Source organism: Halopseudomonas salina, assembly GCF_014637955.1.
GTDB classification, from domain to species: Bacteria; Pseudomonadota; Gammaproteobacteria; order Pseudomonadales; family Pseudomonadaceae; genus Halopseudomonas; species Halopseudomonas salina.
Window position 1 is genome coordinate 288,358 of record NZ_BMFF01000004.1, and the last position, 57,671, is coordinate 346,028.

Annotated in this window: 49 protein-coding genes and 1 pseudogene (2 of these 50 only partly in view); 19 read left to right on the top strand and 31 right to left on the bottom strand. The window is 57.3% G+C overall.

The genetic code is table 11. The features are described 5' to 3' along the window. From IEV54_RS11350 to IEV54_RS11365, 4 genes are all read left to right on the top strand, one after another. Positions 1–793: the end of a PhoX family protein gene (locus IEV54_RS11350; RefSeq protein ID WP_150276890.1), read on the top strand. The gene continues 1,187 nt to the left of window position 1, outside the view; 793 of the gene's 1,980 nt are visible here — the last part of the coding sequence; its start codon lies off the left edge, out of view; it ends in the stop codon at positions 791–793. 41 nt (positions 794–834) lie between these two features. Then, the gene (locus tag IEV54_RS11355; RefSeq protein ID WP_150276889.1) at positions 835–1,716 is read left to right on the top strand and encodes a metallophosphoesterase family protein; all 882 of its coding nucleotides are present in this window, start codon (positions 835–837) and stop codon (positions 1,714–1,716) included. A 126-nt stretch (positions 1,717–1,842) separates the two neighbouring features. After that, positions 1,843–3,060 (top strand): benzoate/H(+) symporter BenE family transporter, encoded by a 1,218-nt coding sequence (locus IEV54_RS11360; RefSeq protein ID WP_150276888.1) that lies wholly within the window; start codon positions 1,843–1,845, stop codon positions 3,058–3,060. A 104-nt stretch (positions 3,061–3,164) separates the two neighbouring features. Continuing rightward, a complete protein-coding gene (locus IEV54_RS11365) occupies positions 3,165–3,608 on the top strand; it encodes a DUF411 domain-containing protein (protein WP_150276887.1) in 444 nt (147 codons plus the stop codon). A gap of 5 nt (positions 3,609–3,613) precedes the next feature. Here the strand turns inward: IEV54_RS11365 and IEV54_RS11370 are convergent, their stop codons facing one another. The 9 genes from IEV54_RS11370 to iscR all read right to left on the bottom strand — a co-directional run bounded on the left by IEV54_RS11370 (position 3,614) and on the right by iscR (position 11,626). Further along, the gene (locus IEV54_RS11370) at positions 3,614–4,672 is read right to left on the bottom strand and encodes a GGDEF domain-containing protein (protein ID WP_150276886.1); all 1,059 of its coding nucleotides are present in this window, start codon (positions 4,670–4,672) and stop codon (positions 3,614–3,616) included. A gap of 200 nt (positions 4,673–4,872) precedes the next feature. Then, positions 4,873–5,295, bottom strand: coding sequence for a SufE family protein (locus IEV54_RS11375; protein WP_150276885.1), 423 nt, complete (start codon positions 5,293–5,295; stop codon positions 4,873–4,875). 13 nt (positions 5,296–5,308) lie between these two features. Further along, positions 5,309–5,842 carry a putative Fe-S cluster assembly protein SufT gene (gene sufT, locus IEV54_RS11380; protein WP_223825384.1) on the bottom strand — a complete coding sequence of 178 codons (534 nt, stop codon included), beginning with the start codon at positions 5,840–5,842 and terminating at the stop codon, positions 5,309–5,311. Positions 5,843–5,855: 13 nt separating this feature from the next. Further along, the gene (locus IEV54_RS11385; protein WP_150276884.1) at positions 5,856–6,212 is read right to left on the bottom strand and encodes a HesB/IscA family protein; all 357 of its coding nucleotides are present in this window, start codon (positions 6,210–6,212) and stop codon (positions 5,856–5,858) included. Between the two features lie 9 nt (positions 6,213–6,221). Next, on the bottom strand, positions 6,222–7,466 hold the full coding sequence (locus IEV54_RS11390; RefSeq protein WP_150276883.1) for an aminotransferase class V-fold PLP-dependent enzyme: 1,245 nt from the start codon (positions 7,464–7,466) through the stop codon (positions 6,222–6,224). Next, the gene (gene sufD, locus IEV54_RS11395) at positions 7,459–8,769 is read right to left on the bottom strand and encodes a Fe-S cluster assembly protein SufD (protein WP_188434437.1); all 1,311 of its coding nucleotides are present in this window, start codon (positions 8,767–8,769) and stop codon (positions 7,459–7,461) included. Before sufD ends, IEV54_RS11390 begins: the two co-directional genes overlap by 8 nt. A 5-nt stretch (positions 8,770–8,774) precedes the next feature. Next, positions 8,775–9,524, bottom strand: a complete 750-nt coding sequence (sufC, locus tag IEV54_RS11400; RefSeq protein WP_150276882.1) for a Fe-S cluster assembly ATPase SufC — start codon at positions 9,522–9,524, stop codon at positions 8,775–8,777. Between the two features lie 58 nt (positions 9,525–9,582). Beyond that, the gene (gene sufB / locus IEV54_RS11405; RefSeq protein ID WP_150276881.1) at positions 9,583–11,019 is read right to left on the bottom strand and encodes a Fe-S cluster assembly protein SufB; all 1,437 of its coding nucleotides are present in this window, start codon (positions 11,017–11,019) and stop codon (positions 9,583–9,585) included. Positions 11,020–11,137: 118 nt separating this feature from the next. Continuing rightward, positions 11,138–11,626 carry a Fe-S cluster assembly transcriptional regulator IscR gene (gene iscR / locus IEV54_RS11410; RefSeq protein WP_150276880.1) on the bottom strand — a complete coding sequence of 163 codons (489 nt, stop codon included), beginning with the start codon at positions 11,624–11,626 and terminating at the stop codon, positions 11,138–11,140. A gap of 300 nt (positions 11,627–11,926) precedes the next feature. Between iscR and IEV54_RS11415 the strand changes: the two genes are divergently transcribed. Then, positions 11,927–13,357 carry an aldehyde dehydrogenase family protein gene (locus IEV54_RS11415; protein WP_150276879.1) on the top strand — a complete coding sequence of 477 codons (1,431 nt, stop codon included), beginning with the start codon at positions 11,927–11,929 and terminating at the stop codon, positions 13,355–13,357. Between the two features lie 141 nt (positions 13,358–13,498). On the opposite strand, the gene IEV54_RS11420 is transcribed toward IEV54_RS11415, so the two are convergent. The 5 genes and pseudogenes from IEV54_RS11420 to IEV54_RS11435 form a co-directional block, all read right to left on the bottom strand. After that, a complete protein-coding gene (locus tag IEV54_RS11420; protein ID WP_150276878.1) occupies positions 13,499–14,920 on the bottom strand; it encodes an NAD(P)(+) transhydrogenase (Re/Si-specific) subunit beta in 1,422 nt (473 codons plus the stop codon). A gap of 3 nt (positions 14,921–14,923) precedes the next feature. Then, a complete protein-coding gene (locus tag IEV54_RS11425) occupies positions 14,924–15,256 on the bottom strand; it encodes an NAD(P) transhydrogenase subunit alpha part 2 (protein WP_150276877.1) in 333 nt (110 codons plus the stop codon). Between the two features lie 2 nt (positions 15,257–15,258). Continuing rightward, positions 15,259–16,011 carry a Rossmann-fold NAD(P)-binding domain-containing protein gene (locus tag IEV54_RS11430; protein WP_373286448.1) on the bottom strand — a complete coding sequence of 251 codons (753 nt, stop codon included), beginning with the start codon at positions 16,009–16,011 and terminating at the stop codon, positions 15,259–15,261. A 27-nt stretch (positions 16,012–16,038) separates the two neighbouring features. Then, positions 16,039–16,389, bottom strand: a pseudogene (locus IEV54_RS17520) (NAD(P)(+) transhydrogenase (Re/Si-specific) subunit alpha); the annotation flags it as partial. A gap of 91 nt (positions 16,390–16,480) precedes the next feature. Next, positions 16,481–17,302 (bottom strand): metal-dependent hydrolase, encoded by an 822-nt coding sequence (locus IEV54_RS11435; protein ID WP_150276875.1) that lies wholly within the window; start codon positions 17,300–17,302, stop codon positions 16,481–16,483. A gap of 212 nt (positions 17,303–17,514) precedes the next feature. Here IEV54_RS11435 and IEV54_RS11440 point away from each other — a divergent pair, with 212 nt between their 5' ends. Next, the gene (locus IEV54_RS11440) at positions 17,515–18,927 is read left to right on the top strand and encodes an alanine/glycine:cation symporter family protein (protein ID WP_150276874.1); all 1,413 of its coding nucleotides are present in this window, start codon (positions 17,515–17,517) and stop codon (positions 18,925–18,927) included. Between the two features lie 78 nt (positions 18,928–19,005). Here the strand turns inward: IEV54_RS11440 and cysS are convergent, their stop codons facing one another. Together cysS and IEV54_RS11450 are read right to left on the bottom strand one after the other, a co-directional pair. Then, complete coding sequence (gene cysS, locus IEV54_RS11445; RefSeq protein ID WP_150276873.1) at positions 19,006–20,391, bottom strand: cysteine--tRNA ligase; 1,386 nt, start codon at positions 20,389–20,391, stop codon at positions 19,006–19,008. Next, complete coding sequence (locus IEV54_RS11450; RefSeq protein WP_188434439.1) at positions 20,391–22,058, bottom strand: glutamine--tRNA ligase/YqeY domain fusion protein; 1,668 nt, start codon at positions 22,056–22,058, stop codon at positions 20,391–20,393. The genes cysS and IEV54_RS11450 overlap by 1 nt, the downstream gene beginning before the upstream one ends. 163 nt (positions 22,059–22,221) lie before the next feature. Between IEV54_RS11450 and IEV54_RS11455 the strand changes: the two genes are divergently transcribed. The 3 genes from IEV54_RS11455 (at position 22,222) to IEV54_RS11465 (ending at position 25,261) form a co-directional block, all read left to right on the top strand. Then, entirely contained in the window at positions 22,222–22,716 is a 495-nt protein-coding gene (locus tag IEV54_RS11455; protein ID WP_150276872.1) for a peptidylprolyl isomerase, read from the top strand. A 9-nt stretch (positions 22,717–22,725) separates the two neighbouring features. Next, positions 22,726–23,451 carry a UDP-2,3-diacylglucosamine diphosphatase gene (locus IEV54_RS11460; protein ID WP_150276871.1) on the top strand — a complete coding sequence of 242 codons (726 nt, stop codon included), beginning with the start codon at positions 22,726–22,728 and terminating at the stop codon, positions 23,449–23,451. 145 nt (positions 23,452–23,596) lie between these two features. Continuing rightward, entirely contained in the window at positions 23,597–25,261 is a 1,665-nt protein-coding gene (locus tag IEV54_RS11465) for an electron transfer flavoprotein-ubiquinone oxidoreductase (protein WP_150276870.1), read from the top strand. A gap of 215 nt (positions 25,262–25,476) precedes the next feature. Here IEV54_RS11465 and IEV54_RS11470 read toward each other — a convergent pair whose 3' ends face one another. From IEV54_RS11470 to IEV54_RS11480, 3 genes are all read right to left on the bottom strand, one after another. Continuing rightward, positions 25,477–26,391 carry a transglutaminase family protein gene (locus IEV54_RS11470; RefSeq protein WP_150276869.1) on the bottom strand — a complete coding sequence of 305 codons (915 nt, stop codon included), beginning with the start codon at positions 26,389–26,391 and terminating at the stop codon, positions 25,477–25,479. A gap of 6 nt (positions 26,392–26,397) precedes the next feature. After that, entirely contained in the window at positions 26,398–29,001 is a 2,604-nt protein-coding gene (locus tag IEV54_RS11475) for a circularly permuted type 2 ATP-grasp protein (RefSeq protein ID WP_188434441.1), read from the bottom strand. 126 nt (positions 29,002–29,127) lie between these two features. Next, entirely contained in the window at positions 29,128–32,457 is a 3,330-nt protein-coding gene (locus tag IEV54_RS11480; RefSeq protein ID WP_150276868.1) for a transglutaminase family protein, read from the bottom strand. A 243-nt stretch (positions 32,458–32,700) separates the two neighbouring features. Between IEV54_RS11480 and IEV54_RS11485 the strand changes: the two genes are divergently transcribed. Genes IEV54_RS11485 through IEV54_RS11495 form a run of 3 tightly spaced genes read left to right on the top strand, consistent with a single transcriptional unit; the run spans position 32,701 to position 36,358 of the window. Beyond that, positions 32,701–34,155: a circularly permuted type 2 ATP-grasp protein gene (locus IEV54_RS11485; RefSeq protein ID WP_150276867.1), complete on the top strand. Its 1,455-nt coding sequence runs from the start codon at positions 32,701–32,703 to the stop codon at positions 34,153–34,155. Between the two features lie 2 nt (positions 34,156–34,157). After that, the gene (locus IEV54_RS11490; protein WP_150276866.1) at positions 34,158–35,174 is read left to right on the top strand and encodes an alpha-E domain-containing protein; all 1,017 of its coding nucleotides are present in this window, start codon (positions 34,158–34,160) and stop codon (positions 35,172–35,174) included. A gap of 29 nt (positions 35,175–35,203) precedes the next feature. After that, complete coding sequence (locus tag IEV54_RS11495; protein ID WP_150276863.1) at positions 35,204–36,358, top strand: zinc-binding metallopeptidase family protein; 1,155 nt, start codon at positions 35,204–35,206, stop codon at positions 36,356–36,358. On the opposite strand, the gene IEV54_RS11500 is transcribed toward IEV54_RS11495, so the two are convergent. Next, entirely contained in the window at positions 36,359–36,748 is a 390-nt protein-coding gene (locus tag IEV54_RS11500) for a YkgJ family cysteine cluster protein (RefSeq protein ID WP_150276861.1), read from the bottom strand. It lies immediately after the preceding gene. Between the two features lie 221 nt (positions 36,749–36,969). Between IEV54_RS11500 and IEV54_RS11505 the strand changes: the two genes are divergently transcribed. The 4 genes from IEV54_RS11505 to IEV54_RS11520 all read left to right on the top strand — a co-directional run bounded on the left by IEV54_RS11505 (position 36,970) and on the right by IEV54_RS11520 (position 42,174). Further along, positions 36,970–38,187, top strand: a complete 1,218-nt coding sequence (locus IEV54_RS11505; protein WP_150276858.1) for a serine hydrolase domain-containing protein — start codon at positions 36,970–36,972, stop codon at positions 38,185–38,187. 149 nt (positions 38,188–38,336) lie between these two features. Further along, on the top strand, positions 38,337–39,389 hold the full coding sequence (locus IEV54_RS11510; protein ID WP_150276856.1) for a M14 family zinc carboxypeptidase: 1,053 nt from the start codon (positions 38,337–38,339) through the stop codon (positions 39,387–39,389). A 93-nt stretch (positions 39,390–39,482) separates the two neighbouring features. Beyond that, positions 39,483–41,228, top strand: coding sequence for an alkaline phosphatase D family protein (locus tag IEV54_RS11515; protein WP_223825378.1), 1,746 nt, complete (start codon positions 39,483–39,485; stop codon positions 41,226–41,228). 88 nt (positions 41,229–41,316) lie between these two features. Then, complete coding sequence (locus IEV54_RS11520; RefSeq protein WP_150276853.1) at positions 41,317–42,174, top strand: PA4780 family RIO1-like protein kinase; 858 nt, start codon at positions 41,317–41,319, stop codon at positions 42,172–42,174. 21 nt (positions 42,175–42,195) lie between these two features. Here IEV54_RS11520 and arfB read toward each other — a convergent pair whose 3' ends face one another. From arfB to IEV54_RS11565, 9 genes are all read right to left on the bottom strand, one after another. After that, positions 42,196–42,609 carry an alternative ribosome rescue aminoacyl-tRNA hydrolase ArfB gene (arfB, locus tag IEV54_RS11525; protein ID WP_150276851.1) on the bottom strand — a complete coding sequence of 138 codons (414 nt, stop codon included), beginning with the start codon at positions 42,607–42,609 and terminating at the stop codon, positions 42,196–42,198. A gap of 40 nt (positions 42,610–42,649) precedes the next feature. Then, positions 42,650–43,381, bottom strand: a complete 732-nt coding sequence (locus tag IEV54_RS11530; RefSeq protein WP_150276849.1) for a glutamine amidotransferase-related protein — start codon at positions 43,379–43,381, stop codon at positions 42,650–42,652. 4 nt (positions 43,382–43,385) lie between these two features. Next, the gene (locus tag IEV54_RS11535) at positions 43,386–44,555 is read right to left on the bottom strand and encodes an iron-containing alcohol dehydrogenase (RefSeq protein ID WP_150276847.1); all 1,170 of its coding nucleotides are present in this window, start codon (positions 44,553–44,555) and stop codon (positions 43,386–43,388) included. Between the two features lie 8 nt (positions 44,556–44,563). After that, a complete protein-coding gene (locus tag IEV54_RS11540) occupies positions 44,564–45,955 on the bottom strand; it encodes an aldehyde dehydrogenase family protein (RefSeq protein ID WP_150276845.1) in 1,392 nt (463 codons plus the stop codon). 9 nt (positions 45,956–45,964) lie between these two features. Beyond that, entirely contained in the window at positions 45,965–47,338 is a 1,374-nt protein-coding gene (locus IEV54_RS11545; protein ID WP_150276843.1) for a glutamine synthetase family protein, read from the bottom strand. A gap of 107 nt (positions 47,339–47,445) precedes the next feature. Continuing rightward, positions 47,446–48,498: a TRAP transporter substrate-binding protein gene (locus IEV54_RS11550; protein WP_150276841.1), complete on the bottom strand. Its 1,053-nt coding sequence runs from the start codon at positions 48,496–48,498 to the stop codon at positions 47,446–47,448. A gap of 167 nt (positions 48,499–48,665) precedes the next feature. Further along, positions 48,666–49,991: a TRAP transporter large permease gene (locus tag IEV54_RS11555; RefSeq protein ID WP_150276839.1), complete on the bottom strand. Its 1,326-nt coding sequence runs from the start codon at positions 49,989–49,991 to the stop codon at positions 48,666–48,668. Next, positions 49,988–50,428, bottom strand: a complete 441-nt coding sequence (locus tag IEV54_RS11560; RefSeq protein ID WP_150277107.1) for a TRAP transporter small permease subunit — start codon at positions 50,426–50,428, stop codon at positions 49,988–49,990. The genes IEV54_RS11555 and IEV54_RS11560 overlap by 4 nt, the downstream gene beginning before the upstream one ends. 141 nt (positions 50,429–50,569) lie before the next feature. Then, a complete protein-coding gene (locus IEV54_RS11565; RefSeq protein ID WP_150277106.1) occupies positions 50,570–51,016 on the bottom strand; it encodes a nucleoside deaminase in 447 nt (148 codons plus the stop codon). 132 nt (positions 51,017–51,148) lie between these two features. Between IEV54_RS11565 and IEV54_RS11570 the strand changes: the two genes are divergently transcribed. Further along, positions 51,149–52,210 carry an AI-2E family transporter gene (locus IEV54_RS11570; RefSeq protein WP_150276837.1) on the top strand — a complete coding sequence of 354 codons (1,062 nt, stop codon included), beginning with the start codon at positions 51,149–51,151 and terminating at the stop codon, positions 52,208–52,210. A 9-nt stretch (positions 52,211–52,219) separates the two neighbouring features. On the opposite strand, the gene IEV54_RS11575 is transcribed toward IEV54_RS11570, so the two are convergent. Both IEV54_RS11575 and IEV54_RS11580 read right to left on the bottom strand, forming a co-directional pair. Continuing rightward, a complete protein-coding gene (locus IEV54_RS11575) occupies positions 52,220–52,603 on the bottom strand; it encodes a hypothetical protein (protein WP_150276835.1) in 384 nt (127 codons plus the stop codon). A gap of 65 nt (positions 52,604–52,668) precedes the next feature. Then, a complete protein-coding gene (locus IEV54_RS11580; protein ID WP_150276833.1) occupies positions 52,669–53,646 on the bottom strand; it encodes an Lnb N-terminal periplasmic domain-containing protein in 978 nt (325 codons plus the stop codon). A 196-nt stretch (positions 53,647–53,842) separates the two neighbouring features. Between IEV54_RS11580 and IEV54_RS11585 the strand changes: the two genes are divergently transcribed. After that, the gene (locus IEV54_RS11585) at positions 53,843–55,504 is read left to right on the top strand and encodes a VRR-NUC domain-containing protein (RefSeq protein WP_308420821.1); all 1,662 of its coding nucleotides are present in this window, start codon (positions 53,843–53,845) and stop codon (positions 55,502–55,504) included. Continuing rightward, on the top strand, positions 55,501–57,671 hold the 5' portion of the coding sequence (locus tag IEV54_RS11590; RefSeq protein ID WP_150276829.1) for an ATP-dependent DNA helicase. 145 nt of this gene lie beyond the right edge of the window; the window shows 2,171 of its 2,316 coding nt (coding positions 1–2,171); the start codon lies at positions 55,501–55,503; the stop codon falls past the right edge of the window. Before IEV54_RS11585 ends, IEV54_RS11590 begins: the two co-directional genes overlap by 4 nt.

A 57,671-nucleotide genomic window follows, 5' to 3' on the forward strand; every position in this document is an offset into this window, starting at 1 on the left:
CGCCAACAGGCGCTTGCTCGACGCCGGGATTCTCTATGTTGCGCGGTTCAATGCAGATGGGTCAGGCCAATGGTTACCCCTGGTCTGGGGTGAAAATGGATTGACTGCCGAGAATGGGTTTGTCGACCAGCAAGGGGTATTGCTCAACGCCCGCGGCGCCGCTGATTTTCTGCAGGCCACCCCGATGGATCGACCGGAATGGGTGGCCGTTCATCCACAAACCCGTGAAGTCTATGTGACGCTGACCAACAACAGTGAACGCGGATCCTGCTTCCGGGTGGATGCGGCTAACCCGCGTCCCGATAACCTGCACGGCCAAATCCTCCGCTGGAACGAAAGCGACGCAGACCCTACTGCCACGACTTTCACCTGGGAGCTCTTTCTGCTTGCCGGGGATCAACCCGGCACGCTGGATGACTCTGGCCAGCCCGTCGCTGAGCATCTGACCGGCAATATCAAAGGCGATATTTTTTCATCCCCTGACGGTCTGGCCTTCGACGCTGACGGTCGTCTCTGGATTCAGACCGACTCGGATGACCAGGCATCCCACACCGCAAGAACCGGGTGCAATCAGCTACTGTGCGCTGATCCTGTCAGCCGCGAGGTAAGGCGCTTTCTGGTTGGCCCATCGGGTGCAGAAATCACCGGTATTACCTGGACGCCGGATTACCGAAGCATGTGGATCAACGTACAGCATCCGGGCATCAGTTATCCCGCCAGCGATGGACAAACCCGCCCGCGCAGTACCACGGTTCTGATCAGCCGAGATGATGGTGGCGTGATCGGAGCCTGATCATCCACTTGATACTAATACTAATAGATTCATGGAGTTATATGAGTATTTTTACTAAATTTCTAGCTTTAATCCTGGCCTTGATTCTAGTTGGCCCAAGCACACTACAAGCCAGTCCGACAGATGACTCAAAACCCGTACTGCGCTTTGCTGTGTTGGGTGACGCCGAGCCCAAACCCCTGGCTGAATTCCCCGGGCTGGCCAGCGCCGTCGATCACGTCAATAGTCTGGCTGCAGAACAGCCCATGGATTTCGTCATTGGCGTTGGTGATATCGCTCACAAGGGCACCTTGATTCAGTACGACAACGCCAGCCTGGAGCTCGAGCGACTTAGCCTGCCCTTCTATCCCATCATGGGAAACGAGGAGCACCATTCCAGCGTTGCCCGCTTCCTTCAATATGCCAATCGCTGGAACGCCGGCAAAGCTCACATAGGTAACGACCGCTATGTCGTCGAGCGGGAACAGGTTGCCCTGGTATTTGCCTCACCGGATCACGGCCGTGACTTTGATAACAGCGGTGTGCAATGGATGGCTGAACAGATTGAACATCTGTATCCCAAGCCGGTTTTTCTGATCGTCCACGGCGCCCAGGCCGGCGCCTATCCGGAAAATGCGGACAAGGGCATCACCAACGGTAGTTTTGACAGTGTTCTTGGTATGGAAAATCTGGCGGTGCTGATTTCCGGTGATCTGCATATGGACATGGACCGCGTCGATCACTCGAAAAAGATCGGTCACGTGCAGTATTTGCACATACCTGGACTGGAAAGGACCAAAATTCCGGATGAAACGCGGCACATTCCGATGTTTCGCATTGTGTCGCTGTACGCTGACGGCCAGGTGGTAGTCGATACCTATGAAGCTGGTGCGGGTGACCCGCCCCTTGAGCGTCACGACTATCGCTTCTCTCTGCACGACTGACGCGCCCCTTGCACAGGAAACCCGGTAACTGTTGCGCTATCTGACGGCCTGGCTGTAGCTCAGCCAGGTCTGTGGATGCGGCTATGATTGCGGACCATATCCAAGCTGGTCCGGCACAGGCCCGTCATGCGTTCTATCAATTTCTTTCCTTCAATCCTCAATGGCGTAACGCGCGACTCGAGCCTGTCCACCCTGACGGCCGGGTTTATCGCTATGCTGACCGGCTACAGCTCCTCTGTCGTGTTGATGATCCAGGCGGGACAGGCAGCCGGTCTGACCCCGGAGCAGATCGCTTCATGGATCTGGGCTCTCTCCATCGGCATGGCGATATGCACCCTGGCGCTATCTCTGCGTTACCGGATGCCCCTGGTCGTTGTCTGGTCCACCCCCGGCGCGGCGCTCCTGATAACCAGCCTTCCGGGTGTGACTTACGGTGAGGCGATAGGTGCATTCATGGTATGTGGGTTAATGCTTCTTGTCAGCGGGATCAGCGGCACCGTAGCGCGCCTGATGCGCTGGCTTCCCACTTCACTGGCGGCCGCCTTGTTGGCCGGCATTCTGTTTCGTATCGCCAGCCAGATGTTTGATGGTACCAGCGAACACACCGCTCTGATCGTCTTGATGCTTGCCAGTTATTTGTTGGGTAAACGTTGGCTGGCACGTTATGCGGTACTGATTGCACTGATAACCGGGACCCTAGTGGCATGGCTTGCGGGCATGCTGGATATGCCCGAGGTCACCTGGGCATTGACCGCGCCAGTATGGACAACACCCAGCTGGTCACTGGGCACCGTCATCAGTATCAGCTTACCGTTATATATCGTGGCCATGACGTCGCAAAACCTGCCGGGACTGGCAATACTCAAAACTGACGGATACGAGCCCGATCCGGCACCTATATTGTCACTGACAGGAATCGCTACGATTTTGCTGGCGCCTTTCGGGTCACACGGACTGAACCTGGCGGCAATCAGCGCCGCTATATGCACCGGCAAGCAATCACACTCCAATCCTGCCCGGCGTTATACGGCGGCACTTTGGTGCGGGGTTTTCTTTGCTGTCGTAGCCCTGTTCGCGGGCAATTTGACAGCTTTGTTCATGGCGCTCCCGCCCGTACTGGTTATCAGTATTGCGGCCCTGGCATTGCTGGGATCAATAGCCAACGGGCTTGCAAAAGCAATGGAGCAGCCGGGGGAGCGAGAGGCCGCCCTAATCGTGTTTCTGATCAGCGCATCAGGTTTTACGCTTTTCTCGATCGGAGCTGCATTCTGGGCACTGGTCGCGGGCCTGATCGCCTGGCTGATATTGCCCGGCCATTCCGGCGGGCCCAAGGGGAACCAGTAACTGCGGGCAACACAGATCTTGCTCAACCCCGGCGAGCCCCTGCGCCCAAAGATTGCCAGAGTCATTTGGAAACCGTACTCTGGGAAAAATCACAGGAGAGCCCCATGAAACTCATAGCTCTGACATCAATACTCGCTGGCAGCATGTTGAGTGCAAGCTGGTTATACGCTGCCGACCCTGTCGCCATCGACGTCTACCGAGACCCTAACTGCGGATGCTGTTCAGCATGGATTGACCATTTGGAGGAAAACGGTTTCGCAGTGAACGATCACCTGGAAGGTGATATGGGCCGGATCAAGCAACAACAAGGTGTGCCTCGGGAGCTGGGCTCCTGCCACACCGCAGTTATTGACGGACGCTTTGTGGAAGGCCATGTCCCAGCCGCCGACATCCTACGCATGCAGCGTCAGCCCGGCTTGCTGGGGCTTGCCGTACCAGGTATGCCGGTGGGCTCACCCGGAATGGAAGTAGGCGATAGAGTAGACAATTACGACGTAATCGCAATTGAAGCGGACGGCACTCAGACAAGGTTCAGCAACTACCCCTGAGCGAATTACAGACTCAGTTCGTTTTCAGTCTGGGTCATCGGCTCTCCTTTCTTTTCAGAGCCATTCCCGGGGCTGATAACGAACCGGTCACGCCCTTCGTCCTTTGCCTCGTACAGACACAAGTCAGCTTCATGCATCCATGCATCAACGCTGGCATGTTGGTCCAGTACACAGCCGCCGATTGAGACTGTGACGGGCCCACCAGGCCCCTTGAGATGTTCGGCAACACTCATGCGGATGTGTCCGGCGGTTTTCTCCAGCCCCTCGCGGGAGAGCTTGGGAAGCAATAGAACGAACTCCTCACCGCCCATGCGGAACAACCTGTCAGATTGCCGACAGGATTGTTTGATGATGCGGGCAAAGTCGATCAGTACACGATCCCCGGCTTTGTGCCCATGACTGTCGTTGACCTCCTTGAACAGATCAAGATCCAACACCAGCATACCGTAGCGGGTTCCGTACCGTCGGTGCTCGGCAAGGGCGATTTCCAGTTCCGAATCCATCGCCCTGCGATTGCCCACACGAGTCAGCGGATCCAGTGTGGCCAGCTCGACCAGTTGCACACGCTGACGCCGGCCACGGTAGGCAAAAACCGAGGCGAAAAAACTGGCGATGAGACAGGTCACAAAGAACGAGGTCATCTGATAATGACTTTCAAACACCACGCCGGGATTCAGATAGCCATAAATGCAGATGGCCAGCAGCGAGCTGAAGGTCGCCAAGGCACTCTGCAGCGGCGGCACAACAAAAAAGTTGAACAGAATAAGAGTGTAAAACCAGAATAGCCCGTTAACGCCCAGCTTCATCGCAACCAGGAAGGTGCCAATCGAATAGACCACAGCCAAAAACTGACCTGGCCGCAGCGTGTTACCGGTTCGCCAGGCGTACAGCACCGCGAGCATGGTACTGCACACCAGAAACGCATCAACCAAGCCGACAACCAGATTACCTTCAAGCAAGCGGAAAACGGTATAGGGGGTTATGCCGATCAGGGAGCAAAACCCTACCAGGGTGATGATGGATAACTGAAAATCGTCCTTCAGACGCATCCAGATATTGTGCATTGAGGTACTGCCTGTTTTTATTGTTCAACCCGACCGTGATCAGGATTGTTTCGCAGTGCGAACATTACATCCAGATACAGTCTCAAACAAGAGGCAGATGTATCCCTTAGGAAAATGACTCGTTACGGTACATTATCTGCGTATAGACTCAGTCCGGTTTCGCTTTTAAGTGCATGCGCGACACCGACGCTGAACTCTCGTCAGAGGCTGGCTTCGGCACTCTGTTGAATGCGCTTGACCATGGCTTTCAGGCCATTGCCACGGGTCATGCTCAGGTGCTTGAGCAGATTCAATTCGGCAAAATACTGCTCGATATCGAAGGCCAGGATTTCCTGTGGGGTTTTGCCGTTATAGGCAGCCAATACCACAGCCAACAAACCCTTGACGATAAAAGCATCGCTATCGGCATCAAAATACAGGCGACCGTCCCGTTCATGACCGACCAGCCACACCTGACTCTGGCAACCACGCACAATATGGTCGTCAGAACGCTGAGCGTCTTCCAGCGCTGGAAGCTCGCGACCAAGGTCGATTATGTACTTGTAACGCTCTTCCCATGTGTCGAAGAATGACAGCGTATCGATAATATCGTCGCTGGTGACTTCGGTGCCAAACTGACTCATGTGCTGCAATTCCTCAAAAAAACATGCCGGTGGCAAGCTGGGCTTCTTCGCTCATCATTTCACGGGACCATGCCGGATCGAAAACCAGATCCACTTTAACGGCCTCCACATTCGGCACACGGCGCACCCGGTATTCCACATCACCGACCAGAACCGGTCCCATGCCACAGGCGGGCGCAGTCAAGGTCATGCGAATGTCCACACGCCGATGTTCCTGGTCGACTGAGACAGCATAGATGAGCCCCAGATTTACCAGATCCACAGGGATCTCCGGGTCATATACCGTGCGTAGCGCTTCCCATACCTGATCTTCATGAATCTGGTCGTCAGTTGGCTCGGGGAAACTGAGCAACTCGGGCTCAAGGCCAAGCCTGGCCGCATCGGTGCCGTCAACTCGGACCATCTGGCCGTTATAGGTCACCGTGTAATTGCCACCCAGTGCCTGGGTTATGGTAACAAAGGTGTCCTTGGGAATGGTCAGCGGTGTGCCATCCGGAACCCGGCGCGCGGGACAATCTGCCTGCGCAACCACCATACGTCTTTCCATCTGAACGTCTGCCTTAATTCACGCTGAAACTTTCACCGCAACCGCACTGGTCGACGACGTTGGGATTGACGAAACGAATCTGTTTGTTGATGCCTTCCTTGACCAGATCAATTTGCGTGCCGCTGAGAACCGGTAGGCTCTCACTGTCTACGAAGAGTTCGATCTGATCATCAAGACGGTAATGCAGGTCGCTCTCGGCGCCCTCCTCGACCATATCGATCACGTACATGAAACCGGTACAACCGCTCTTCTTCACACTCAGGCGGACTGATCGTCCGGGCTGAGTCGCCAGCTGGTGGCGGAAATGCTCCAGTGCAGCGGGCGTGACTGTTACCACCTGGCTGCCCGGATCAAAGGATTCAACGCTCATGCATGACTCCTATAGGAACTGTCTGACCTTGGCCAATGCCTCGAACAAACGATCAACATCGGCAAAGGTATTGTAAATACTGAAACTGGCGCGAATAGTGCCCGGGATACCGAACTGGTCCATGATAGGTTGCGCGCAGTGATTTCCTGTGCGCACCGCAACACCCTGCTGGTCGAGCAGCATGCCAACATCGTGCGGGTGGGCACCCTCCAGCAGAAAGCTCATCACCGCAACCTTGTTCCTGGCCGTGCCAACCAGTTTCATACCGGGCGTATCCAGTGCACGTTTTTGTGCGTAGGCAAGCAGCGCGTCTTCATGTGCAGCAGCGCCTTCACGATCCAGCGCTTCAACATAATCCACTGCCGCGCCCATGCCGATGACACTGGCGATATCCGGTGTGCCAGCCTCGAACTTGTATGGCAGCTGGTTGTAGGTCGTGCCATCAAAACTGACCGACTCGATCATTTCCCCGCCACCCTGGTAGGGGCTCATACTTTCAAGCAATTCCCTGCGTCCATAAAGCACACCAAGGCCAGTGGGGCCGAAGAGCTTATGGGCCGAAAAGACATAAAAGTCACAATCCAGCGCCTGCACATCAACCGCCCAGTGACTGATCGCCTGGGCGCCATCGACCAGACATAGCGCACCATGGTCGTGGGCCAGCTTTACGATGTCCGCAACCGGATTGATGCTGCCAAAGGCGTTGGATACGTGGCCGCAGGCAACCATGCGCACACGCTCATCGAGCATCTGCTCGAAAGCCTGCATGTCGATGGTACCAGTACCATCCACCGGGATAGCTTCAACTGTCGCGCCAACTTCGGCCGCGACCATCTGCCAGGGCACAATATTGGAATGGTGCTCCATCGCTGACACCAGAATCCGATCGCCCTTCTGCAGATTAGCCCTGCCCCAGCTGGCGGCTACCAGATTAATGCTCTCCGTGGTGCCCCGGGTCCAGATAACCTGACAGGCATCAGGGGAGTTGATGAAACGCGCCACCTTGTTGCGGGCCGCTTCGAACTTCTCCGTAGCGCGTTCGGCCAGGGCGTGGGCACCGCGATGAACGTTGCTGTTGTCCTGCTGGTAATAATCGACAATCGCCTGAATAACCGCCTTGGGCTTCTGCGTGGTAGCGGCGTTGTCCAGATAAACCAGCGGATGCCCGTTTACCTCCTGGTTCAGGATCGGAAAGTCCAGGCGCACCCGCTCGGCATCGAACGCAGTACCCGTCTTCAGCGCCAAATCAGTCATGGGCCAATTGTCCAATCTTGCCGCTCTTGCGACCAAACAGCTCGGCCAGACGCGGGCGGAGATATTGCTGGATCGCAGGCTCCGGCACCTCGTTGAGCAGCTCGTTGATAAAACCGAAGCTGAGCATGCTCATGGCCTCTGCATGTGATACGCCGCGGCTCTGTAGATAGAACAGGGACGTCTCGTTGAGCTGGCTTATGGTCGCGCCATGGGCGCAACGCACGTCGTCCGCGTAGATCTCAAGCTCAGGCTTGGTGTTGATCTCGGCTTTGTGCGAGGTGAGCAGATTCTTGTTGCTCAGCTCAGCCAGGGTCTTCTGCGCGTGCGGGTGGATATGAATACGCCCGTTGAAAACCGCCTTGGATGAGTCACCAACAATACCGCGGAAAACTTCGTTGGTAGTGCAATGGGGCACACAGTGCTCAACGTTGGTGTGATAGTCGATCAACTGATTGTTACGCGGCAGATACACACCGTGCAGTTCCAGATGTGCACCTTCGCCGCGGTGGTTGACCTGGTAATCGATACGCTTCAAGCGGCTGCCCTGAGCGATGGTAAAGCCATAGAACCGCGCAGAGCGATGCAGATCCACGTGCACTCCGCCCACGTGCAGCAGGTCTTCCTGCTCCAGATTGATGCGGTAATGTTGAATTTGCGCGTTATTGCCTACCACAACCTCTGTCAGGCAGTTGACGAAGCCATTCTGCTGCGTCTCGCTGGAGACATAATGCTCGATCAACTCGGCCTGGCTGTTCTCTTCCAGAACCAGCAGTACCCGCTGGTTGCTGATTACAGGCTCGGCGCCTGGAGTAGACACGTTGATTATATAAACCGGCTTGGCGAGCTTTTCGCCTTTGGCAACGTGAATAAGTAGACCGTCTGCGGTCCAGGCGTTACTCAATGCTGCAAACAGGTGCCGACTGGAGTCCACTACGGAGCCCAGGTGCTCTTGTACCAGCGCGCGCTGGTCCGCATCAGCATCGGCAAAACGCACGACAGAAGCAGGCAATGGGCTCGATTCGGCCGGGACAAACTGCCCATTGACGAAGACCAGCCGGGTCGCATCGAAATCCTCGATCGGTTCAATATCCTCCTTCCACTCCACACCCTCTGAAGAACCCCAGGTGCCTGCGGACGCGCTTTGCAGTGGCGCCAGAGGTGTGTACTTCCAACTCTCGGTCTTGCGCGTGGGCCAGGCTGCGGCGGTCCAGTTGTCCGCACCCTTGCGGCGCAGACTGGTCAGCCAATCGGGGCTTTGCTGTTGGGCTGCGAGCTCAATCGCCCTGTTCTGGAAATCCGTCATGGGAATCAGGCCACCTCTTCTTCAAGCCAGGCATAACCCTTGGCTTCCAGCTCAAGTGCCAAACTCTTGTCGCCGGATTTGACGATGCGACCACCGGCAAGCACGTGGACATGGTCAGGGACGATGTAATCCAGCAGACGCTGGTAGTGGGTCACCACAATAAAGCTGCGTTTACCGTCGCGCAGGCTGTTTACGCCGTCGGCAACCAGTTGCAGAGCATCAATATCCAGGCCTGAATCGGTCTCGTCGAGAATGCACAGGTCTGGCTCGAGCAGCATCATCTGCATCAGCTCGTTGCGCTTCTTTTCACCGCCGGAGAAGCCTTCATTAACGCCACGCTTGAGAAAGCTAGCAGGCAGGTCCACCCGCTTGCTGGTTTCACGGGCCAGCTTCATGAAATCCATCGCCGAGAGTTCTGGCAGCCCCGCGTGCTTGCGTCGTGCATCCAGGGAAACCTTGAGGAACTCCATGTTGCTGACGCCGGGAATTTCAACCGGATACTGGAATGCCAGAAAGAGGCCCTCGCGAGCACGCTCTTCGGTATCCATTTCGAGCAGATCATGCCCTTTATAGGTAATTGAACCGGCAGTCGCTTCATAGCCCGGGCGCCCGGCCAACACATTACCGAGGGTACTTTTACCCGATCCGTTGGGTCCCATGATCGCATGGACTTCGCCCGGCTTGATCTCGATATCCAGGCCCTTGAGGATATCTATTTGCTCAACTTTAGCGTGTAACCCTTTGACTGATAGCATTTTTGGTGCCCAATAACTGTGTGAATTTTATACAACCAAAGTAGACTGGAAGTCGGGTTTAACCCACCGACCCTTCCAGACTGACTTCGAGCAATTTACCTGCCTCGACCGCAAACTCCATCGGCAACTCCTTGAACACCTCACGACAGAAGCCATTGACGATCATCGAGATTGCTTTCTCGGCATCCAGACCGCGCTGCTGACAAAGGAACATCTGATCATCGCTGACCTTGGAGGTAGTAGCCTCATGCTCGACCACAGCGGTAGGGTTGCGGCTTTCTATGTACGGGAAGGTATGCGCGCCACAGCGGTCACCAATCAGCAAGGAGTCGCACTGGGTGAAGTTACGCGCGCCGTCGGCGCCCGGATTAAAGCGCACCAGGCCACGATAGGAGCTGTTGCTCTGGCCCGCGGAAATACCCTTGGCGATAATCGTGGACTTGGTGTTTTTGCCCAGGTGGATCATCTTGGTTCCGGTATCGGCCTGCTGAAAGTTGTTGGTCAACGCGACAGAGTAGAACTCACCAACACTGTTATCCCCCTTGAGAATGCAACTGGGGTACTTCCAGGTCACCGCCGAGCCGGTTTCAACCTGTGTCCAGGAGATCTTCGCATTGGTGTGGCAGATGCCTCGCTTGGTGACGAAGTTGTAGATCCCACCCTTACCCTCGGCATTACCCGGGTACCAGTTTTGCACCGTCGAATACTTGATGGTCGCGTTGTCCAGAGCAACCAGCTCAACTACCGCAGCGTGCAACTGATTTTCATCGCGCATAGGCGCCGTACAGCCTTCCAGGTAGCTCACATGGGAGCCTTCCTCGGCAATGATCAGCGTGCGCTCAAACTGCCCGGTGTTCATTTCGTTGATGCGGAAATAGGTCGACAGCTCCATGGGGCAACGCACGCCCTTGGGGATATAGACGAAGGAGCCATCGGAGAAGACCGCGGAGTTGAGCGCAGCGTAGTAGTTGTCCTTCTGGGGGACCACACTGCCCAGATATTTCTTCACCAGCTCAGGACACCGATGCACCGCCTCGCTGATGGGGCAGAAGATGACACCCGCCTCCTCCAGCTTCGCACGAAAGGTAGTGACCACGGATACCGAGTCGAAAACCGCATCGACCGCAACGCCAGCAAGCATTTCCTGCTCGTGGAGTGGGATACCCAGCTTTTCATAAGTACGGATCAGCTCGGGATCGACCTCGTCCAGACTCTTGGGTTTATCAGCCATACTCTTGGGCGAAGAAAAATAGGACACCGACTGGAAATCGATTTCCGGATAATGCACGTGGGCCCATGTAGGCTCATCCATCTCCTGCCAGGCGCGGAACGCCTTGAGGCGCCACTCCAGCAACCACTCGGGCTCACCTTTCTTCTCGGAGATGAAGCGTACGGTGCTCTCATCCAGGCCGGGAGGCAGAGTATCGGATTCGATGCTGGAGTGAAATCCAGCTGCATAATCACTCTTAATAAGGCTTTCGACTTGCTCAGTCACGGTATCACCTCAGTCAGGCAACGGATGATGAAGACCATCTGTTGCTGCTTATATCAGGCAGCAGTACGGACCGACGCTGGGCCTGCACTGCATGAATCGGACGGTTCTGGTGACCGTTTCAGATAATACGTTCCAACGTTGTTGCTTTTGCTGCGGAGGTACTGGCGCATCCATTTGTGTCCTGGCGTATGCGGACCCGTTGAATGTCTTCACGTGAGACCAGGTCTGCCAGACTGATGTCGCTTAGAAAATCGTGTAATCGATCACTCAGGTCCGACCATAAATGATGCGTCAAACAGACTTCGCCCTGCTGGCAATCGCCGCGCCCCAGGCAACGGGTGGCGTCCATCGAATCGTTAACAGCTTCCACAATCTGCGCCACGCTAATGGCGGCAGGGCCGCCAGCTAGCCGGTAGCCGCCGCCTGGGCCACGCACGCTTTCCACCAACTTGCACCGGCGCAGCTTGGCAAACAGCTGTTCGAGGTATGAAATGGAGACACCCTGACGCTGTGAAATGTCTGCCAGCGTGATCGGCCCCTGATCTTCGTGGAGGGCAAGATCCAGCATGGCAGTTACCGCATAGCGGCCTTTCGTTGTCAGACGCATTAGCGATCCCGAGCCGGTTGGACGTGCAGACACTATGCAATAGCCAAGCGTTTTAGTCAAGTATTACCCCTGACCTAAGGCCCGCATTATAAGGGTATTTACCCGCATTCAGAAGGCGCTGACATCTGCTCATACATCCCGACAGCAGCAATGGAATCGCTGACACTGCCATGACCACATCAGGCCAACCGATGTCCCGTCATCATTGGTAAGCAGATTGCACATAAAGAGGCTGATAGATCCAGCCTGACAATGCTATCGTCACAGGGATATTCGAATTACATGAAAAGGAGTCCATCAATGAGTCATTACCACGAATTCTTCATCAACGGCCAATGGGTACAACCCAAGGGCGAGAACACCATCGACGTGATCAACCCGGCTACCGAACAGGTCGCAGCCAACATTGCCCTGGGCAACAAGGAAGACGTTGACCTGGCTGTTGAAGCTGCCAGAAATGCATTTGCCACCTTTTCCCAGACCACCCGTGAGGAGCGTATTGCGCTGCTGGAACGCGTCATGGAAGTTTTCATGAAGCGTCTTCCCGATGTAGCCGAAGCCATTTCCATCGAGATGGGTGCGCCGGCCAAACTATCCAAGACTGCCCAGGCGCCCTCTGGTATCGGCCACTTCTCGGCAGCACTGGACGCGCTGAAGGAGTTCAAGTTCGAGGAAGAAATGGGCACCACGCTGGTCGTCAAGGAGCCGATTGGTGTCTGCGGTCTGATCACTCCCTGGAACTGGCCCATGAACCAGATGACCTGCAAGGTCGCACCTGCCCTGGCCACCGGTTGCACCATGGTGCTCAAGCCCTCGGAAGTGGCTCCTTTGTCCGCCCTGATTCTGGCTGAGATTCTTGAAGAAGCCGGTGTACCACCAGGCGTCTTCAACCTCGTCAATGGCGATGGCCCCACCGTGGGCGCCGCCATGTCTTCTCATCCTGGCATCGACATGATGTCCTTCACTGGCTCTACTGCAGCCGGCCGCATGGTCATGAAATCCGGCGCCGACACCATTAAGCGTGTGGCACTGGAACTGGGTGGAAAGTCTGCCAACATCCTGCTGGATGATGTTGACTTTGAAAAGATGGTTGGCCACGCGGTCATGTCCTGCATGAACAACACAGGGCAGTCCTGTAACGCCCCCACGCGCCTGCTGGTACCTAACAGCCGCATGGATGAAGTTGCCGCTATTGCAAAGGCGGTAGCTGCCAAGGTCAAGGCTGGCGACCCGAACGCAAGTGATACTGTTATTGGTCCTGTCGCTTCGGAAAATCAGTGGAAAAAGATCCAGGGACTGATCAAGGACGGTATGGAAGAAGGCGCCAGGCTGGTTACTGGCGGACCGGACCGTCCAGAGGGCCTGGAAACCGGCTTTTATGTCAAACCCACCGTATTCAGCCACGTAACCAATGATATGCATATAGCCCGTGAAGAAATCTTCGGGCCAGTGCTCTCCATCATTGGCTATGAAGATGAAGAAGACGCCGTTCGCATCGCCAACGACACCGTTTACGGACTGTCCGGCTACGTGTCCTCCGGCAACCTGGACCGTGCGCGCAATGTTGCCCGCCGCATCCGTACCGGCATGGTGCACCTCAACGGCGCGCCGCTGGATAACAAGGCACCCTTTGGTGGTTACAAGGAGTCGGGGATTGGCCGCGAATGGGGCCATTATGGTTTCGAGGACTTCCTCGAGGTCAAATCGATCTTCGGTTATAACGCCAAATAGTCGCTGCGCTCCCAGCTAGAAGCTGCAAGCTGCAAGTAAGGCGTCAGAAACCAGCACCAGCAACAAAAAAACCCGGCAAATGCCGGGTTTTTTATTTGCTTCTAGCTTGAAGCTTGAAGCTTGCGGCTAGCAGCTTGCCGGTCACCCCAGCGACTTCACCGCCTCGATCATCTGCGCCATCACCTTCTGAGCATCACCGTAGACCATCGAGGTGTTGTCGGCGTAGAAAAGCTCGTTCTCTACACCCGAGTACCCCTTGCCCTGGCCACGCTTGACCACATACGCCGTCTGCGCCATATCCACGTTGAGAATCGGCATGCCGTAGATAGGGCTGGATTTCTTGGTCCGGGCTGCAGGGTTCACCACATCGTTGGCGCCCAATACGATTGCCACATCAGCCTGGGCGAAATCTTCATTGATGTCTTCCAGATCGAAGATGATGTCGTAGGGCACACCCGCTTCAGCCAGCAGCACGTTCATATGACCAGGCATGCGTCCGGCAACCGGGTGAATGGCAAAACGCACGTCAACGCCCTGTTTCTGCAGCAACTTCACAAACTCATAGAGCTTGTGCTGCGCCTGGGCCACTGCCAGGCCATAACCCGGAACGATGATGACCTTGTTGGCGTAGTACATTGCGATGGCCGCATCGGATGCCTCTGCCGCCTTCATGCTACCTTCTATTTCGCTATCACCACCGTCGTCGGTTTCACCAAACTGGCTGAAGATCACATTGGATACCGGGCGGTTCATCGCCTTGGCCATCATCAGGGTGAGCAAGGTACCAGCCGACCCGACCACCGTACCGGCAATGATCATTGCCGGATTCTGCAACACGAAACCTTCGAACGCTACGGCCAGACCGGTAAAGGCGTTGTAAAGGGAAATCACCACAGGCATGTCCGCGCCGCCAATGGGATTGGTCAGCATCACGCCCAGCACCAGCGAGATAACGAAGAACACGGCTACCAGCGTTATCGAGACTTCACCAGCCAGCCCTGCGGTGGTAATTGCAGCGCCAGTTGCCAGTGCGAGGAAAAACAGAGCGGCATTGATAGCCTGCTGGCCTGGCAGGCGTACCGTCTTGTTGATTCGCCCGTCCAGTTTGGCCCAGGCAATCAATGAACCTGACAGCGCCACGGCACCAATCAGACCACCGAGTACGGCAAGAATGGTTACCACTATCCCGTGGGACTGGGCATTGCCTGAGAACAACTCAATTGCCGCGATCGCGGCCGCCGCGCCGCCGCCCATACCGTTGTAAAGGGCCACCATCTGCGGCATGTCGGTCATGGCTACTTTCTTGCCACTGTACCAGGCCCAGCCCACACCTATCCCCAGGGCGATAACCACTAACGTGAGGTTTACCCAGACATGGGGCTGGGCCTTCTCGTTAACGTCCAGGCCGTATAAAAACGCGACAGCTACAGCAAGCACCATGCCCCAGCCCGCGACCAGGATGCCGGAGCGTGCGGTCACCGGGCTGGCCATACGCTTGAGACCATAGATAAACAGCAGGGCCGCAACGAAATAGGCCGCTTCAATAATCAGCGTGGTATCCATGACCTATTCCTTGTCCGTCGATGTGGTTTTGTCAGCGCGCTTGTCGCTGCTCTTGAACATCTGCAGCATCCGCTCGGTCACCACGTAGCCACCAGCAGCGTTGCCGGCGCCCAACAGCACACCGAAAAACCCGATCACCTGCTCCAGCGGCGTTGATGCATTCAGCAGCGCCCACATTGCACCGACCACGACAATGCCGTGGATAAAGTTGGAGCCGGACATCAGCGGCGTATGCAGAATTGCCGGCACCCGGCCAATGATCTCGTAACCTGTGAAGGCCGCGAGCATGAAGATATACAGGGCAACAAACCCGGTAATGGTGGTTGTAGCATCCATGGTTATGCCCCCGTAGTGGTTTCGACTGCTTTTCTGGCAGCTTCATTCTTGATTTCGCCATCGTGAGTCAACACGGCACCGGTGAGAACTTCATCTTCCCAGTCAATGTTCAACTCTCCGTCCTTGACCATCAGACCGATCAGAGCAAGCAGATTGCGCGAGTAGAGTTCAGAGGCGTGTTCGGCAAGGTGACTGGGAATATTCAGGGGTGCAACGATGGTGACCGGTCCGATCTCCACCGTGTCGCCCGGTTCCGTGAGCGGCGTGTTACCGCCTCCTTCGGCTGCCAGATCAATAATGACCGAGCCGGGCTTCATACCGCGAATCTGGGATTCACTGATGATTTTCGGACTGGGTCTGCCGGGTATAGATGCCGTAGTGATCACAGCGTCCGCAGTCTGAATGTGGCGCGTAAGCACCTCATCCACCTTGGCCTGCTCTTCCGACGTAAGTTCGCGGGCATAACCGCCGGTACCGCTGGCTGACACCCCGGTATCCACAAACTTGCCACCCACCGATTCCACCTGCTCTTTCACTTCCGGGCGCACGTCGTAACCCTCAACGATCGCGCCTAACCGCTTGGCGGTGGCCAGAGCTTGCAGCCCGGCCACACCAGCGCCCATGACCAGAATCCGCGCCGGGCGCAGTGAGCCCACCGCCGTCGTCATCATTGGCAGAATACGATTGAGATTGGTCGCTGCTAGCAATGCGGCGTAGTAACCTGCCAGAGCAGCTTGAGAAGACAAGGCGTCCATGGCCTGCGCACGGGTAATGCGCGGCACGAGCTCCATGGCAAAACAGGTAATCCTGTGATCACGCAGGGCCTGGACGATGGGCGCCTCGCGGTGCGCATAAACGAAGCAGCACAGCACTGTGCCGGGCTTCATCTGCTCGATTTCTTCTATCGAGGGTGGCTGCACGCGAAACACCAGATCAACACCAGCGGGTGGCTCGGCGACCCTCACCCCCGCCTTCTCATAAGCCGCGTCCGGTATCCTGGCTGCTTCGCCGGCCCCTGGTTGCAAACTGATCTCGATGCCGAGCTTGGTGAGTTTTTCTGCGACCACTGGCACCAGTGCCACACGTTTCTCGTGCAGTCGGGTTTCCCCGGGAACAAACAGCTGAACAGTCATGACGCATCCTTCGCAACAGAAGATGGTCCATCATAGACCATCGTCTGGGTTGTTTGCGATAGGGTGCACTGTTAGGAGGCGAGTCTAGCGCTCAGGCCGGGAGGGGCTCGAACTCTCTTGCGACCCTGTCCATCAGCTGGGCGTTATCATGCTGCCAGGGATGGAAATCCTCACGAAAGAAATCGCGGTAGGCGGGAATCAGGCGAGTGAAAAACCCTTTGGGCCCCCACAACCAGACCAGCCCCTTCCACCATGTTGATGGAGTCAGTTTTCCGTCTTTCCTGAGCATATGCAGCGTACCTTTGGTCACATCCTTGAGAAAGAAAAAGGTCGCCTGACGCATTGCCTTGCGCAGAATTTTACGGTCACCGGATACCTGCATATAAACGTCAAAAGCGACTGCTTTATGCTCGGTTTCTTCCAACGCATGCCAGCGCCAGAGTCGCTGCATTTCGGGGCTGGCCTGGTCTATCCACTCCGGCTCACTGAGCAGCGCATTGGCCAGAATCGCCGTAAAATGCTCCATCGCGACAGTGCCGGCCAACTGACGATCAGGTGAAAACTGTTTCTGCACGAACCGTATGCGCCGTTTCACCGGCAACTCCAGGCGGTCGACATCATAGCCCAGTGCACGCAGACGGTTGTTGTAGTCGATATGTTCGCGACTGTGGTGGCCTTCCTGACCAATAAATCCACGAATCTGCTCGAGCAGCGCCGGATCGGTGATCTGGTTGCGGAACTGGCGTACCGAATCGATGAAGTAGCGCTCACCGTCTGGAAACAGGACCGACATCGCATTGAAAAAATGGGTCTTGAATGGATCATTTCCATGCCAATGGCGGGGTAATGGATCCGGCAGGCTGAAATCCATGCGGCGTGGACGAATCTGCAGGTTGGCGGGTGTAAGGCTCATATCGACTCCTGGTGCAGGCGGGGCTTTAGCCACGTTCTCATGTATGGGTACGATAGTAGGCTGACAGTTTGTCAAAAGACAGGTCGTATACAGCCATTTACCACGGCGTATATGGCGCATATCGAAGAAATGAGCCACAAGGCTGGCGGATTGTCTGTCGAAGACTAGGGTTAAAAAGTACTCCTTGCGAATCTATCCACTCAGGAAGAGCCATGACAACGATAATTGACTTTCTCAACAACCTTTTCTGGGGTTACATCCTCATCTACGGGCTATTGGCTGTGGGCGTGTTCTTCACTGTCCGGCTGGGCTTTCTGCAGTTCGTCAATTTTGGTGAGATGATCCGTGCAATCAAGGGATCCCGCCAGAGCGACGAGAACGGAATCTCACCCTTCCAGGCGTTGGCAACCAGCCTCGCTTCCCGGGTAGGCACGGGCAACCTGGCCGGCGTGGCAGTCGCCTTGTATCTGGGTGGGGCGGGAGCCATTTTTTGGATGTGGATGGTCGCACTCGTGGGTATGGCAACCGCTTATTCGGAAAGCACCCTGGCCCAGCTATACAAGATCCGTGATGGTGAGGGTCAATACCGAGGCGGACCTGCTTTCTATATTTCCAAGGGACTGAATGCCCCCTGGGCCGGCGGCGTATTTTCCGTATGTCTGATTATCTCCTTCGGCCTGGTATTCAACGCGGTTCAGGCAAATTCCATCGCTGATGCCATGGAAGGTGCCTTCGGTTTTTCCAAGATGTGGGTCGGTATCGCCCTGGCTGCCGGTGCGGCCCTGGTGATTTTCGGAGGATTGCGCTCGATTGCCCGGTTCGCTGAAATAATCGTGCCATTCATGGCCGGTGCCTACGTATTGATGGCTCTGGTAGTAATGGCCATAAACATTACTGACGTTCCTGGTGTTCTGGCCACTATCGTCAGAAGCGCATTTGGGCTGGAAGAAGCCGCAGGTGGTGTCGCAGGCTCGGTTACCGCCGCCATGCTGAACGGCATCAAACGCGGTCTGTTTTCCAACGAAGCCGGTATGGGTTCGGCACCAAACGTGGCAGCCACTGCTACGCCGGCGCCCCATCACCCCTCCTCCCAGGGCCTGGTTCAGGCGCTAGGTGTATTTATCGACACCATTGTGATCTGCACTGCCACAGCAGTAATGATTCTGCTATCGGGTGTGCTGGAACCAGGCTCCGGCGTCACAGGTACACAGTTGACCCAGCAGGCAATGGCCTCGCATATTGGCGTTGCCGGCACTTACTTTATCGCTATCGCCATCCTGTTCTTTGCCTTTACCTCGATCGTTGCCAACTATTCCTATGCGGAAAACGCGATGACGTTCCTGGGCATGGGCAATCGAACAGGTTTTACCATTTTGCGCGTGGCTGCGCTGGGCATGGTTGTCTGGGGCTCGATGCAGGCAGTATCCACCGTATTCAACGCTGCGGATGCGTCCATGGGCCTGATGGCTACGGTAAACCTGATCGCCATAGTGCTGCTATCGGGCACCGTAGCGAAACTGACCAAGGATTATCTGGCGCAGCGCAAGGAAGGCCTCGTACCTACCTTCAAGCTCAAGGACTTCCCCGAGCTGAAGGACAAGATAAAGAACGATATCTGGCACTAGGTCTGATGCTGGAAAACTACAAAGCAAAAAAAACGGCAACCACAAGGTTGCCGTTTTCTTCTGAACCAGACGGTCAGATCAGTCCTTGATACGCCAGGTCGTACCACCCTTGCCATCCTCGAGCACTACACCCTTGGCTGTCAGCTCATCCCTTATGCGGTCAGACTCGGCCCAGTTCTTGTCTGCCCGTGCCTGAAGCCGCGCCTTGATCAATGCTTCAATCTCGGCCGCGTCGACCTTGCCGCTCCCACCAGCCTGAAGAAACATATCAGGATCCAGTTGCAACAGCCCCAGATTCCCGGCCAACTCACGTAGCCTCGCTGCCAGGGCTGCGGCGGAGGCCGGATTACTGTCCTTGAGGCGATTTACCTCGCGCACCATGTCAAACAGCACAGCGCAGGCTTCGGGCGTATTGAAATCATCATCCATCGCCGCGCCGAAACGCTCGACAAACTCCTCGCCATCCGCGGCCTGAGCGTCAGGCAACCCCTTGAGCGCATGATAGAACCGCTCAAGCGCGCCCCGAGCTTCCTTCAGGTTATCTTCCGAATAATTGATCGAACTACGATACTGACTGGAGACCAGCAGATAGCGCACCACTTCAGGGTGATACTTTTCCAGCACCTCCCGAATGGTGAAGAAATTCCCCAGTGACTTTGACATTTTCTCGCCATCGACACGCACCGCACCCGCATGCATCCAGGCCATCGCATAGGGCTTTTCATTTGCAGCTTCGCTCTGCGCGATCTCATTTTCATGGTGCGGAAACACCAGATCGGGCCCGCCACCATGGATGTCGAAGGTATCCCCCAGGCAGCAGTTGGACATCACCGAGCACTCGATATGCCAGCCTGGGCGCCCCTCACCCCAGGGCGACGACCAACTGGGCTCGCCCGGCTTGGCGGCCTTCCAAAGCACGAAGTCCAGTGGATCTTCCTTGGCCTCACCTACCTCTACCCGGGCGCCCGAACGCAGATCCTCGATCTTCTTGCGGGACAACTTGCCATAGCCTTCAAACTTGCCGACCCGGTAATACACGTCACCATTCCCTGGTGCGTAGGCATAACCCTTGTCGATCAGAGTCTGAATCATGTTGTGCATACCTGGCACATGATCGCTGGCTCGGGGTTCCATGTCCGGTCTCAATACACTCAACCGGGCTTCATCTTCATGCATCGCCGCAATCATGCGATTGGTCAGCACCTGGAAGGTCTCACCATTTTCATTGGCACGACGGATGATCTTGTCGTCAATGTCAGTGATATTTCGCACGTAGGTCAGCTTGTAGCCACGAAAGCGTAACCAGCGGGCAACCACATCAAAGGCCACCATCACCCGTGCGTGGCCAATATGGCAGTAGTCGTAGACGGTCATACCGCATACATACAGCCGCACATGATTGTCTTCCAACGGCATCAGCGGCGCCTTGGTTTTGGTCAGCGTGTTGTAGATCGACAGAACCATTATTGCCCCCAGGAATCGCGCAGCGTTACGGTGCGATTGAACACCAGACGGTCTGGTTTCGAGTCCTTGCTGTCGACACAGAAATAACCCTCACGCTCAAACTGGAAGCGTTCCTCGGCAGCCGCGCTGGCCAGCGAAGGCTCTGCACGGCAACCGGCAAGCACCACCAGTGACTCCGGATTGATGTTTTCCAGGAAAGTGCCACCCTCCTCGCTCTTGTCAGGATTGGGCGCGCGGAACAGGCGATCATACAGACGCACTTCGCACTCCAGACTTTGCGCAGCCGGTACCCAGTGAATAACGCCCTTGACCTTGCGGCCCTCGGGATTCTTGCCCAGCGTGTCCGGGTCGTAGGAGCACAGCAGCTCTACGATGTTGCCATCGGCATCGGTTACCGCTTCATCCGCGCGGATCACATAACTGCCACGCAGGCGCACTTCACCACCGGGCAACAGGCGTTTGTAGCCCTTGGGCGGATCGACCATGAAGTCATCCTGGTCAATGTAGATCTCGCGGCTGAACGGCAGCTCGCGGGTACCGATATCGGCCTTTGGATGACGTGGCAGGTGCAAATCTTCAACCTGGCCCTCGGGGTAGTTGGTAATGGTTACCTTGAGCGGACGCAAAACGCACATGGCGCGCGGCGCGTTGGCATCCAGGTCATCGCGGATACAGAATTCCAGCACGCCCATATCAACCACCGCATCGGAACGGGTTACGCCGATCCGCTCGCAGAAATCACGCAGGGAGCCTGGGGTATAACCGCGGCGGCGAAAGGCGCTTAGCGTTGACATGCGCGGGTCGTCCCAACCGTCTACATGCTTCTCATCCACCAACTGTTTCAGCTTACGCTTGCTTGTGACCGTGTAATTGAGGTTGAGACGGGCAAATTCATACTGCCGCGGCTGGGCCTGCACCGGTAGATTGCTCAGGAACCACTCGTACAAGGGACGGTGATCCTCGAATTCCAGGGTGCAGATCGAGTGGGTCACACCCTCGATTGCATCGGACTGGCCGTGGGTAAAATCGTAGCTGGGATACACACACCATTTGTCACCGGTCTGGTGATGGTGAGCGTGGCGGATACGGTAGAGAATCGGATCACGCAGATTCATGTTCGGCGCGGCCATATCGATCTTGGCCCGCAAAGCCTTGGCACCATCGGGGAACTCGCCGGCGGTCATGCGCGCAAACAGATCGAGGTTCTCTTCGACGCTACGGTCACGGTACGGGCTGTTCTTGCCCGCTTCGGTAAGGTTCCCGCGATACTCGCGCGCTTGCTCGGAGTTGAGATCGCAGACATAAGCCTTTCCCGCGCGAATCAGCTCGATCGCCCAGGCATGCAGCTGATCGAAATAATCCGAGGCATAACGAATATTGCCTTTCCACTGGAAACCCAGCCACTCTACATCTTGCTTGATAGCATCAATGTATTCCTGCTCCTCCTTGGCAGGGTTGGTGTCGTCAAAGCGCAGATGGCAATCACCGCCAAATTCGTCGGCCAGGCCGAAATTCAGACAGATCGACTTCGCATGGCCAATATGCAGGTAGCCGTTGGGTTCAGGCGGGAAACGGGTGACAATCCTGTCATGTTTGCCGCTCTCCAGATCGGCGCGTACAAGCTGGCGCAGGAAGTGTGCGGGTGCGGTGGTTTCCGGTTTGTTCATAGGATTTGCAAGACTCGGTACGGGTGAAGCCGCCGGGGCGTCACGGATTTTGGCTAGGCCATGTTGGCCAAAACGCTTATCATACCGCAAAGTGTCAAGTGCCTGAACGCAGTATGCGTATTGGCGCCAAGCAGAATTCAAATCAAGCCCGAGGACTGAGCAAATGGTTAAGCTGCACACCAATTACGGCGTTATCACCCTGGAACTGTTCGAAGACAAGGCGCCGCAAACGGTCGAGAACTTCAAGCAATATGTCCGCGACGGCCATTACGACAACACCATATTTCATCGCGTGATACCCAACTTCATGGTTCAGGGCGGCGGTTTTGAACCCGGCATGAAGCAGAAAGACACCCGCGCGACGATCAAGAACGAAGCCAATAATGGCGTGAGCAACAGCATCGGCACTGTCGCCATGGCCCGCACCATGGAGCCGCACTCTGCCAGCGCGCAGTTTTTTATCAACGTAGCTGATAATGACTTCCTCAACCACAGCGCGGAAACCGTGCAGGGCTGGGGTTACGCGGTATTTGGCAAGGTGAGCGAAGGTATGGATGTGGTCGAGAAGATCAAATCGGTTCCCACTACCATGCGCGCCGGCCACCAGGACGTACCCGCCGAAGACGTCATCATCGAGCGCGCGGAACTGGCCGAATAAGGCAGATCAATGCGCTATCTGTTTATTTCAGATCTGCATTTGCAACCAGAACGCCCGGATATAACCCGGGCGTTTCTGCATTGTCTCGACACCCGCGCCCGCGAGGCCGATGAGCTGTATATTCTCGGCGACTTTTTCGAGGTCTGGCTGGGCGACGACGAGCAGAGTCCGCTGGCGAACGAGGTCATCAATGCCCTCGCAAAGCTGTCGGGGACAGGGACCCGTATATATGTCATGCATGGCAACCGGGATTTTCTCCTGGGTAGGCGTTTTTGCCGTGCTGCGGGCTGCACACTGCTGCCCGACCCCCATATCGTGCAAATAAATGGTGAGCAGGTGTTACTGATGCATGGCGACAGCCTGTGTACCGACGACCTGGCTTACATGAAGATGCGGCGCTTGCTGCGCAACCCGGTAAGCCTGTTCGTTCTGCGTAACCTCTCGCTGGCCCAACGCCGGAAGATCGGACGTAAATTGCGTAATGAAAGCCGGGAGCAGACCCGCCAGAAACCCAGCGATATAACCGACGTCAACCTCGGCCAGGTAGCCGAAACCATGCGCAGACACGGGGTGCGGACCCTGATCCATGGCCATACTCATCGCCCCGCCATTCATCAACTAGTGATAGACGGTAAGCCGGCGCAGCGCATTGTGCTTGGCGATTGGGACACCGCAGGATGGTGTCTGAAAGTGGACGAAAATGGCTACCGACTCGAGTCCTTCCCCCTAACCTGACCCAAAGGTCGCATTGCATAACATATGCCGTTCTTATTACGCATTTGGAGCAGGTACGGCAGGCTGTTATACTTTCCGGCTAAACGATCACGGAAGATCACTCACATAATCGATTTCAGATCTGGCCTAGAGTAGGAGATACATAGTGGAACGCGAATTCATGGAGTTTGACGTTGTCATCGTGGGCGCCGGGCCTTCGGGTCTCGCCGCCGCTTGTCGCATCAAGCAGCAAGCCGCCGAAGCCGGCCAGGAAGTCAGCGTATGTGTAGTAGAAAAAGGTTCCGAAGTGGGTGCGCATATCCTCTCCGGCGCCGTGTTCGAGCCACGCGCCCTAAACGAGCTGTTTCCTGACTGGAAAGAGCTTGGCGCTCCGCTGAATGTCCCGGTTACCCGTGACGACATTTACATGCTTACCGGCGAAGACAAGTCAGTCAAGCTCCCCGGCATGCTGGTCCCCAAGACCATGCACAACGAAGGTAATTACATTATCTCCCTGGGTAACCTGTGCCGCTGGATGGCCGAACAGGCGGAGAATCTGGGCGTTGAGGTATATCCCGGTTTTGCCGCACAGGAAGCGCTGATCGATGAGAATGGCGTTGTTCGCGGTATTCTGACCGGTGACCTGGGTGTCGACCGTGAAGGCAATCCGAAGGAAGGCTTCTACACCCCTGGCATGGAACTGCGTGCCAAGTACACTCTGTTCGCCGAGGGTTGCCGTGGCCACATCGGCAAGCAGCTGATCAAGCGTTACGACCTGAACTCCGAGGCCGATGCCCAGCATTACGGTATCGGTATCAAGGAAATCTGGGACATTGATCCGGTCAAGCATGAAGAAGGTCTGGTTGTACACACGGCAGGCTGGCCCCTGGAAGTGACCGGCAACGAAAACACCGGCGGCTCCTTCCTGTACCACACCGAGAACAACCAGGTACTGGTGGGTCTGATCGTCGACCTGTCCTACGCCAACCCGCACCTGTCTCCCTTCGATGAATTCCAGCGTCTCAAGCATCACCCCGTGGTCAAGCAGTACCTGGAAGGCGGCAAGCGCGTTTCCTACGGCGCTCGCGCGATCTGCAAGGGTGGCCTGAACTCGCTACCGAAGATGGTTTTTCCCGGCGGCGCGTTGATTGGTTGCGATCTGGGCACCCTGAACTTCGCCAAGATCAAGGGTAACCACACCGCAATGAAGTCCGGCATGCTCGCTGCTGACGCAATCGTTGAAGCGCTCAAGGCAGGCGGTGAAGGTGGAGATGAACTGACTGCCTACCCGGAGAAGTTCAAGTCCAGCTGGTTGTATGAAGAGCTGTTCGGTTCACGCAACTTCGGCCCGGCGATCCACAAATTCGGCGCGCTCATGGGTGGTGCGTTCAACTTTGTCGACCAGAACATCTTCGGTGGCAAGATACCGATGACACTGCGTGACAAGACGCCCGATTATGCGTGCATGAAGAAGGCCTCCGAAGCGCCAAAGATCAACTATCCCAAGCCTGATGGTGTGTTGAGCTTCGACAAGCTGTCTTCGGTGTTCATCTCCAACACCAACCATGAAGAAGACCAGCCGGTTCACCTGACCCTGAAGGATCCCAGCATCCCGATCGGCACCAACCTGCCTTTGTACGACGAGCCAGCGCAGCGTTACTGCCCGGCCGGCGTATACGAAGTGGTCACTCAGGACGATGGTGAGAAGCGCTTCCAGATCAATGCCCAGAACTGCGTGCACTGCAAGACCTGTGACATCAAGGATCCTTCGCAGAACATCAACTGGGTAGCACCAGAAGGTACCGGCGGCCCGAATTACCCGAATATGTAAGCCGCACTATCTGCTGTACGCACCAACAAAAACCCCGGCCTAGGCCGGGGTTTTTGCGTTCAGGAACGACGCATTCCTACTTGGGGAAAGTCTCAGCATCCTGGGATCGTCGAGCTCCTGCTCGATGAAAGCGTTGCAGAGGCTCAGAAGCTCAGTCTGGAACATTCGCGTTGGCTGATACCTGCGTACGAGCAGGAGCTCGAACCGCCCGGGTGTCAGAACGCGTTAGCCACCAGGTCGAGTTCGTCTTTCAGCGCGATTACATCCACTGCCACAGTCAGTTTGTGCTCACCGCCTCCGGTCATCACCCCCTTGAGGGGCGTGACATCGGCAAAATCGCGACCCCAGCCGAGGATGATATAGCGCTCATCAGGGGTGCAGCCATTGGTGGGGTCTATCTCCAGCCAGCCCCAGCCCGGGATGAAAACGGCTATCCAGGCATGGGTAGCGTCGGCACCGACCAGCTTCTCCTGGCCAGGCGGCGGCAGGGTTTCCATATAACCGCTCACATAGCGTGCAGCCAGGCCGAGCGATCGCAGGCAACCAATAGCCAGATGGGCAAAATCCTGACACACCCCCCTTCTGTTGGCCAACACCTCGCTGAGTGGCGTTGCGACAGTTGTAGAGTCCGGGTCGTAGGCAAACTCGTTGAATATGCGCAGATTCAGATCCAGTACCGCATCCAGCATATTGCGTCCGGGCTGAAAGCTATCCAGCGCATAGCGCGCCAGGCTTTCATGCTGATGCACAAAGGGTGAGTCGAGCACATAGAGGCGTGCATCCAGGCAATCACGGTTGCTGAATCGCGGGTCGGCTGTGGTGTCCCTGACCGCCTGCTCCCAGGCGATGGTCGAGAAGAAGTCCTGGGTCGGTCGTGGGCGCGTCTCTATTTCACTGGTGACGCTAACCTGAAGCTCATCATGCAGCGCCTCGAGGGAAAAATACACCACCCGATTACCGAAGAAATCAGTACGCTCGCGCATACGTACGGGCGCGGGAGAAATTTCAACTTGCGACTTGCTGCAATGCTGCCACGCAAGATTGCGAGGCAGAATGCGAGCTTCGTTATGACTTAGACTGGCAGAGCTGCTGTATTCGTAACGCGTGGTGTGGCGCAGCTGGAATCTCATGGAAATTTACTCTACTCGGGTGTTGTTGCCATGCTGCATGGTGACCAACTGGCGAGGCGCTTCGACATGGCTGAAATGACTGTGGGAGACTGCATTCGACAACGCAGACATGGGCTCGATCAGATCATCCAGCAAGCATGTCAGAGCTTCTCGGGCGGACTCGGAATGCTCCAGATCGGCAAGCATATCGATATCCACCAGGTGCAATCGGCTGGTCGCCTGAATAATCAGCCGCTTCTCCAGGTTGCGATACGGCGAGTTGCCCGGCGAAGGCAATTTCTCGACCTGACGCTCCAGCCGCTTGAGCATGTAACCGATGGATCTTGGATTGGCCTCATCAAACAGCAGAAGATCAAGAATGGCCGAAGGATGCAGCTGTGAACGGTAGCGCCGGCGGTACACAGTGAAGTTGTCGGTGGTCGCCAGCACCACCTCCCAGAGCGGAATACCCGGCTGTGCTGCGGTCAGAAGCGCCAATTTGAGAAGCTCCAGACTGCTCAGGGTGCGCTCGATAAAGCGGCCCATATCGAGAAAACGCCAGCCATAATGATGAGGCATTGTCTCGTTGCACAAGCCGAAAAAAGCCGATAGGTCGAGTACCGTTGCTTCCAGATGGCGCTGCCCGGCAACGATTCCCCTGGCCCTGGAAACGCCATTGAAGCGTTGCCGCATGCTGTTGATTGCGCGCCAGCTGTCATCGCCCAAATGATCCCGTACTGCCCGGCTGTTACGCACAAAGTGGCCGAATAGCGCAGGCATGCCATCAGGCTGGTCTTCGGCAAATAACTGCATCAATCGATCGCGTGCCATGAGGTATTCCGCCGAAAATCGCTTGTGGCCAGCAAGCGCGTCAAGCTCCGCCTCTTCGTCCTCTACATCTGGGGCAACGCCCAGCGCAACCAGAAGATCAGGGAGCACATTTGCACCATTTTCCTGTCTGTCATTCTGCAGCAGGCGCCCAAGCGCCTCGCGCAGCAGACGACCCCGTGCGTCAAGACGCTCTCCGTAACGTCCCAACCAGAACATACTTTCGGCAACACGGCATGGCAGGTCCTTGCCGTCTCTGGTTACCACAATAGGGCCCAGAGCTTGCCGCAACATGCTGATGTGCGGCTGCGGCACTGGCGCCAGCACCCAAACGTCCTTTACGGTGCGGCTTTGCATCAGGGGCAGACCAGGCTCCCCGACCCAGGCCAGGCCGCCAGGCATGATCCGATAACTGCGCTCATAGACGGGTTTATCCAGGTCATCAGGTTCCACCAGACTGAAGAACCGCAGTGTCGTGTGCTGACGTTCTACCTCCCGCGTGTCCGGATTGAAACCGGGAGTGACTGCTGATAGCACCGGTCGTTGGGCAGTGAACAGATAGGGCCGACGTTCCATGTCGTGCCGCAAAGCCTGAATCTCCTTGAGGGACATCTGGTCTGCGCGAAAGGTTTTACCCGGTTGGGAGATGTCGCGCAGAATCCACGCATCCAGGGACTTGTTAACCTCCTGCAAATCCAGCCGGTCACCACACCACAGCGTTTCCCGGCAAGGCAGCAGCAGGGTTTCGCCGAGCAGACGCTGACACAACCCAGGCATGAAGGCTGCCAGAGCGGGATGTTCCAGCACGCCGGCTCCGAGCGCATTGGCAATGCGCACTTCGCCGTTGCGGGCGGCCTGAAGCAGGCCTGGCACACCCAGCAGGGAGTCCGGCCGCAATTCCAGCGGATCACACCAGGGATCATTTATCTGCCGCACAATCACGTCGACCTGGGTCAAGCCACCCAGCGTACGTACTGACACCTGGCCGTCGCGCACTACCAGGTCATCCCCTTCCACCAGTGAGAAGTTCATGTAGTTTGCCAGCCAGGCATGCTCGAAATAACCAGCGCTACCGGGGCCCGGTGACAACAGGACGATGTTGGGTTGCTCTTTCTGGGCGCTGGCCATGCTTGCCAGGCACCGGTGTTGGGCTTGCAGAAAGCCGGCCAGGCGCTTGATTGGTGCATCGCGGTAGATACTGGGCAATGCGCGGCTCAAGGTAATGCGGTTTTCCAGCGCGTACCCCGCGCCGGCAGGAGACTGGGTTGAATCTCCGAGTACCTGCCAGCGACCGCGCTCATCACGCACTACATCGGTGCCATGGAAGATCAGTAATGGACGATCGAGTTGAGTAGGCGTGTCGGCAGCGGCGAACAGGTAACCAGGATGGGTGAACACCAGCTCAGGAGGCAACAGGCCTTCATTGATAACCTTGCGTTCGCCATAGAGATCATCCAGCAAGTGCTCGAGAAGCCGGCTACGTTGTTTGAGACCTGCCTCGAGGACCTCCCACTCGGCGGTATCAATCACCCAGGGAAGGCAATCGAGCTGCCAGGACCGCAGTTGACCCGGGTCATCCTCGTAGGGATTAAAGGTAACACCGTTTTCGTGCAGCAGGCTCTGAGCCTCTTCACTGCGCGCAACCAGTGCATCGGTGCCAAGTGCAGCGAACTCATCCATCAACCCCTGCCAGTGGGCACGGGGCTGCCGGTCGCGATCGAGTAGCTCGTCATGCTCCGGGTGACCCGGATATTCGCCGAGCAGCGATTTCAATGCGTGATCCAGACTGCCCGACTGCTGCATAACTGCTTCCTGAAAAGAGCTCTCCGAGGGGACATCCCTGTATCGGCAGAGCAGGGGCATACGTGAGCTAGACTCGTATGCCCTTTGATATAGATAGGGAGGGGCCCGTACCGCGGCCCGGCAGAATTATAAACCAGTGACGGGCACGCGGGCACGGCGCAGATCGAGAGTATGCGGATATTCCTGGCCAGGTGCCTGCACAATGCGACCAAAGGCGCCCTGAGTATGTCCATGGGACCAGAAACGGGTCATACGCCTTGCTTCAGCCTCATTGGCGTTTACCGGGAAGGTCTCATAGTTACGGCCAGCCGGGTGCACCACGTGGTAGGTGCAGCCACCCAGGGATCGATTGTTCCAGCTGTCTACCAGATCGAATACCAGAGGTGCGTGCACCTGAATCATGGGATGCATTGCCGAGGGCGGCTGCCAGGCACGATAGCGTACCGCAGCTACCGCCTCTCCGGGCTTTTCGGTTGCCTGCAAGGGGATCTGATAGCCGTTGCAGGTAAGAATATGACGCGCCGGATTGAAGTCCTGCACCCGTACTTCCATCCGCTCAACTGAAGAATCCACATAGCGCGCGGTACCGCCACCACTGACCTCTTCACCCAGTACATGCCAGGGTTCGATAGCCTGGCGCAGTTCTATACCCACTCCCTGATAACGCACCTCCCCAACCCGGGGGAAACGGAATTCAAGAAATGGCGCGAACCACTCTTCATCAAAAGCAAAACCATGCTCGCGCAGATCCGCCAGGACCTCGCACAGATCCTCCCAGATAAAGTGCGGCATCATCCAGCGATCATGCAGAGCGGTACCCCAGCGTGCCAGGGGCTTGCGATAGGGCTTTGACCAGAAACGTGCAACCAGGGCCCGAATCAACAACTGTTGCATAAGGCTCATCTGGGGATGTGGCGGCATTTCGAAACCGCGCAGCTCCAGCAAACCAAGGCGGCCGGTTGACGTATCAGGGGAATAAAGCTTGTCGATACAGAATTCGGCGCGGTGGGTATTGCCGGTAATATCGGTCAGCAGGTGGCGCAACAGTCGATCAACAATCCAGGGCTGGGGTACCTCACCCTCGGGCATTTGTGACAAGGCTATCTCAAGCTCGTAAAGAGCTTCGTGGCGGGCCTCGTCAACACGGGGTGCCTGGCTGGTAGGGCCAATAAACAAGCCGGAAAAGAGATAGGACAGGCTCGGGTGGTGCTGCCAGAAAATCAGCATGCTGGCCAGCAGATCCGGCCGACGCAGAAACGGCGAGTCGGTCGGCGTGCTGCCACCCAGTGTCACATGGTTGCCACCGCCTGTCCCGGTATGGCGTCCGTCCAGCATGAACTTCTCACTGCCCAGGCGCGTGAGCCTGGCTTCCTCATAGAGAATCTCGGTATTGGTTACCAGATCCTGCCAGTTGGTTGCCGGCATCACGTTGACTTCGATAACGCCCGGATCCGGTGTGATCATGAATTTTTCAATGCGCGTGTCGGAAGGTGGCGCGTAGCCCTCGATGCATACCGGCAATTCCAGATGGGCAGCTGTCTGTTCAATAGTGGCAAGCAGTTGCAGATACTCTTCAAGCTGCGTCAGTGGCGGCAGGAACACAAACAGCTTGCCATCCCGCGGCTCCAGACACAGCGCAGTGCCAATCACGCCCTCTTCCGCCAACTCGGGAAGTTGCTCCTGCCAGTCCTGGCCTTGTCCCTGGTGGTGCCGGCCGTCATTCTCAGCGGCTGCGGCCTGCGACTCGCTGTAGCGACTGGCCACTTCACCGTGAATGTCAGCCAGGGCTGGTGGCGCCTCAAATAGAGAGCGAGGTTGCGGCTCCTCCAGCTTGCGCAGTGGCAGGGCCGAGAGCGGCAAGCGCAACCCCATGGGCGAGTCACCTGGCACCAGATAGAGATTTTCCCTGCGTACCGGCCACTTGCTGCTCTGCCAGCTATCCTTCTTCGCGTCCCGTGCCAGGGGCAAGGCCAGCCCGGTCATTTCATCCAGGCCACGTTCGAGCAAACGCACCAGACGCGCGCGCGCCTCATCATCCTTGAGGTCATTATCGGCAAGACCCACATCGCTCGGCTGCTGTTGTTCCAGCCACAGGTAGTAGTAGGCATCCTCGTAGCAGGGAATAAGGTAACGCTCGTCCAGTCCCAGACGCTTGACCAGTTCCCGCGCAAAAGCGCGGGTCTGCTCCTCGTCCACCTGATAATCGCCATTGATGTCCGCCAGCCACTGGTCATCCTGCCACATGGCCTTCCCGTCCCGACGCCAGTAACAGGCAAGCGCCCAGCGCGGCAAGGGTTCACCCGGATACCATTTGCCCTGCTGATAATGGATGAGCGATTGCGGGGCGTAGTGGGGGCGCAAACGCATGAGCAGCTTTTCGGCAAAGGCTCGTTTGGTCGGACCTTGTGCTGCAATGGTCCATTCTGGTGCATCCATATCGTCGATTGCCACAAAAGTGGGCTCACCACCCATGGTCAAACGCACATCCTGATCAACCAATTGCCTGTCGACCTGGTCACCCAGGGATTTAATCTGCTCCCACTGCTCTTGCGTATACGGCTTGGTGACCCGCGGGTCTTCATGAATGCGGGTCACACTCATTGCAAAGTCAAAACTGACTTCACAGGGCTCCGAGGCACCGGTAATAGGGGCCGCGCTGGACGGCTCAGGCGTAGCCGCAAGTGGGATATGCCCTTCCCCGGCGAACAAACCGGAGGTGGGATCCAAACCTACCCATCCAGCACCGGGAATAAACACTTCGGTCCAGGCGTGCAGGTCTGTGAAGTCCACCTCGGTACCCGAGGGCCCATCCAGCGCTTTGACGTCCGCCGTCAACTGGATCAGATAGCCGGAAACAAAGCGCGCCGCCAGTCCCAGCTGCCGGAAAATCTCTACCAGCAACCAGGCCGAATCACGACAGGAACCACGCTTGAGCTGCAGTGTTTCCTCTGCGGTCTGTACGCCGGGCTCCATACGGATCAGGTATTCGACATCCTCTGAGAGTCGCTGATTGATCGACACCAGAAAATCCGTGATCGGACGTTTTTCCATGGACAGCGTCTGCATCCAGGCCTTCAATAGCGGGCCCTTGGCCTCCTTCTCCAGATAGGGTCCCAGCTCCTTGCGCAGGGCTTCGGGATAGCTGAATGGAAAGTACTCGGCGTATTCTTCAACGAAAAAGTCGAAGGGATTGACCACCGTCATGGGTACAACCAGCTCAACATCCACATACAGGTGGTCAATCTTGTCGGGGAAAACCACCCGCGCCACATGATTGCCAAAGGGATCCTGCTGCCAGTTGATGAAGTGCTCGCCACCGTTCACTTTCAGGCTATAGGCGTCTATCGGCGTGCGACAATGGGGCGCAGGCATCAAACGGATCTGATGGGGGGCGACCGCAACGGGCTTGTCAAAGTCGTAACGGGTCGAATGCTTGAGTGCAACACGGATGGTCATGAATCGCTTCCCGGATCAGAAATAGTTATCCCTTCCAGCATAGCAACCCCTGTGCCAAATGCCCGATAAAACCTGACTCATGCAGGAATGCCCGACGCACGTTGCTAACTGGTGCTAGTCTGATACCAACCAGAGGTTACCGTTATGTTATCCGTCGGAGAGGCCCCCGGCATCGCCGGTCACACGCTGGTATAGCAATTGCATCACTGGAAACCAACATCACGGAGCGGACAGAGTAGCCTAATGAGCAAAGTTAACTGGGAAAACTACGCCTCCAAAGGCTTTTTCGACGAGCTGATCGCAGGGCCTGGCAAACCCCGACCAGAAGCAGCCATGTTATGCCAGTACCTGGCAGAGCTCGACTCACGGGAAATAACCGAACACAAGACAGCTGCCGAAGTAGCCATACAATTGATGGGGATCACCTTCACCGTCTACACCGAAGGCAGCATGATCGACAGGGCCTGGCCCTTCGATATCGTGCCGCGGATTATCGCCCTGAGCGAGTGGCAGAAGACCGAAGCAGGTCTCAAGCAACGAGTACAGGCGCTGAATATGTTCATTGATGACCTGTACCACGATCAGAAGATCATCAAGGACAAGGTATTCCCAGCCGAAATTCTGGAGAAGTCAGTCAACTTCAGGCCGCAGTGTGTCGGCGTCCATCCCCCGCATAACGTCTGGGCGCACATCTGCGGCTCCGACCTGGTGCGTGATAACGATGGCACCCTGTATGTGCTGGAAGATAATTTGCGGGTTCCATCAGGTGTGTCCTACATGCTGGAAAACCGCAATGTCACCAAAAGGGTCATGCCCGAGCTGTTCGCCGGAGGTCGTATCCAGCCGGTCGACGACTATACCTCCCAGCTATACGACATGCTGGCGTCGATGTCTCCGCGGCCCGGTGACGACCCCTGCATAGTGATTCTGACCCCCGGGATCTACAACTCCGCCTATTACGAGCATGCCTATCTTGCCCAGCAGATGGGCGTTGAAGTGGTCGAAGGCTCGGATCTCGTGGTTGGCGAGGACGACTGTGTCTATATGCGCCGCATCGACGGCCTGAGCCGGGTCGATGTGATCTATCGCCGCGTAGATGACATGTTCATTGACCCCGAGGTGTTCAACCCTGACTCCATCCTTGGTGTGCGCGGCCTGATGCGCGCCTGGCGCAAGGGTAATGTGGCCCTGGCCAATGCGCCGGGTGCTGGGGTGGCCGATGACAAGGTGGTATATGCCTTCGTACCGGCGATCATCAAATATTATCTCGATCAGGAGCCCTTGCTTCCCAACGTGCCCAGTTACCTGTGCATGTTCGACAAGGATCGAGAATACGTGCTGGCCAACCTCGACAAACTGGTGGTCAAGCCCGCCAACGAGTCGGGCGGCTACGGCATGCTGATCGGTCCACACTCGACCAAAAAGGAACGGGACAAGTTCGCCGAGCTGATCAAATCTGATCCACGCAATTACATGGCGCAACCCACACTGAGCCTGTCGACTTCACCTACACTCTGCGCCGATGGAATGGAGCCAAGGCATGTGGACTTGCGTCCGTTCATTCTCTCCGGTGAAAGCCCCTGGGTCACCACCGGCGGACTGACCCGAGTTGCGTTGACCAAGGGCTCCCTGGTGGTGAACTCATCACAGGGCGGCGGCAGCAAAGACACCTGGATCGTCGACCTGGCGGGGAACTGATTATGCTTTCAAGAGTTGCAGAAAACATTTACTGGCTGGCTCGTTACGTTGAGCGCGCGGAAGATACAGCCCGCCTGCTCAGCGTGAATAGTCACCTGCTGTTAGACCTGCCAAAGCCGACAAAATTGGGCTGGAGCGAGATTATTGCCATTACCGGCAATGACGAGCTGTTCGATGAATTGTACGACACAAGGGACGAAGCCAACGTCTTGTCGTTCATGTGTGGCGACGTCCGTTATACCGGCTCGATTTTGAGCTCCCTGGCTGCCGCCAGGGAAAATCTGCGCACCACCCGCGAGATCATTCCTCGCGAAATATGGGAAGAAATCAATCAGCTGTATCTCAACGTCAAGGAACAGGTTGAAGCAGGCATCACCCCGCGGCGACGCGATGCTTTCCTGAGCAGGGTCATCCGCAGTTGCCAGACGGTCAACGGTCTGGTTGAAGGTATGCTCAGCTATACGCAGGCACGTACCTTCCTGATGCTCGGCCGCCAGCTTGAACGCGCAGACATGACCACCCGGATCATCGACGTGCGCTCAGCCAACCTATTGCCGCGCAGCCCGGATGACCTGACGCCCTTCGAAAACCTGCAATGGATGAGCGTGCTCAAGTCCTTGAGTGGCTTTCAGATGTATCGTCAACATGTTCGACTGCGCATCCGCGGACCGGATGTCCTGCAGTATCTTTTGCAGGATCGACGCTTTCCACGCGCCGTAGCGTGCAGCCTTGAGCGGCTGGCGATAGCGCTGAAGAGTCTGCCAATGCACGAAGCAGCCCTTGAAGAAGTGGAAAACTGCAGAACGCATATTGCCAATGCGGAAATTATTCGGATGGCGGCCGAGCCTGATCTGCTTCACGCTTTCGTTGACGAAATACAGATCGACTTTGACGAGGTTCATGAGGCGATACGCCGTACCTACTTCGCCCAACCGGAGGAACCTGGGCAAACTAATGCCCAGAATCAGGGTCAGAGTGCTAGCGAGGGCCAGAGCCAGAGCCAGACCCAGTCAAGGTAACGCCGCCCCATACCGGAAGCAATTGCGAAATGAGCTATTTTGATCAGCTGGTAAGCCGTAGCGAAGGGCACCAGCTCTTCGATTATCACCCTAACGGCCACGTGCAGAAGTGCCAATGTGGCCAGGCGATATTCTTTGACAATACCCACTGCCTGCGCTGTGGAGCCGAGCTGGGCTACCACCCCGAGCAAGGGATGCTCTGCGCCCTGAAAGCAGGCGAAGACGGCGTTCAGTGGCGAGTGGAGACGGCTGGCCCGCTCAAGGGCAAGCTATTCTACCGCTGCCAGAATCTCACCAGCGCTGCCCAGTGCAACTGGTTGATTACTGACCCGCAAACAGCGCCCTTTTGCACCGCTTGCGCGCTGAACCTGGTCGTTCCCGATCTGAGCGTATCGGAAAATGCCGAATACTGGCACCGAACAGAGGAAGCCAAACGCCGGCTGATTGCCCAGTTGGTCATGCTCGGATTACCTACAGTTTCCCAGACGCTCGACCCTGAGCAAGGTCTGGGCTTCAAACTATTACGTCAGCAGCAAGGTGGGCCCGCTGTCATGACCGGGCATATGGATGGCGTGATTACCCTCGACGTTATCGAAGCTGACCCTGCCCATCGGGAACAAGTACGGCAAAACATGCACGAGCCCTATCGGACACTTGTCGGTCATTTTCGTCATGAATCCGGCCACTACTACTGGGACCGGCTGGTGCAGAACAGCCCCTGGCTGGATACTTTCCGTAACCTTTTCGGCGACGAGCGCCAGGACTATCAGCAGTCACTGCAAAAACACTACAACGAAGGCCCGCCGCCCAACTGGAACAACACGTTCATCAGCAGCTATGCCGCCTCCCATCCATGGGAAGACTGGGCAGAAACCTGGGCACATTACCTGCACATGACTGACACCCTGAACGTGGCTCTGGACTTCGGGATCCGACTGGACAACCTAGAGCTCAAGCCTGACCAGTTCAAAAAAAGCCAACTGGATGGATGTGCACGGGGTAATGATGACCAGACAGCCTTTTTGTCATTCATCAATCGCTGGGTACAGCTTAGCAGCGTCCTCAACGTGCTGGCACGCAGTATGGGCCAGTCGGATATCTATCCCTTCGTGCTTACCGTACCCAGTCTGCGCAAGCTCTACATGGTGCACAGCGTCGTCGCAGACTACACCAACCCGCTCTGATCAGGCCGCCACAATGGGGATCAGCGTGGGAACCAGTTGCGGCTCAAGGGGCATGAATGGCAACGGCGGCAACCCGTGACGAGCTCGGGCCCGCTGACAATCGGCGTTGGGCTGACCGTCTTCGCCATGCCAGGCAAATTCCCGGCAGCTGGAGGACCGCTGCTCGTAGATATTGCAACGCACGCCCTCGCCTACGGTACCCAGCAATGCAGTGCAGCGCGGAATCGGCTGATTGGTGCCCTGCATACAGCTCAGGTGGGGTGAAATCTGTTCCGTCAGATGGCCGGGTACCAGACCGCCTTCAGTGGCGTCGGTCTCTCCCCAATAGAATGAAACCCTGAAAGTGGCACAACAGGCGCCACAATTCAGACAGGGCGAGGGGGTGTTCATGGCATTGCTTTACTCATATGGCTGCGGTGAACGACTTGTACAGTGTCTCCAGCCCTTTACACAAGGGGTCTGAAGCCGTTTCATCAAGTATTTTTTACAGCCTCGAAACGAGTAGATCACTCAGCGCTCTGACTGATCATTCAGCACACCGTCAAGCCCCCGAAAAGCCCTGATAAAAGGTAGTATCAAAACTTCTAATAACCAGAGCCATGGATAAACGCATGTCTGATTCAGCCATCATCGCCGGGATGCACACCGATCGCCTGAACCGTATCGCGACCCATATCGATCAAGCCTACCTGCAGCCGGGCAAGCTGCCAGGAGCCCTTACCCTGGTCGCTCGTCGAGGCGAGATATGTTTTCTGCATGCCCAGGGTCTGATGGACGTGGAGCGCAACAAACCCGTTCAGCGAGACACCCTGTTCCGGGTGTATTCGATGACCAAGCCAATGACCTCCCTCGCGCTGATGCAAATGTATGAGCAAGGCCGTTTTCTCCTCGACGACCCGGTGCACAAATACATTCCGTCCTGGGCCAATCTGCGCGTATACAAGGCCGGTGTGCATCCCCAGTTCATGACAACCCCTGCCCAGCGACCGATGACCATCCGCGACCTGCTGACGCATCAGTCGGGGCTGACCTACGGATTCATGAACCGCACCAATGTGGACGCAGCCTACCGCGCTTTGAAACTCGACGGAGGCGCCGGCCTGACGCTGGAGAAGCTGGTTGACGAGCTGTCACGCCTGCCGCTGGAGTTCTCCCCGGGCAGCGCCTGGAATTATTCGGTATCCACCGACGTGGTTGGCTATCTGGTTCAGGTACTGTCGGGCATGACCCTCGAAGAGTATTTCGCCGAGCATATTTTCAAACCGCTGGGTATGCAGGACACCTTTTTCACTGTGCCGGCAGACAAGATAGAACGCTTTGCCGCCTGTTATCAGTATCAACCCGGCGACACCTTCAGTTTGCAGGATGATCCGCAGCAGTCTGTATTTACCCGCAGCCATGGCTACCTGTCAGGTGGCGGCGGCCTGGTCTCCACCGTCGATGACTATTACCGCTTCGCCCAGGCCCTGGCCAGTGGCGGTGAATTTCAGGGCGAACGCATTATTGGCCGCAAAACGCTGGAATTCATGCGTCTGAACCATCTGCCGAACAACCAGGACCTGCCCGCCGTCTCGGTGGGCGCGTTCAGTGAAACACCCTACGAGGGCTCGGGGTTCGGACTGGGCTTCTCGGTCAAGACCGATGTAGCCAAATCCCACACCAATGGCTCGGTAGGTGAATACGGCTGGGGTGGCATGGCCAGCACCAATTTCTTTATCGATCCGGTAGAAGACCTGATGATGATCTTCATGACCCAACTCATACCCTCCTCCACCTACCAGATCCGCCAGGAGCTGCGCGCCATCATCAATGGCGCGATAGTGGATTGAGCCGGGATTTTACCCGATTCTGATACCCGCGAACGCGCGGATTGCCAACAGGCCGAAGAGCTGTTGGCAATGCGCCCCTGAAACTGTCATCTGCCTGCAACGCTCGAATGTCATCCTTCGGTAACAATCCCCAGCGATACCCGATATTCATGCCCACACAGTCTACGGAGTCAATCCAGCAGCAGATTCATCGTCACCTTCCGGAGCACCTGCAACTGGAAAATCTATTGCACACAGGTGCGCGGCATCTGCGCTGGCAAACCGTGCACCGGGTGGATATCAACGGGATCGAAATACCCATCAAAGTGATCGAAATGGGCAGCCGTTCGCCCCTGGTACCCGTGATCGGTTTCTTTGGAGGCGTGCATGGGGTTGAGCGTATCGGCACCCAGGTGCTGCTGTCCTGGCTTCACAGCCTGATCCATCGCCTGGACTGGGATGACCAGCTACGGCGCCAGCTTGAGCGCATACGCCTGGTATTCATGCCGATGATCAACCCCGGCGGCATATGGCATCACAAGCGTAGCAACCTCAACGGTGTGGACCTGATGCGTAACGCTCCAATCGATGCGATGGGGGCAGCACCCTGGCTGGTCAGTGGGCACCGGATCAGTGCCCGCCTCCCCTGGTACAGGGGTAAACAGGGAGAGCCCATGCAGGCCGAGTCTGCTGCGCTGGTGGATACCGTGCGTAAACGACTACTCACTGCGCCCTTCTCCATGAGTATCGATTGCCACAGTGGATTCGGGCGTCAGGATCGTCTCTGGTGCAGCTATGCACGCAGCCATCGACCCATCCAGCACATTGCCGAGGTGCTCTCGCTCAAGCGCCTGTATCAGAACACCTACCCCAATCATCACCCCTACATCATCGAACCCCAATCGGTGCAGTACACAACCCATGGCGATCTGTGGGACTACCTGTATGACGAGTCTGTAGAACAGCATCCCGGCAATATATTTCTGCCCTTCACTCTGGAAATGGGATCCTGGCTGTGGGTACGCAAGAACCCTCGGCAGATGCTGGATTACTTTGGCTACTTCAACCCGGTGATCACCCATCGCAAGCGCCGCGTTCTGCGTCAGCATCTGCCGCTGTTCGAATTTCTGCTCGGCGCCAGCCAGTCCTGGCGCAACTGGGTGCCACGACCCTCCCAGCGCGATGCCATAACCCAGGCAGCCATCGCAGAGTGGTTCCTGTAAACCTGCGTCAGGGGCAACACAGAACAATTGTCATATGTGCTCGGCAAACTGCGTGCTCTTTCCAACCGTATGCGGGGCAGGACGATGAAAGGCATGACAAGGCGTGATTTCTTGCGGATATCCGCACTGACAATGGGCACCGTGGCCATTTCTACCGGCCTGCAGGGTTGCCTGAGCAGCAGTGGTAGCAGTAGCAATGACCAGCCGGCAGCTCCCGGCGTTGCCTTTACCCATGGCGTAGCCAGCGGTGACCCCCTGCAAGACCGTATTCTGATCTGGACCCGGGTGAGCCCGGAAGAAGGCCAGCAAGGACCCGTGGAGGTAAGCTGGGAAGTCGCCGAGGATGCCGAGTTTACCCGATTGCTGCACAACGGCAGCACCCAGACCGAAGCCAGCCGCGACTACACCGTCAAGGTCGACGTGCTTAATCTGATGCCCGGACAGACCTACCACTACCGCTTCAGTGCAGCGGGGACGCGATCACCGGCCGGCCAGATGAAAACCCTGCCAGCGGGCAGTATCGGCCAGGTACGCTTTGCCGTGCTCTCATGCTCCAACTACCCGGCAGGCTACTTCCATGTGTACGCTGAAGCGGCCCGCCAGGCTGATCTGGACGCCGTCGTGCATCTGGGGGACTACATCTATGAATACGCTGCAGGGGGTTACGCCAGCGAAGATGCCGTAGCACTGGGGCGGACCCTGGGTGCGGACAATAACGGAGAGTTACTCACGCTAGCGGATTACCGCAAACGCTACGCCCTGTACCGCGGCGACACCGACCTGCAAGCCCTGCATGCTGCCGCCCCCTTTATCGCCGTGTGGGATGATCACGAAGTCGCCAACGATACCTGGACCGATGGCGCAGAGAATCACAACGACGGCGAAGGTGATTTCTCCCAGCGCAAGCTCGCAGCGCTGACGGCCTACTTCGAATGGATGCCCATTCGCCCAGCCAATTCGGACGACGTAGAAACCATCTACCGCAGCTTTGACTTTGGCGACCTGGTCAGCCTGCACATGCTTGATACGCGTATCATCGGTCGCAACGAGCAACTGTCCTATGGCAACTACATTGGCGCTGCAGGCTTTGACACCGCCGCTTTCACCGCGGACGTAACCAACCGCAATCGCACCCTGCTCGGTCAGGACCAGTTGAACTGGCTCGAAGCCCGTATGGCCAGCTCAAACGCCACCTGGCAGGTGCTCGGCCAGCAAGTGTTGATGGGGCGCATGCTACTCCCGGCCGAACTACTCGGCGGACTGCTTGACCCGGCCAACAGCAATCTGGTGGCCTCCTTCTCGGAGCTGGTCAACCTGAAGCTGCGCCTGCAGGCCAACGACCCGACGCTGACCGACGCAGAGCGGGCACGTATCACTACCGTAGTGCCCTACAATCTCGATGCCTGGGACGGTTATGCCTATGAGCGTGAGCTGGTATTGGAAATGGCCCGTTCCATGGACAAGAACCTGGTCGTGCTGGCCGGCGACACACACAACGCCTGGGCAAACAATCTGACTACGGCTGCCGGGCAATCAGTGGGTGTGGAGTTCGCCACCGCGTCGGTGTCATCTCCCGGGCTTGAAGAATACCTCGGGGTACCCGCTGCGCAGATTCCGCAGATTGAACAGGTCCTCACCATTCTGGTAGACCAGCTGGACTACCTGAATGCCGCACAGCGCGGCTACATGCTGGTGACCTTTACCCCCGAGCGAGCACATGCCCAATGGCAGTTTGTCGACACAATCAAGTCGACCAGCTACCAGATCGACAGCGCCCGCAGCCAGGAGCGAGTCTGCCTGCCCGGCGCTGCCAACCGGAACCTGCAGACACCGAGCTGAAAACTGTTACCGGGTCTGGGTGGTCGAGCACTGCCACAGACCCATTTCCCATTACCCATAACGCCCCATTTTGAGGTATAAGGGCGCTATGAAAATCCCAAAACGCTTAGAACCCCTGGTTGAAGATGGCCTGATCGACGAAGTGATCCGTCCGCTGATGAGTGGCAAGGAAGCGGCCGTCTTTCTGGTGCGTTGCGGTTCGGAGATCCGCTGCGCGAAAGTCTACAAGGAAGCTGCCAAACGCAGCTTCAAACAGGCCGTGCTTTATCAGGAAGGCCGCAAGGTCCGTAACTCACGACGCTCGCGGGCCATGGAAAAAGGCTCCCGGTTCGGTCGAGGCCAACAGGAAGAAGCCTGGCAGAACGCTGAGGTAGACGCCCTGTACAAGCTCGATGCAGCGGGGGTACGGGTACCCAAGCCATACGGCTGCTTTGAGGGCGTGCTGCTCATGGAGCTGGTGACCGATGATGAGGGCGGCGTGGCGCCGCGGCTGAATGATGTCTCCATGGACGCAGAGCAGGCGCGCGAGGACCATGCGGTGGTCATGGAGTACGTCAAGCTGATGCTCTGTGCCGGCCTGGTCCACGGCGACCTGTCCGAATTCAACGTACTGGTGGATGCCTACGGCCCGGTGATCATCGACTTGCCCCAGGCAGTAGATGCAGCGGCAAATAACAATGCCCAGTCGATGCTTGATCGCGATGTGAACAACATGACTCAGTACTACGGTCAGTACGCACCGGATCTGCTGGCAACCCGGTATGCGAAGGAGTTGTGGGCCCTGTACGAAGATGGCGAGCTGACGCCCGACACCGAGCTGACCGGCTATTTCAAGGAAGACGAGACCGCCGCAGACGTGGATTCCGTCGTTCAGGAAATCAAGGCAGTCATGGAAGAAGAACGCGAGCGCCGCGAGCGTATACGCGAGGCTGACGAGCAGGACTGAGACAAGGCTCGGTCCTGCGCGCTAGAGGTCCACTTTGCCGCGTAACGACTTGGCCTTGCCGCGGATCTTCTTACCCTCGATGCGTCGCTCCTGGGAGCCTCTGGTAGGCCGTGTGGGGCGGCGGCGCTTCTGCACCGCCACCGCCCCATTGATCAGCTCCTGAAGGCGCTTGATCGCATCATCACGGTTCATTTCCTGGGTCCGGTAGGATTGAGCCTTGATGATAATGACCCCGTCCTTGGTAATCCGCTGATCCGACAGCTTCAGGAGCCGCTCCTTGAAAAAGGGCGGCAGACTGGAGGTGTTGATATCGAATCGCAGGTGAATGGCGCTGGAGACCTTGTTCACGTTCTGGCCGCCCGCACCCTGGGAGCGGATTGCCGTTATATCCACTTCCCAGTCACCCAATTGAACATCGTGGCTTAAATTGATCATGCGCCAAGTTTACCGGCTGAGGGCTGCATGCCAAGGTTTTTCATGCCGCGGGTGATTGCTGCGCAGCCTGCGTCAGAAAGTTGAGCACCCAGCGCATCATCACGTCCGCGTCCACCTCGGCATCGAGTGACGCATGGCCCTGTCGCAACCGTTCATCAGGTATGGCGCCCCGACGCATATCCATCAGGTCCCGTGAATAGGTTTTGCAGAATTCCGGATGGCCCTGCACGCTCATGAAATGGTTATCGTACTGCACAACGTAATAGGGGCAGAAAATGCTGCTGACCAACACCTCGGCAGCGGCATCGGCGGGTAGGCGCATTACCTGATCCTGATGGCTGACGATCAAGTCCAGCTTTTCCTGCCAGGGGTCCATCCAGCTCTTGCGCGTGACCACCTGATTGAATGACACCCCTACACCCCAGCCCTTTTCAGACTTGCCGACTTCGCCGCCAAGCGCCTTGGCCATAAGCTGATGGCCGAAACAGACGCCAATGAGGGGAATGCGCTGGTGCCATAACTGACGCACGAACTCCTCAAGCACATCGATCCAGACCAAGCCATCATTCACACCGAACTTGCTGCCCGTAGTGAAATACGCATCGTGCTCATCCAGACGCTCGGGATACTCCCCGTCCATCACGCGGTAGGTCGTCAACTGCAGGCCCGGTATCTGACCCCGGAGCAAGTCCTCGAACATTTGCGGATAGTTACCATGGGCGGCCTGCAAATCTTCAGCCACATCATCACACTGTAAAAGACCTATTTTCATGTACTTACAACACACCTTTAACTGCGTTTATGAATATTTCTCGATACTTTTTTTCATCATGGGCGATGGGGTTGGTACCTGCAGCCCCATCGACAATCGCCATCTGCGCAATCAGATCTGCGCGGCTTTCGTCTATACCGAGATCGGCCAGAGTATGGACAATGCCCATATCGCTGCGCAGTTTGAGCACCCAATCGAGCACTCCGTCGAACCCGGGTTTCGGCAACTGCAGGTGGCGCGCCAACACCTCCATCTGATCTTCAATACTGCCGCGATTGGCTACCAGCACATAAGGCATCAGCACCGCATTGAGCGTACCGTGGTGCGCATCGTATAGGGCGCCGAGCGGATGCGCCAGCGCGTGCATTGCGCCTAGACCGCGCTGAAACGCCGTCGCGCCCATACTGGAGGCCACCAGCATCTTCAACCTGGCTTCCAGGTCATTGCCGTCAGCTACAGCCCGCGGCAGGTAGTCTCTGATCAAGCGCATGCCTTGCAGCGCAATGGCTTCAGCCATCGGATGAAACAGTGGCGAGCAGTAGGCTTCAAGGTTGTGCGACAGTGCGTCCATGCCAGTGGCGGCGGTGATACCCGGCGGTAAAGCCGTGGTCAATTCCGGGTCGAGAATAACCAGAGCCGGGAGCATTTTCGGATGGAAAATGATCCGCTTGAGCTGCGCGGCTTCATCAGTAATAACGGATGCTCTGCCAACCTCCGAGCCGGTGCCGGCGGTGGTCGGGATGGCAACCACAGGGGCCATACCAGCCTCGTTTACACGCAAAAAGTTATCGCCCACATCCTCGAAATCCCACAAGGGCCGATCCTGTCCGGCCATCAGCGCTATCGCCTTGGCCGCATCCAGAGCCGAGCCTCCACCAAAGGCAATAACGCCATCGTGATGCCCGAGACGGTAAACCACTACACCATCCATCACATTCTGGCCGGTCGGATTGCCCTTGATCGCCGAAAACACCTCCACTTGCAGCCCCTGCTCCCTGCACTGCTGCACTGTCCTGGCCACCATCGGCAAAGCCGCCAGTCCAGGGTCTGTCACCAGTAGAGGTGCACTCATGCCCAGGGCGCGACAGGCATCGGCGAGTTCAGCCACGCGCCCGGCCCCCACCCGCACCGCGGTCGGGTAATTCCAGTTCATCTTGTATTGCTGCATGTCCATCACAGGCCTCACGAAAGAATCTTGAAGTGAAAGGATTTCGGGCGGGTGAGATGCTCATAACCCACACTCGACAGCGTACAGCCCCGGCCCGAGTGCTTCACCCCGGTCCAGGCCAGCGCCGGATCCAGATAGTCGCAGCGGTTTAGAAACACCGTGCCGGTCTGGAGCTGATCAGCCAGCGCCAGCGCAACATCCACATCCTGGCTGAAAATCGCCGCGGTCAGGCCATACTCACTGTCGTTCATCAAGGCGATCGCCTCCTCGTCGCTGCTTACCCGCTGGATGCCCACCACGGGGCCGAAGGACTCCTCGGTCATGATGCGCATACCGTGATTGACGTCAGTCAGGATCTGCGGCGCCAGATAGGCACTGCCCGCCTCGTCCATCGGAAAATGCGCTTCATCAATCAATGCCTTTGCTCCCTGTGAGATGGCATCGGCAATCTGACTGCGAATAAAGGCGGCCGACTCAGGCTTTACCACCGGACCCAGAGTTGTATCCGGATCATCGGAACGCCCAAGCTTGTACCCGTTGACCAGCGCAACCGCCTGCTCGATAAAGGCGTCGTGCACCGAGTCGTGCACGTAGATTCGCTCGATACCGCAACAGGACTGGCCGGAATTGAAGAAGGCCCCGTCCATCGCGGTCTCGACTGCATGGGTTAGATCAGCATCGGCGCGCACGTAGGCCGGATCCTTGCCCCCAAGCTCCAAGCCACTGGATAGGAACCGGCCGGCCATGGCCTGCTCGACTTTTTCGCCACCGCCCACAGACCCGGTGAAAGCCACATGAGCCAGGCCCGGCGACTGAATCAGAGTCTCGGTATCGGCATGATCCATGTGCAAAAACTGAAAAACACCGCCCGGCAGACCGGCCTCGGTGAACGCAGCCACCATGCGTTCTGAGCACAGGGGCGTTTGCGCCGAGTGCTTGAGCAGCACCGCATTGCCCGCCAGCAAAGCTGGAACAACCGCATTGACCGCCGTCAGATAGGGAAAATTCCATGGTGCAATAACCAGCGATACCCCCAGGGGCTCGCGGCGGATAAAACGCTTGAAGCCCTCTTTTGCCGGCAGTTGCAGATCGGCCAGGCTGGCTTCGGCGATATCTGCCATATAGGTCGCACGCTCAACAAAGCCCTTGATCTCGCCAGCGGCAAAGCGGATCGGTCGTCCCATCATCCAGCTTAGTTCAATGGCCAGATCGCTTTCCCGGGAGCTGAATATAGCCACGGCCTTGCGGACAATAGCCACACGTTCAGCCACCGGAACCGTCCGCCAGCGGCGCTGGGCACCGACTGCCAATTCAAGTACCGCCTGGATTTCTTCAGCGGTTGCAAGGTCACGTTCAACGTAAACCGAGCCATCAATCGGCGACAGGGTTTGCAGACGTTTGGTCATCGTAGGCTCCTAGATAATTTCGAAATAACGGTCCAGCTCCCAATCGCTCACATGGCGACGGTATTCACGCTCTTCCCACTCCCGGCTGGCGGCAAAATGCTCGACAAAGGCATCACCAAACAGCTCACGGGCTGCCTCGGACTGTCGCAGGCGTTGCGCTGCGTCCCACAGAGTGCGTGGCAAAGCCAGCTCCGGAGCGTGAGTCATGGCGTAGGCATTGCCTTCCACCGGATCTGTCGGCTCCCATCCATGCATGATGCCGTAGAGCCCGGAAGCCAGCGCAACCGACAATGCCAGGTAGGGATTGCCATCGGCTGATCCCAGACGATATTCCTGCCGCTGAGACTTGTCGCTACCCGGAATCACGCGAAGTGCGGCCGTACGGTTCTCCACTCCCCATGTCGCATCGGTCGGCGCCCAGAAGCCCGGAATCATCCTGCGGTAACTGTTCAGTGTGGGAGCCACCATGCACAGCATTTCCGGCATCAGCCGCTGCTGACCAGCCAGAAAATGCCGCTGCAGCTTGCTCATGCAGTGCTTTTCATTTGCGTCGTAGAATGCTGATTTATATGTATTTTTATCTCGGAGCGAAACGTGTATATGGCCGCTTTGACCAGGGTATTTTCCCGACCATTTGGCCATGAATGTGGCCATCATGCCCCGGCGTTGGGCCAGTACCTTCATGAAAGTCTTGAACAGGGCTGCCTTGTCTGCCGCGGCTTCGGCACCGTCTACGCCAATCGCTGCTTCAAGCACTCCGGGGCCCGTTTCGGTATGCAGACCCTCGATGGGAAAATCCATTTTCTCGCCCATCGCGAGAATGTCGTGGTATAGCTCGGCATGCACCGAGTTGCGAATCATCGAGTAACCAAACCAGTCCGGGGTGAAAGGCGTCAGATCGCGGTAGCCTTTGGCGCGGGCCGACTCGGGCGTTTCATTGAACATGAAAAATTCGTATTCCAGGGCGGCAAAGGGTTCGTACCCCATGCCCTGGCAGCGTTCGATCACCCGCCGCAGGGTACCGCGGGGGCAAACCGCCTCTGCCTGCTTGTCGAACTCGGCAAGAAACAGCAGCATCCCCTCTTCGAAGGGAATATCGCGGCAGCTATGTGGCAAGATGCGCACCGGCGCATCCGGGTAACCGGTATGCCAGCCGGTGTACTGTGCGTTGTCATACAGCTGATCCTTCACATCCCAGCCCAACACCACATCGCAGAAAGCAAACCCATGGTCCAGCGAGGAGAAAAACTTCTCGCGGCTCATGTATTTGCCACGCATAACGCCATCGTTGTCGAACAGCCCGACTTTCACATGGCTGATGCCGCGTTCCTCGACGATACGCCGTGCATCGTCAGCGGTTTTTACTTCCCTGGGCTTGAGCATATTCGTCCCCTACCTGCACCGTCATTCCCGCGCATGCGGGAATCCATTTTCCCATGCCAGTGGCCACGCACGGCTTCAGCCGCCGCGCATGGCACTACTGCAAGCCCTCAACAACGATACGGCGTCCCCGCCTTGGCCATCAGCGCGTTATATTCCTTGAAGATATTCACCACCTTGGCGCAGCGCGGGCTGGTCTTGGCAATCTCATCCCAGAACTTCATCGCCTCTGCTTCCACTGTAGCCCACTCCGCATCCGGAATAGTGGTCAGCTCCAGCTTGCTGCGCCCGACCCGCAGTTGCGCCTCGCCGCCCCAATACCAGTGCTGCCGATAGTAATTGGAGCTGTCCATGCACAGCTTGAACAGGGTTTTGAGATGCTCGGGCACCTCGTTCCACTTCTCCTCGTTGGCGAAGTAGGAGCCGCACCATGCACCGGAAATATTGTTGGTCAGAAAGTAGTTGGTCACATCAGCCCAGCCGACCGTATAGGCCTCGGTGATACCGGACCAGGCAATGCCGTCCAGCTCGCCCGTTTGCAGGGCCACTTCCACGTCTTCCCAGGGCAACGTGACAGGCACCACGCCAAAACGGGTGAGGAATTTGCCCGCAGTGGGGAAGGTAAAGATGCGCTTGCCCTTGAGATCTTCAAGTGACCTGATCGGCTTGACCGTCGAGAAATTGCAGGGATCCCAGGCACCCGCCCCCAGCCAGGTCACGCCCTTTACCTCGCCATAGGCCTCTTCCCAGATCTCATTCAAGCCGTACCGCTCGAACAGGGTGGGCACATCCAGGCTATATCGCGAGGCAAAGGGGAAGTAACCACCGAAAACCGATACGTCTACCGGCGCCGCAATGGAGTCGTCGTCACTCTGCACCGCATCAATGGTGCCACGCTGCATCGCGCGAAACAGCTCACCCGTGGGCACCAACTGGTCGGCGAAATACAGCTCGATTTCCATCTCGCCATTGGCTGCCTTGTTGAAGGCGTCGATAGAAGGTTTGATGACGTGCTCGGCCAGCGCGGGGCCGGCGTAGGTCTGTAGGCGCCAGGTGATTTTCTTGCGCTCCTGGGCGTAGATATGGGCGCTGCCCAGGGTTGAAGCGCCGACGGCACCGGTGACAATTGCTGCGTTCTGTAGAAATTTCCGTCTCGAAGTCATGCTGGTCTCTCCATTGATGTCTTAGGGTTGTACAACCACTTCGTACCACCACATTGCGCTGCAACGGCCAGCATGGTCGGTGCAGTGTCCCTGTCGGGCAGCGGCGTGCGCTGCCGTCAATCTGTCCAGCCAAGACCCCGGCACTCACAAAGCCGGGCCGCATTAAATCAGTCGCCGTAGTGCCACTCGGGCAACCAGAGGGCTATCTGGGGGAAAACCATCACCAGAATCAGCGCCAGCATCATGATCAGCACGAAAGGCGTTACCGATACATAGATGTCGCGCAGGCTGACTTCCGGTGGCGCCATTGCGCGCATGAGAAACAGGTTGTAGCCGAACGGCGGCGTCATATAGGCAATCTGGCAGGTGATGGTATAGAGCACGCCGTACCAGATCAGGTCGAACCCCAGTGCGCCAACCAGGGGTATGTACAGCGGCGCGACAATCACCAGCATCGCCGTGTCGTCCAGAAACATACCCATGACGATGAACGACAGCTGCATCAGAATCAGCACCTGCCAAGGCCCAAGCCCGAGGTTTTCAAGGAAAAAGGTTTCAATAGCGCGGACCGCACCCAGGCCATCGAATACCGCGCCAAAGCACAATGCAGCAAGAATGATCCACATGAACATGCAGCTGATCGCCAGGGTACGGCGCAGAGTCTCTTCAAATACCTTGCGCGACAGGCGTCTTTTCACCAGCGCAGCGAGGGTTGCAGCGGCCGCACCCACTGCAGAGCTCTCTACCAGGCTGGTGTAACCCAGCAGAAACAGACCGGTCATGGCAAAAAAGATGAAAAGCGGCACGATACCCGCCTGCAACAGACGCAATTTTTCCGGCCAGGTAATCTGCTGACGCTCCTCTTCCGGCAGTGGGGGCCCGAGCTCCGGCTGCAGCCGGCAACGGATCGCGATATAGAGGATAAATAATCCGGCCATCAGCAGGCCCGGAAACACGCCTGCCAACCATAACTGACCCACCGGTTGACGGGCGATCATGCCGTAGAGCACCAGCACAACGCTGGGCGGAATCAGAATACCCAGCGAACTCCCCGCCTGTATAACGCCGGTCACCATGATCTTGTCGTAACCCCGGCGCAGCAGTTCCGGTAGCGCAATACTGGCGCCGATCGCCATGCCCGCCACACTCAGACCGTTCATAGCCGAGATGGCCACCATCAAGGCAATGGTTCCAATCGCCAGACCACCATGCACCGGGCCCATCCACACATGAAACATGCGATACAGGTCTTCCGCCAGCCCGGATTCGGAGAGCATGTAACCCATGTAGATGAACAGCGGCAGGGTGAGCAGCGGGTACCACTTCATCAGCTTCATCGCCGAGCTGAAGGCCATTTCCGAACCGCCATCACCCCAGAGCAGCAGTGCGGACGCCACCGCAACAAAGCCAATGGCACCGAATACCCGTTTACCCGTCAACAACAACACCATCATGCTGGAGAACATCAGCAGCGCAATGGCGTTGTGACTCATCGCAATGGCCTCCCCACTGCCTGGGCCACGTCGCGGCAGAGCGTCGCAACGGTTTGCAGCAGCATCAATCCGATACCGATGCACATCACGATCTTGATCGGGGCCATCGGCGGTGACCAGGCTGAATAACTGGTTTCATCGTATTCCAACGCATAACTGGTCGAGGAAATACCGCCGTAAAGCAGGAACACCAGAAAGAAAATCAATAGCAGTATGGTGACTGAGTCGATCATTGCGCGGGTGCGAGGTGCCCAGCGGCTGTACAGCAGATCCATGCGCACATGGGCATCCAGCTGCATGGAATAGGCGCCCCCCAGCAGGAAGTACGCCACCATCAGAAATTGCGCGGACTCAAGGGTCCAGACCGCAGGCTGCCAGAAGGATTTACTCAGGGAGGAATAGAGCAGAACGCCCATCATGACAAAAATCAGATACATCGAACACCGGCCCACGAACCGGGTAATGGCCTCCACTGCCAGAACAAATACCTGAATCGTCCGCATCCCTAGACCCGACAACTGATTTGTTACAGAAAAATATAGTCGAGCCTGACGATAGCGCCAGAAAAAAATCCCAGGTCAATGCTGCTCCTTACCGATATCCTCGTTCCATAGTTCGGGGTTGGCCGCAATAAACGACCGCATCAGCTCAATACATTCCGGGTCCTGCAATACCTCCACCTCCACTCCCCGCTCCCGGAGTAGCGCTTCTTCACCCATGAATGTCCGGTTCTCACCGATTACCACCCGCGGAATGCCATAGAGCAGAATCGCCCCGGTGCACATCGCGCATGGCGACAGCGTGGTATAGAGCGTGGAGGACGCATATACGGACGCGGGTTGGCGACCGGCGTTCTCCAGCGCATCCATCTCACCATGCAGGATCGCACTGCCCTGCTGGACTCGCCGATTGTGCCCACGGCCAATGATCCTGCCGTCGTGTACCAGAACCGAACCAATCGGGATTCCCCCCTCGGCCAGGCCGGCACGGGCTTCGTCTATGGTGGCGCGCATAAAAGTGTCTATGTTTGGCATGTTTCACCTCCTATCCTTAGAACAAATATAGATACAGAGTCGCATTTTCGATGCGTTCCACACTATAGGCTCGAGTGATTTCCCATTAAGATGGCGGCATTCTTTTCTCATCCAGGAACCCAGATGCAATCCTATCTGCCCCAAACCAACCGATCCTACTCCACAGCTGTGCAATGGCTGCTCGGCGCTGCGGCATTGGTCATTGTGCTGGGTGGCCTCAAGGCGATCAGCCATATTCTTACGCCTTTTCTGTTGGCGGCCTTTCTGGCGATTATCTGTGCGCCGCCGTTGAGCTGGATGCAGCGGCGTGGTGTGCCCGGGCCGTTGTCGGTATTGGTGTTGTTTTCGGTGGTGGGCTTGACCTTTTTCCTGCTATTTCTGGCCCTGAAGGGTGCGGCTGAGAGCATGGCAACCCAGGCGCCGTTTTATCAGGCGCGGTTTGTCGGCTGGACGGTTGAGCTACGGGAAATGATCGCCGCACGGGGTCTGCCTGCCGAGCTTTTGCCCGCTACCGTGCCGCTGCCGGCGACCGCGACCATTACCGGGGTTGCCCGGGATCTGGCCGGTGGGCTGGGGCAATTCACGGCCAGCACCCTGTTGGTGTTGCTGGCGTTCATGTTCCTTCTGCTGGAAGAACGCACCTTTGCCGGCAAGCTCAATGCTGCCTTTCCGGGGCGCAGGCGTGCACGTGTGCGCGGAAGACGCTTCCTGCGTTCGGTGTATCGCTATCTGGTGATCAAGACTGCGGCAAGTACTGCAACCGGGGTCATCGTGGGTATCGGACTGACCTTCATGGGCGTCGATTTTGCCGTGCTCTGGGCGATCGTAGCCGGCCTGCTCAATTTCATTCCTACGATCGGTTCGATTATTGCTGCGATACCCGCAGTTCTCATCGCCATGATGGGTATCGGCCCGGTAGAAGGGTTGCTGGTGCTGGCATTGTATGTGGCGGTCAATACGGCTATCGGCAGCGTCCTTGAGCCGCGCCTGATGGGTCGCAGCCTGGGGTTGTCACCACTGGTGGTGTTGATTTCGTTATTACTCTGGGGCTACGTATTCGGCCCCATAGGCATGCTGTTGGCGGTGCCGCTGACGATGATTGCCAAACTGGCCTTGGACTCCTCCCCCCAGACGCGCTGGGCGGGCATCATGATGAGCGATACTGCCAAACGGGTTCGCAATTGAATTCCCCGGTTAGTGCCCGGCGGTGCGTTCTGCGAGCATAGCCGCGCTCTCGGCCAGCACCATCGCCTCAGTAATTGCGCCACGCTCTACCGCTATGACCGCTTCGGCGGCCAATTGCGCCGTTTCTCCGGTCTGCGGTGCTTTGCGCAACAGGTCCGCTACCTGATGCAGCTGTTCCGCGGCACCGCGCATACCCCGGCTTCGCTCGATATTGGCACGTGACTCGACCAGGCTTATGGAACGTTCCATGCGTTCCTGGGCATGCATTTCCGGGTCGGCAACGATATGTTCTGCCTCAGCGGCAACGATCGGCGCCTGTTGCGCCTGGACGCCGAGGCTGATGCTGATTCCCAGTAATCCCGCGAGAAGCAGCGGGTGGCTGATGTGATTCATGGTGTGGTGCTCATTCAGAGATTATTATCTATTCGAGCACACACCCTTGCCGAAGGTTCCGCCACCTATCGCCAACCCGGCACGCCTTGTCGGATTACCCTGGAAAAGTTCTTGCTGTGCCCAGCCTCCCTGGCCCGAAGCGTAATGCGTCCAGCCTGGCGCAACTCGGCCATGGCCACATCCGGCTGCAAACCGCCCATCTTCTGGATATAGGACGGCAAATACCCAGAAAGCAGCAGCCGGTAGTCAAAGGGTAAGCCGTCGACAATCGACTGCATCATCTTGAACACCAGTGTGGTGCAGTTGGCGGTGACCGTTTGATAGAACCGCGGCTGTTCGGCCAGCCGGTTTGCCTGATTCACATAGGCAAGAAACAGCGAGCGCATGGCGGCATCGGACAATTCGACGCGGTACAGATAGGCATCCTCACCGCGCACATTGGTGCGTACGTGAATCACATCACGCTCGTCACTGGCGATGATGGCGAGCTCGAATTGCTTGAAGAAGCCGCCAAGCTCGGAGAACACCTCGGTCTGCTCACGCCGGACCTCCACGGTGAAGGTAATGAACCGGCCATCACTGAAACCGAACGACACCAGAATATGGGCAATGGCCGGGATACCCCAGTAGGACGTCACCACGTCCACCGACGCCAACTGGTTGAGATCGTACTGGCGCGTTTCCCAGACGGTGTCGTAATCCTGATCACTGCGCCAGCTGAAGTTACGGACATTGTGCAGAACAACAGTGCTGCCCTGCACCTCTCCCGTGGTGATATGCGCCAGATCGTCTGCCCAGTCGCGGTCGTGGCTAGGTTCGAGGCTATTCCACCAGAACAGCAGCCCTGCAAAGGCAATGACATAGATGCCAATGCCCAGCCACGCCGACCCTTTCCACGCCAGCCAGATGAGAAGAAGTGACCCGACAACCCACAGGCCAGAAAACAGGTAGCGCCCGGCGATGCCCCAGTGCGCCTGAAACCACAGGGCCAGAACGGCCCAGAGGCTGCTCAGAATGATAAGGAAAGTGAACACAGACAACATGATGCGCAAAGCAGACCTCTCGTTGGCGATTCTACGGGCGACATGGCGTATAGCCCGAATAGCAGCACTCTACTCCAATTGCGACGTACACATTCGGTTCCCCATCCCTTAGGGACTGCCTGCTCTTGCACCAGGCGCTTGAACAGACGCTGGCCAGAGAGCAGACTACTGGATAGATAACTAGTAGACTTTGATGATGTCGATTCCCACTCCCCCTGAACTCAGCCCCTTGTACTACCTGGACAACTTCCGTGTTGCCCTTGCCTGGGTGCGTGAGCGTTACAGCGATCTGCTGGAGGCGGATGAGCTGGCGTTCATCAGGCAATTTGACGGGCTGGACACTCCGGCCCAGGCATTGCTGGTGCGCCTGGTCATGCGCAAGGGTGTGCACTTTCGTGCAAGCAAACTGAATTACAGTGAAATTGGTCCCACAGCCCAGGCCGCTGCGCCGCTATGCGCGCTAGGTTGGCTACGTACCGATGGCGAAATCGATATGGGCGAGCTTTTCTCGCTGCTGCGCAAGGATGAGCTTGTGGCTCAGTTGCCCGCAGCCGCAACGCTGCGCACCAGCACCAAGGGCGCCATCTTCGAAGCCTTGAGCGGCTCCTGCACTGAAGGCTTCAATACCGAACCAAGGCCCTTTGCCCAGTGGTGCGCAGGCAGCGAAGAGACCATTTACAGCCTCACAATCAATGATCTGTGTGATCGTTTGCGGCTGATGTTCTTCGGCAATCTGAACCAGACCTGGGCCGAGTTTGTACTCGCCGATCTGGGGATCTTTCGCTATGAGGCGGTGGATATTCCACCCCAATCCCGCGGCTTTCGCTGCAGGAGGGATATTGACGATTTCCTGCATCTGCATGCCTGTCGTGAGGCATTCGAAGCCGGCAGGCCAGTTCAACAGGTTGAGCAGCAGGTCGGCGATTTCTCCAGCCCCAATCCCTATCTGCAGGAGCGTCACGGCAAGCTGCTTTACAGAATGGCGCGGCAACTGGAACGTGAGGGCGCGCTGGTATCCGCACTCGCACTATACAGCCGTTGCCATTACGCCGGAGCCAGGCAGCGACGCGTGCGCATTCTCGAAAAACTCGCCCATCACGAAGAAGCCCATGCCCTGGCAACGCTGGCCATGGCCAATCCGGAGAGTGAGAGCGAATTGCAACTGGTCGAGCGAGCCCTGGGCAGGCTGTCGCGCAAGCTGGGCCAACCACGTCAGCGCGCTGCGGCGGTCAAGGATCATAAGCGAATGGATCTGTTGCTCCTGCGCCCCGAACACGGCTCGGTTGAGCGCGCGGTCAGTGAGCAACTCGCCACGCCCCAGGCACCTGTGTATTACGTGGAAAACGCGCTGATCAGCAGCCTCTTTGGTCTGCTCTGCTGGGAGGCGATATTCGCACCCTTGCCAGGCGCATTCTTTCATCCCTTCCACAGCGCCCCTGTGGATCTGCATAGCACCGACTTCTACCGGCGCCGGGAAGATCTGTTTCGCGGTTGCCTGGCGCATCTGCAGGCAGGTACCTACCCGCAGGTGATTCGCAACAACTACATGGCAAAACAGGGTATTCAGTCGCCGTTTGTCTACTGGGGGCTGAGTCCGGAGGTATTGGACCAGGCCCTGCTGTGCCTGCCTCCCGCGCACCTGCAGCAGTGGTTCGAGCGCATGCTGCGCGACATACGCGCCAACCGCACAGGCATGCCGGATCTGATCCAGTTCTGGCCCCAGGAAAAACGCTATCGGATGATCGAAGTAAAGGGCCCCGGTGATCGGCTGCAGGACAATCAGCGCCGCTGGATCGCCTTTTGTGAGCAGCACGGTATGCCCGTGGATGTGTGCCATGTGCAATGGGCCGAGGCATGAGTTATCGCGTTGCCGTGCGCAGCCTTTGTGAATTCACCGCCAAGGAGGGTGATCTCGACCTGCGCTTCACGCCGGCGCCCACCGCCCAGGAGGGTATGGCCGGGCACCGGACTGTGGCATCCCGGCGAGGTGAGAATTACCTGTGTGAGGTGGTGCTGAGCGGTACCTATGAAAACCTGCATGTCGCCGGCCGCGCCGATGGTTACGACCCCGACCTGAATCTGCTCGAAGAGGTCAAGACGCACCGCGGTGATGTCAGCCGCATTCCGCACAATCACCGACTACTGCACTGGGCGCAGGTCAAGATCTACGGCTGGCTGCTATGTGCGGAGCTGGATCTGGAGGAGGTAGATCTCGCGGTGGTGTATTTCAACGTCATCAGCCAGAAGGAAACGGTGCTGCGCGAGCGTTTCGGGGCGCAGGCGCTACGCGAGTTCTTCGAGCTGCAATGCTCGCGCTTTCTGGCCTGGGCGGAGCAGGAATCAGCCCACCGGGTCGAACGCGACCAGAGCCTGCGGCAGCTGAGTTTTCCGCACCCAAGTTATCGCCGCGGCCAGCGGCAACTGGCCGAGGCGGTATACCGGGCAGCACGGGATGGTAAAACGCTGATGGCCCAGGCCACGACCGGTATCGGCAAGACACTGGCTACACTGTTCCCACAGTTGAAGGCCTTTCCCGACCAGCAACTGGACCGCTTGTTCTTCCTCACGGCCAAGACGCCTGGTCGCCGTCTGGGACTGGACGCACTGGCTACCCTGCGCAGCCAGGAAGCGGACATGCCCCTGCGCGTACTCGAACACGTCGCTCGCGACAAGGCCTGCGAGTACCCCGATCGCGCCTGCCATGGCGAATCCTGCCCGCTGGCCCAGGGGTTCTATGATCGTTTACCTGCCGCACGCAAGGCAGCCCTGGCGCTACGCTGGCTGGATCAGCAGGCGGTGCGCAAAGTCGCACTGGAGCACCAGGTCTGCCCCTATTATCTGAGCCAGGAGCTATGCCGCTGGTCGGATGTGGTGGTGTGCGACTACAACTACTATTTCGACATGACCGCCCTGCTCTACGGTCTGACGGTGATCAACGACTGGCGCGTCACCCTGTTGGTGGATGAGTCGCACAATCTAATCGAACGTGGCCGGAGCATGTATACCGCAGAGCTGGATCAGAACAGATTCAATGACTTGCGAAAGGTAGCTCCATCCGGACTGAAGAGCGCGCTGGACCGGGTTGGCCGGCATTGGAACCAGTTGCACCGGGATCAGGAAGCGCCCTATCAGGTATATCCTGCTATCGCCGACCTGTTCATCATCAGCCTGCAGAAGGCAGTTGGCGCCATAACCGATCATCTGACCGACCAGCCCAACGGCAACGACTCAGCCCTGCTGCGGTTCTATCTCGACGCCATGCTTTTCTGCCGTCTGGCCGAAGCCTACGGGCCGCATTCGCTGTTTGACATTTCCCGCCTGCCCTCAAGCGGCACCCGTACCCTGTCCACCCTGTGTCTGCGTAATGTGGTACCCGCGCCTTTTCTGGCACCGCGCTTCGCCGCGGCCCATTCAAGCACCCTGTTCTCAGCCACGTTGAGTCCGGCCGGTTACTATGCCGATCTGCTTGGCCTGTCCGAGGACTACCAGTGGCTTGATGTGGAATCGCCGTTTGAGGCTGCGCAGCTGGACGTGCGGATTACCGGCAATCTGTCTACCCGCTATCAACACCGCGCGACCAGTCTGCAGCCGATCACCCAGATCATGGCCGAGCAGTATGAACGACAACCCGGTAACTATCTGGCGTTTTTCAGCAGCTACGCGTATCTGCAACAGGTGTTCGAGACATTTTCCAGCGCCCATCCGGAAGTCCCGGTGTGGGTCCAGTCACGCAGCATGAGTGAAACCGAGCGCGAGGATTTTCTCAAACGCTTCACCCCGCATTCGCGCGGCATTGGCTTTGCCGTGCTCGGCGGTGCCTTCGGCGAAGGCATCGACCTGCCCGGCGATCGATTGATCGGGGCCTTTATCGCCACCCTCGGCCTGCCGCAGGTAAACCCGGTCAACGAGGAGATAAAAAGTCGCATGCAGAGCATGTTCGGTGCGGGGACCGGATATGACTACACCTATCTGTTTCCCGGCGTGCAAAAGGTTGTTCAGGCGGCCGGCCGGGTCATACGCACGCC

Excerpts from the sequence above, each read along its gene's own strand:
- IEV54_RS11355 (WP_150276889.1), top strand. The coding sequence starts at position 835 with ATGAGTATTTTTACTAAATTTCTAGCTTTAATCCTGGCCTTGATTCTA.
- IEV54_RS11360 (WP_150276888.1), top strand. The coding sequence starts at position 1,843 with ATGCGTTCTATCAATTTCTTTCCTTCAATCCTCAATGGCGTAACGCGC.
- IEV54_RS11365 (WP_150276887.1), top strand. The coding sequence starts at position 3,165 with ATGAAACTCATAGCTCTGACATCAATACTCGCTGGCAGCATGTTGAGT.
- IEV54_RS11370 (WP_150276886.1), bottom strand. The coding sequence starts at position 4,672 with ATGCACAATATCTGGATGCGTCTGAAGGACGATTTTCAGTTATCCATC.
- IEV54_RS11375 (WP_150276885.1), bottom strand. The coding sequence starts at position 5,295 with ATGAGTCAGTTTGGCACCGAAGTCACCAGCGACGATATTATCGATACG.
- sufT (WP_223825384.1), bottom strand. The coding sequence starts at position 5,842 with ATGGAAAGACGTATGGTGGTTGCGCAGGCAGATTGTCCCGCGCGCCGG.
- IEV54_RS11385 (WP_150276884.1), bottom strand. The coding sequence starts at position 6,212 with ATGAGCGTTGAATCCTTTGATCCGGGCAGCCAGGTGGTAACAGTCACG.
- IEV54_RS11390 (WP_150276883.1), bottom strand. The coding sequence starts at position 7,466 with ATGACTGATTTGGCGCTGAAGACGGGTACTGCGTTCGATGCCGAGCGG.
- sufD (WP_188434437.1), bottom strand. The coding sequence starts at position 8,769 with ATGACGGATTTCCAGAACAGGGCGATTGAGCTCGCAGCCCAACAGCAA.
- sufC (WP_150276882.1), bottom strand. The coding sequence starts at position 9,524 with ATGCTATCAGTCAAAGGGTTACACGCTAAAGTTGAGCAAATAGATATC.
- iscR (WP_150276880.1), bottom strand. The coding sequence starts at position 11,626 with ATGCGTCTGACAACGAAAGGCCGCTATGCGGTAACTGCCATGCTGGAT.
- IEV54_RS11415 (WP_150276879.1), top strand. The coding sequence starts at position 11,927 with ATGAGTCATTACCACGAATTCTTCATCAACGGCCAATGGGTACAACCC.
- IEV54_RS11420 (WP_150276878.1), bottom strand. The coding sequence starts at position 14,920 with ATGGATACCACGCTGATTATTGAAGCGGCCTATTTCGTTGCGGCCCTG.
- IEV54_RS11425 (WP_150276877.1), bottom strand. The coding sequence starts at position 15,256 with ATGGATGCTACAACCACCATTACCGGGTTTGTTGCCCTGTATATCTTC.
- IEV54_RS11430 (WP_373286448.1), bottom strand. The coding sequence starts at position 16,011 with ATGGACGCCTTGTCTTCTCAAGCTGCTCTGGCAGGTTACTACGCCGCA.
- IEV54_RS11435 (WP_150276875.1), bottom strand. The coding sequence starts at position 17,302 with ATGAGCCTTACACCCGCCAACCTGCAGATTCGTCCACGCCGCATGGAT.
- IEV54_RS11440 (WP_150276874.1), top strand. The coding sequence starts at position 17,515 with ATGACAACGATAATTGACTTTCTCAACAACCTTTTCTGGGGTTACATC.
- cysS (WP_150276873.1), bottom strand. The coding sequence starts at position 20,391 with ATGGTTCTGTCGATCTACAACACGCTGACCAAAACCAAGGCGCCGCTG.
- IEV54_RS11450 (WP_188434439.1), bottom strand. The coding sequence starts at position 22,058 with ATGAACAAACCGGAAACCACCGCACCCGCACACTTCCTGCGCCAGCTT.
- IEV54_RS11455 (WP_150276872.1), top strand. The coding sequence starts at position 22,222 with ATGGTTAAGCTGCACACCAATTACGGCGTTATCACCCTGGAACTGTTC.
- IEV54_RS11460 (WP_150276871.1), top strand. The coding sequence starts at position 22,726 with ATGCGCTATCTGTTTATTTCAGATCTGCATTTGCAACCAGAACGCCCG.
- IEV54_RS11470 (WP_150276869.1), bottom strand. The coding sequence starts at position 26,391 with ATGAGATTCCAGCTGCGCCACACCACGCGTTACGAATACAGCAGCTCT.
- IEV54_RS11475 (WP_188434441.1), bottom strand. The coding sequence starts at position 29,001 with ATGCAGCAGTCGGGCAGTCTGGATCACGCATTGAAATCGCTGCTCGGC.
- IEV54_RS11480 (WP_150276868.1), bottom strand. The coding sequence starts at position 32,457 with ATGACCATCCGTGTTGCACTCAAGCATTCGACCCGTTACGACTTTGAC.
- IEV54_RS11485 (WP_150276867.1), top strand. The coding sequence starts at position 32,701 with ATGAGCAAAGTTAACTGGGAAAACTACGCCTCCAAAGGCTTTTTCGAC.
- IEV54_RS11490 (WP_150276866.1), top strand. The coding sequence starts at position 34,158 with ATGCTTTCAAGAGTTGCAGAAAACATTTACTGGCTGGCTCGTTACGTT.
- IEV54_RS11495 (WP_150276863.1), top strand. The coding sequence starts at position 35,204 with ATGAGCTATTTTGATCAGCTGGTAAGCCGTAGCGAAGGGCACCAGCTC.
- IEV54_RS11500 (WP_150276861.1), bottom strand. The coding sequence starts at position 36,748 with ATGAACACCCCCTCGCCCTGTCTGAATTGTGGCGCCTGTTGTGCCACT.
- IEV54_RS11505 (WP_150276858.1), top strand. The coding sequence starts at position 36,970 with ATGTCTGATTCAGCCATCATCGCCGGGATGCACACCGATCGCCTGAAC.
- IEV54_RS11510 (WP_150276856.1), top strand. The coding sequence starts at position 38,337 with ATGCCCACACAGTCTACGGAGTCAATCCAGCAGCAGATTCATCGTCAC.
- IEV54_RS11515 (WP_223825378.1), top strand. The coding sequence starts at position 39,483 with ATGACAAGGCGTGATTTCTTGCGGATATCCGCACTGACAATGGGCACC.
- IEV54_RS11520 (WP_150276853.1), top strand. The coding sequence starts at position 41,317 with ATGAAAATCCCAAAACGCTTAGAACCCCTGGTTGAAGATGGCCTGATC.
- arfB (WP_150276851.1), bottom strand. The coding sequence starts at position 42,609 with ATGATCAATTTAAGCCACGATGTTCAATTGGGTGACTGGGAAGTGGAT.
- IEV54_RS11530 (WP_150276849.1), bottom strand. The coding sequence starts at position 43,381 with ATGAAAATAGGTCTTTTACAGTGTGATGATGTGGCTGAAGATTTGCAG.
- IEV54_RS11535 (WP_150276847.1), bottom strand. The coding sequence starts at position 44,555 with ATGGACATGCAGCAATACAAGATGAACTGGAATTACCCGACCGCGGTG.
- IEV54_RS11540 (WP_150276845.1), bottom strand. The coding sequence starts at position 45,955 with ATGACCAAACGTCTGCAAACCCTGTCGCCGATTGATGGCTCGGTTTAC.
- IEV54_RS11545 (WP_150276843.1), bottom strand. The coding sequence starts at position 47,338 with ATGCTCAAGCCCAGGGAAGTAAAAACCGCTGACGATGCACGGCGTATC.
- IEV54_RS11550 (WP_150276841.1), bottom strand. The coding sequence starts at position 48,498 with ATGACTTCGAGACGGAAATTTCTACAGAACGCAGCAATTGTCACCGGT.
- IEV54_RS11555 (WP_150276839.1), bottom strand. The coding sequence starts at position 49,991 with ATGAGTCACAACGCCATTGCGCTGCTGATGTTCTCCAGCATGATGGTG.
- IEV54_RS11560 (WP_150277107.1), bottom strand. The coding sequence starts at position 50,428 with ATGTATCTGATTTTTGTCATGATGGGCGTTCTGCTCTATTCCTCCCTG.
- IEV54_RS11570 (WP_150276837.1), top strand. The coding sequence starts at position 51,149 with ATGCAATCCTATCTGCCCCAAACCAACCGATCCTACTCCACAGCTGTG.
- IEV54_RS11575 (WP_150276835.1), bottom strand. The coding sequence starts at position 52,603 with ATGAATCACATCAGCCACCCGCTGCTTCTCGCGGGATTACTGGGAATC.
- IEV54_RS11580 (WP_150276833.1), bottom strand. The coding sequence starts at position 53,646 with ATGTTGTCTGTGTTCACTTTCCTTATCATTCTGAGCAGCCTCTGGGCC.
- IEV54_RS11585 (WP_308420821.1), top strand. The coding sequence starts at position 53,843 with ATGTCGATTCCCACTCCCCCTGAACTCAGCCCCTTGTACTACCTGGAC.